General features: G+C 54.2%; 43 protein-coding genes and 5 pseudogenes. 20 read left to right on the top strand and 28 right to left on the bottom strand.

Annotated features, from left to right (window positions below; all coding sequences use genetic code 11):
- The 6 genes and pseudogenes from GCE01_RS15220 to GCE01_RS15195 form a co-directional block, all read right to left on the bottom strand.
- Window positions 1-342, bottom strand: a pseudogene (locus GCE01_RS15220) (transposase); the annotation flags it as partial.
- Between the two features lie 91 nt (window positions 343-433).
- A complete protein-coding gene (moaB, locus tag GCE01_RS15215; RefSeq protein ID WP_099213520.1) occupies window positions 434-937 on the bottom strand; it encodes a molybdenum cofactor biosynthesis protein B in 504 nt (167 codons plus the stop codon).
- Between the two features lie 18 nt (window positions 938-955).
- Complete coding sequence (locus GCE01_RS15210) at window positions 956-2,974, bottom strand: S46 family peptidase (RefSeq protein ID WP_244591266.1); 2,019 nt, start codon at window positions 2,972-2,974, stop codon at window positions 956-958.
- A gap of 443 nt (window positions 2,975-3,417) precedes the next feature.
- Complete coding sequence (gene thrS, locus GCE01_RS15205) at window positions 3,418-5,286, bottom strand: threonine--tRNA ligase (protein WP_099213518.1); 1,869 nt, start codon at window positions 5,284-5,286, stop codon at window positions 3,418-3,420.
- A gap of 40 nt (window positions 5,287-5,326) precedes the next feature.
- On the bottom strand, window positions 5,327-5,824 hold the full coding sequence (locus tag GCE01_RS15200; protein ID WP_099213517.1) for a Fur family transcriptional regulator: 498 nt from the start codon (window positions 5,822-5,824) through the stop codon (window positions 5,327-5,329).
- Window positions 5,821-6,519, bottom strand: coding sequence for a DUF1826 domain-containing protein (locus GCE01_RS15195; protein ID WP_099213516.1), 699 nt, complete (start codon window positions 6,517-6,519; stop codon window positions 5,821-5,823). Before GCE01_RS15195 ends, GCE01_RS15200 begins: the two co-directional genes overlap by 4 nt.
- An 82-nt stretch (window positions 6,520-6,601) precedes the next feature.
- Here GCE01_RS15195 and folE point away from each other — a divergent pair, with 82 nt between their 5' ends.
- The 5 genes from folE to GCE01_RS15170 are packed head-to-tail and all read left to right on the top strand — an operon-like array spanning window position 6,602 to window position 10,740.
- A complete protein-coding gene (folE, locus tag GCE01_RS15190; RefSeq protein WP_099213515.1) occupies window positions 6,602-7,213 on the top strand; it encodes a GTP cyclohydrolase I FolE in 612 nt (203 codons plus the stop codon).
- Window positions 7,213-7,719 carry a phosphoribosyl-AMP cyclohydrolase gene (gene hisI / locus GCE01_RS15185; RefSeq protein ID WP_099213514.1) on the top strand — a complete coding sequence of 169 codons (507 nt, stop codon included), beginning with the start codon at window positions 7,213-7,215 and terminating at the stop codon, window positions 7,717-7,719. The genes folE and hisI overlap by 1 nt, the downstream gene beginning before the upstream one ends.
- 13 nt (window positions 7,720-7,732) lie before the next feature.
- On the top strand, window positions 7,733-8,962 hold the full coding sequence (zigA, locus tag GCE01_RS15180; RefSeq protein ID WP_099213513.1) for a zinc metallochaperone GTPase ZigA: 1,230 nt from the start codon (window positions 7,733-7,735) through the stop codon (window positions 8,960-8,962).
- Window positions 8,963-8,998: 36 nt separating this feature from the next.
- A complete protein-coding gene (locus GCE01_RS15175) occupies window positions 8,999-10,162 on the top strand; it encodes an S-(hydroxymethyl)glutathione dehydrogenase/class III alcohol dehydrogenase (protein ID WP_062027817.1) in 1,164 nt (387 codons plus the stop codon).
- A gap of 17 nt (window positions 10,163-10,179) precedes the next feature.
- Complete coding sequence (locus GCE01_RS15170; RefSeq protein WP_099213512.1) at window positions 10,180-10,740, top strand: LbetaH domain-containing protein; 561 nt, start codon at window positions 10,180-10,182, stop codon at window positions 10,738-10,740.
- Between the two features lie 320 nt (window positions 10,741-11,060).
- On the opposite strand, the gene GCE01_RS15165 is transcribed toward GCE01_RS15170, so the two are convergent.
- From GCE01_RS15165 to GCE01_RS17230, 3 genes are all read right to left on the bottom strand, one after another.
- Window positions 11,061-11,426 carry a ferredoxin reductase domain-containing protein gene (locus GCE01_RS15165; protein ID WP_099213511.1) on the bottom strand — a complete coding sequence of 122 codons (366 nt, stop codon included), beginning with the start codon at window positions 11,424-11,426 and terminating at the stop codon, window positions 11,061-11,063.
- Between the two features lie 9 nt (window positions 11,427-11,435).
- A complete protein-coding gene (locus GCE01_RS15160) occupies window positions 11,436-12,284 on the bottom strand; it encodes an MOSC domain-containing protein (RefSeq protein ID WP_099213510.1) in 849 nt (282 codons plus the stop codon).
- Window positions 12,285-12,465: 181 nt separating this feature from the next.
- On the bottom strand, window positions 12,466-12,561 hold the full coding sequence (locus GCE01_RS17230; RefSeq protein WP_244591267.1) for a hypothetical protein: 96 nt from the start codon (window positions 12,559-12,561) through the stop codon (window positions 12,466-12,468).
- A 296-nt stretch (window positions 12,562-12,857) separates the two neighbouring features.
- Here GCE01_RS17230 and GCE01_RS15150 point away from each other — a divergent pair, with 296 nt between their 5' ends.
- The 3 genes from GCE01_RS15150 to GCE01_RS15140 are packed head-to-tail and all read left to right on the top strand — an operon-like array spanning window position 12,858 to window position 14,784.
- Window positions 12,858-13,568: a TetR/AcrR family transcriptional regulator gene (locus GCE01_RS15150; protein WP_099213508.1), complete on the top strand. Its 711-nt coding sequence runs from the start codon at window positions 12,858-12,860 to the stop codon at window positions 13,566-13,568.
- Window positions 13,565-14,473, top strand: coding sequence for an SDR family oxidoreductase (locus tag GCE01_RS15145; RefSeq protein ID WP_099213507.1), 909 nt, complete (start codon window positions 13,565-13,567; stop codon window positions 14,471-14,473). Before GCE01_RS15150 ends, GCE01_RS15145 begins: the two co-directional genes overlap by 4 nt.
- Window positions 14,474-14,493: 20 nt before the next feature.
- Window positions 14,494-14,784, top strand: a complete 291-nt coding sequence (locus tag GCE01_RS15140; protein WP_099213506.1) for a 4Fe-4S dicluster domain-containing protein — start codon at window positions 14,494-14,496, stop codon at window positions 14,782-14,784.
- A 147-nt stretch (window positions 14,785-14,931) separates the two neighbouring features.
- Here the strand turns inward: GCE01_RS15140 and GCE01_RS15135 are convergent, their stop codons facing one another.
- Window positions 14,932-15,870, bottom strand: coding sequence for a LysR family transcriptional regulator (locus GCE01_RS15135; protein WP_099213505.1), 939 nt, complete (start codon window positions 15,868-15,870; stop codon window positions 14,932-14,934).
- Between the two features lie 77 nt (window positions 15,871-15,947).
- Here GCE01_RS15135 and GCE01_RS15130 point away from each other — a divergent pair, with 77 nt between their 5' ends.
- Together GCE01_RS15130 and GCE01_RS15125 are read left to right on the top strand one after the other, a co-directional pair.
- Window positions 15,948-16,892 carry an MBL fold metallo-hydrolase gene (locus GCE01_RS15130; RefSeq protein WP_099213504.1) on the top strand — a complete coding sequence of 315 codons (945 nt, stop codon included), beginning with the start codon at window positions 15,948-15,950 and terminating at the stop codon, window positions 16,890-16,892.
- Complete coding sequence (locus GCE01_RS15125) at window positions 16,889-17,854, top strand: alpha/beta hydrolase (protein WP_099213503.1); 966 nt, start codon at window positions 16,889-16,891, stop codon at window positions 17,852-17,854. The genes GCE01_RS15130 and GCE01_RS15125 overlap by 4 nt, the downstream gene beginning before the upstream one ends.
- Window positions 17,855-17,988: 134 nt before the next feature.
- Here the strand turns inward: GCE01_RS15125 and GCE01_RS15120 are convergent, their stop codons facing one another.
- Window positions 17,989-18,942 carry a GlxA family transcriptional regulator gene (locus GCE01_RS15120; protein ID WP_099213502.1) on the bottom strand — a complete coding sequence of 318 codons (954 nt, stop codon included), beginning with the start codon at window positions 18,940-18,942 and terminating at the stop codon, window positions 17,989-17,991.
- A 108-nt stretch (window positions 18,943-19,050) separates the two neighbouring features.
- Between GCE01_RS15120 and GCE01_RS15115 the strand changes: the two genes are divergently transcribed.
- The gene (locus GCE01_RS15115) at window positions 19,051-19,515 is read left to right on the top strand and encodes a nuclear transport factor 2 family protein (RefSeq protein WP_099213501.1); all 465 of its coding nucleotides are present in this window, start codon (window positions 19,051-19,053) and stop codon (window positions 19,513-19,515) included.
- A gap of 18 nt (window positions 19,516-19,533) precedes the next feature.
- On the opposite strand, the gene GCE01_RS15110 is transcribed toward GCE01_RS15115, so the two are convergent.
- The 4 genes and pseudogenes from GCE01_RS15110 to GCE01_RS15095 form a co-directional block, all read right to left on the bottom strand.
- Window positions 19,534-20,424, bottom strand: coding sequence for an aldo/keto reductase (locus GCE01_RS15110; protein WP_099213500.1), 891 nt, complete (start codon window positions 20,422-20,424; stop codon window positions 19,534-19,536).
- A gap of 14 nt (window positions 20,425-20,438) precedes the next feature.
- Window positions 20,439-20,890: pseudogene (locus tag GCE01_RS15105) on the bottom strand (SRPBCC family protein).
- A 31-nt stretch (window positions 20,891-20,921) separates the two neighbouring features.
- Window positions 20,922-21,683, bottom strand: a complete 762-nt coding sequence (locus tag GCE01_RS15100) for an SDR family NAD(P)-dependent oxidoreductase (protein WP_099213499.1) — start codon at window positions 21,681-21,683, stop codon at window positions 20,922-20,924.
- 171 nt (window positions 21,684-21,854) lie between these two features.
- Entirely contained in the window at window positions 21,855-22,472 is a 618-nt protein-coding gene (locus tag GCE01_RS15095; RefSeq protein WP_099213498.1) for a TetR/AcrR family transcriptional regulator, read from the bottom strand.
- A gap of 104 nt (window positions 22,473-22,576) precedes the next feature.
- Between GCE01_RS15095 and GCE01_RS15090 the strand changes: the two are divergent.
- Window positions 22,577-23,789 (top strand): annotated as a pseudogene (locus tag GCE01_RS15090) (MFS transporter).
- Window positions 23,790-23,827: 38 nt separating this feature from the next.
- Here the strand turns inward: GCE01_RS15090 and GCE01_RS15085 are convergent.
- A complete protein-coding gene (locus GCE01_RS15085; protein WP_099213497.1) occupies window positions 23,828-24,721 on the bottom strand; it encodes an NAD(P)/FAD-dependent oxidoreductase in 894 nt (297 codons plus the stop codon).
- A 135-nt stretch (window positions 24,722-24,856) separates the two neighbouring features.
- On the opposite strand from GCE01_RS15085, the gene GCE01_RS15080 reads away from it, so the two are divergent.
- Entirely contained in the window at window positions 24,857-25,273 is a 417-nt protein-coding gene (locus tag GCE01_RS15080; RefSeq protein ID WP_244591264.1) for an RrF2 family transcriptional regulator, read from the top strand.
- A 122-nt stretch (window positions 25,274-25,395) separates the two neighbouring features.
- Here GCE01_RS15080 and GCE01_RS15075 read toward each other — a convergent pair whose 3' ends face one another.
- Complete coding sequence (locus tag GCE01_RS15075) at window positions 25,396-26,289, bottom strand: LysR family transcriptional regulator (protein ID WP_277352347.1); 894 nt, start codon at window positions 26,287-26,289, stop codon at window positions 25,396-25,398.
- A gap of 149 nt (window positions 26,290-26,438) precedes the next feature.
- Here GCE01_RS15075 and GCE01_RS15070 point away from each other — a divergent pair, with 149 nt between their 5' ends.
- Window positions 26,439-27,065: a glutathione S-transferase family protein gene (locus GCE01_RS15070; protein ID WP_099213523.1), complete on the top strand. Its 627-nt coding sequence runs from the start codon at window positions 26,439-26,441 to the stop codon at window positions 27,063-27,065.
- Window positions 27,062-27,469: a VOC family protein gene (locus GCE01_RS15065; RefSeq protein ID WP_099213495.1), complete on the top strand. Its 408-nt coding sequence runs from the start codon at window positions 27,062-27,064 to the stop codon at window positions 27,467-27,469. The genes GCE01_RS15070 and GCE01_RS15065 overlap by 4 nt, the downstream gene beginning before the upstream one ends.
- A gap of 219 nt (window positions 27,470-27,688) precedes the next feature.
- Here the strand turns inward: GCE01_RS15065 and GCE01_RS15060 are convergent, their stop codons facing one another.
- The 6 genes from GCE01_RS15060 to GCE01_RS15035 form a co-directional block, all read right to left on the bottom strand.
- Window positions 27,689-28,885, bottom strand: a complete 1,197-nt coding sequence (locus GCE01_RS15060) for an MFS transporter (RefSeq protein WP_244591263.1) — start codon at window positions 28,883-28,885, stop codon at window positions 27,689-27,691.
- Between the two features lie 37 nt (window positions 28,886-28,922).
- On the bottom strand, window positions 28,923-29,531 hold the full coding sequence (locus GCE01_RS15055; RefSeq protein ID WP_099213493.1) for a nitroreductase family protein: 609 nt from the start codon (window positions 29,529-29,531) through the stop codon (window positions 28,923-28,925).
- A gap of 489 nt (window positions 29,532-30,020) precedes the next feature.
- Window positions 30,021-30,851, bottom strand: a complete 831-nt coding sequence (locus GCE01_RS15050; RefSeq protein WP_099213492.1) for a phosphoenolpyruvate hydrolase family protein — start codon at window positions 30,849-30,851, stop codon at window positions 30,021-30,023.
- Window positions 30,844-32,070 carry a Tm-1-like ATP-binding domain-containing protein gene (locus tag GCE01_RS15045; RefSeq protein ID WP_099213491.1) on the bottom strand — a complete coding sequence of 409 codons (1,227 nt, stop codon included), beginning with the start codon at window positions 32,068-32,070 and terminating at the stop codon, window positions 30,844-30,846. The genes GCE01_RS15050 and GCE01_RS15045 overlap by 8 nt, the downstream gene beginning before the upstream one ends.
- A gap of 2 nt (window positions 32,071-32,072) precedes the next feature.
- The gene (locus tag GCE01_RS15040) at window positions 32,073-32,390 is read right to left on the bottom strand and encodes a putative quinol monooxygenase (RefSeq protein ID WP_099213490.1); all 318 of its coding nucleotides are present in this window, start codon (window positions 32,388-32,390) and stop codon (window positions 32,073-32,075) included.
- Window positions 32,391-32,443: 53 nt separating this feature from the next.
- The gene (locus tag GCE01_RS15035; protein WP_099213489.1) at window positions 32,444-33,820 is read right to left on the bottom strand and encodes an aminotransferase-like domain-containing protein; all 1,377 of its coding nucleotides are present in this window, start codon (window positions 33,818-33,820) and stop codon (window positions 32,444-32,446) included.
- 269 nt (window positions 33,821-34,089) lie between these two features.
- Here GCE01_RS15035 and GCE01_RS17430 point away from each other — a divergent pair.
- Window positions 34,090-34,308: pseudogene (locus tag GCE01_RS17430) on the top strand (helix-turn-helix domain-containing protein); the annotation flags it as partial.
- Between the two features lie 150 nt (window positions 34,309-34,458).
- Here GCE01_RS17430 and GCE01_RS15025 read toward each other — a convergent pair.
- Window positions 34,459-35,184 carry a helix-turn-helix transcriptional regulator gene (locus GCE01_RS15025; RefSeq protein WP_099213488.1) on the bottom strand — a complete coding sequence of 242 codons (726 nt, stop codon included), beginning with the start codon at window positions 35,182-35,184 and terminating at the stop codon, window positions 34,459-34,461.
- 68 nt (window positions 35,185-35,252) lie between these two features.
- On the opposite strand from GCE01_RS15025, the gene GCE01_RS15020 reads away from it, so the two are divergent.
- On the top strand, window positions 35,253-35,651 hold the full coding sequence (locus tag GCE01_RS15020; RefSeq protein ID WP_099213487.1) for a VOC family protein: 399 nt from the start codon (window positions 35,253-35,255) through the stop codon (window positions 35,649-35,651).
- 304 nt (window positions 35,652-35,955) lie between these two features.
- On the opposite strand, the gene GCE01_RS15015 is transcribed toward GCE01_RS15020, so the two are convergent.
- From GCE01_RS15015 to GCE01_RS14995, 4 genes are all read right to left on the bottom strand, one after another.
- Window positions 35,956-36,711 carry a class I SAM-dependent methyltransferase gene (locus GCE01_RS15015; protein ID WP_211516786.1) on the bottom strand — a complete coding sequence of 252 codons (756 nt, stop codon included), beginning with the start codon at window positions 36,709-36,711 and terminating at the stop codon, window positions 35,956-35,958.
- 379 nt (window positions 36,712-37,090) lie between these two features.
- Window positions 37,091-37,984: a peptidylprolyl isomerase gene (locus GCE01_RS15005; RefSeq protein ID WP_211516785.1), complete on the bottom strand. Its 894-nt coding sequence runs from the start codon at window positions 37,982-37,984 to the stop codon at window positions 37,091-37,093.
- A 186-nt stretch (window positions 37,985-38,170) separates the two neighbouring features.
- Window positions 38,171-38,584 (bottom strand): hypothetical protein, encoded by a 414-nt coding sequence (locus GCE01_RS15000; RefSeq protein ID WP_244591262.1) that lies wholly within the window; start codon window positions 38,582-38,584, stop codon window positions 38,171-38,173.
- Window positions 38,581-38,835, bottom strand: coding sequence for a type II toxin-antitoxin system prevent-host-death family antitoxin (locus GCE01_RS14995; protein ID WP_099213484.1), 255 nt, complete (start codon window positions 38,833-38,835; stop codon window positions 38,581-38,583). Before GCE01_RS14995 ends, GCE01_RS15000 begins: the two co-directional genes overlap by 4 nt.
- 221 nt (window positions 38,836-39,056) lie before the next feature.
- Here GCE01_RS14995 and GCE01_RS14990 point away from each other — a divergent pair, with 221 nt between their 5' ends.
- The 3 genes and pseudogenes from GCE01_RS14990 (at window position 39,057) to GCE01_RS14980 (ending at window position 42,638) form a co-directional block, all read left to right on the top strand.
- Window positions 39,057-40,211, top strand: coding sequence for a ParB/RepB/Spo0J family partition protein (locus tag GCE01_RS14990; RefSeq protein WP_244591261.1), 1,155 nt, complete (start codon window positions 39,057-39,059; stop codon window positions 40,209-40,211).
- Window positions 40,189-41,327, top strand: a pseudogene (locus tag GCE01_RS14985) (IS3 family transposase). Before GCE01_RS14990 ends, GCE01_RS14985 begins: the two are co-directional and overlap by 23 nt.
- 111 nt (window positions 41,328-41,438) lie before the next feature.
- Window positions 41,439-42,638: a Fic family protein gene (locus GCE01_RS14980; RefSeq protein ID WP_099213483.1), complete on the top strand. Its 1,200-nt coding sequence runs from the start codon at window positions 41,439-41,441 to the stop codon at window positions 42,636-42,638.
- Window positions 42,639-42,709: the final 71 nt, after the last annotated feature.

The raw sequence follows: 42,709 nt of genomic DNA, 5'->3' as shown, positions 1-42,709 counted from the left end.
GAGTCAGACGCTCGCGGAACAGCCAGACCGTTTTGGCATCAGGCACCCGATCTGAAAGTCCCAGACCAAGGAAACGCATGAAGGAGAGGCGATCGTTGATGAGATACTCTGTCCGCTCATCAGACAAACTGTTCAGCGTCTGGATGAGCAGGACCTTGAACATCAGTACCGGATCAAATGGTGGTCGCCCGCCTTTGCTTCCGTCAGAATACGCCAGAGCCTTCTACAGATCAGGGCGGAAGGCCTCAAAATCCACATCCGGGAAAACGCTTCGAGCTGATCGCCAAGCCCACTCAACCGGGCAAGCCGCTCTTCAACATCAAAGAAACCAGCCTGCTTCATAGCGCCACTCCATCAGTCAGAACCGCAGAAAGGAAATCACATAGAAAGCATCAAAAATAGAGGGTTTTTCGAACCCTCCACATAATTTTTCTCATATCCTTGAAATAATATCGACAAAATTACACGGCTTATGATTGCTATTTAGCTGGTTTTTTAAAATATCATCCCATCCATCTTTCACTGCGCCTGGTGATCCGGGAAGCGCAAATAGTAATTTCCCACGGGAAACTCCCGCCACGGCTCTGGATTGTATTGTAGAGGTCCCTATCTTTTTATAAGACAACATTCGAAACAGCTCTCCAAAACCGGGAATGCATTTGTCTATAACGAGATCGAATGCTTCTGGAGTGACATCTCGTTTGGTTAATCCAGTTCCTCCTGTAGTAATTATGACATCAACATCTTTATTATCAATCATGACATTGAGAGCATCAGTAATTTTATCGATGTCATCTATTTCAATGGACCTATCCACAAGAACATGCCCTGCTTCTGTGACTCTGTCGGCCAAAATCTTGCCGGAAATGTCGGTTTCTAAATTCCGACTGTCCGAAATGGTAAGAATTGCAATCCGAACGGGTATAGAGTTGTTCAAGTTATTATCTTTCCACTTTTATTCCGGACGCGACTTTAGCTTCCCCGTCTCAAGTTCATCTGCAAGAGCGTCAGCGTGATACACCGTCTTCAATGCAGCCATGATGGCACTTGTATCCGTGGAAACAGCACGATTGCGCTCGATGTCGTAATAAAGATCGCCCGCCAGACTATCGAGGTTACCGTCAAAAATCAGGCCAACGACATCGCCTTGACGGTTAATAACAGGGGAGCCTGAATTGCCGCCGACAATGTCATTGGTCGACACATAATCAAGCTTCGTAGAGAGGTTTAGATGTGGCTTCGCATCCAACCAGACTTGCGGCAGACGGAACGGATCACTGCCCGTTGCATGTTTGTACATCCCTGCAAAATCCGTGAAAGGTGCAATGGCCTTTGCGCCATCCTGGAAGCCTTTGACTGTGCCGTAAGACAGTCGCGGCGAGAACGTGGCATCCGGATAAAGTGTATCAGCCTTTCCTTCTGCCTGAGCGCGCGCGAACTGGGCCCGTGCAATCGTACCCTGGGCCTCGTGCATCGGTGCTTCAATCTGGTCACGGCTGCGATTGCGGATCGTGTCCAGAACCGGCTGTAAGTGACGTGCCAGAACGATCATTGGATCTTTGGATGCTTCAATGGCTTTTACGCCACCTTTGTAAAGCGCAAGACGCTCTGCGGGATCCGCCAGTTTCGTGCCCTGTATCAGTTCTACGGCGCGCTCATCCGGGCTTTTTGTGCCCAGAATCAGATGGACCGCTGCATCATCCTCACCGAGTATCTGGCGCATGGTCGTCATACCTAACGCCAAAGTCGTAGTTTCCAATTCAGTATGCACCGGCACTTTCGCAGCGATCTCGGTTTCAAGTGCGGCTAATTCCGCATCATGGTAACCGGCCCGACGCTCTGTATCTGGCTTCTTTCGTTCATGCGCCGCTGACACCAGCATAACAGCGTCCCCCAGCAGACCATGAACTGTGCGTGTTATGGCAAAATCATGCACATAATACTGACGCTGCACAGCAAGAGCGGCTTCCACTTTTTTGTACGGATCACCATAAGTCTTGCGACGTTCTGCATCTGCGTCAATCCACGCCTGTAGGGCTTGATCTTCCGCCTCGCGCTTTTCTATCACTTCAGGTTCGCGCAAAGCCTTTGCTGTACCAGACAGAGATTTCAGTGCGTTCTGAACACCGAAAAGCGTATTTTGTGCGTCAATTAGGTGGGTCTTGCTTTCTCTGGAATACTGCCACAGCGCTCCTTCAAGGGTCGAATAAGCGGCAATAATGGTTGGCAGGCTGACATCTCGTTGAAATGTCAAGACGCTGGCCGGAAGGGAGCGTTGTGTGCGTCCTGGGTTTCCGGATGTGAAGACCAGATCACCAGCCTTGGGGCCCTTTGGATCGAATTTAAAAAACGGCGTATGAACCGGCTTTCCGTCTTCAAACACCCGCAGCATCGATAGATCAATATCATAACGCGGGAATGTAAAGTTATCGGGATCACCACCAAAGAATGCTATATCCTGATCGGGCGCCATCACGAGACGGACATCCTGATAACGGCGGTAGCGATAAAGCGCCGTCTGTCCACCATGATAGAGTGTCACGACATCGCAACGCCAGTGTGAGGCATCACCCAGCGCGCATTCCTTGGTCAGGACACTATTGGCAACCTGCAAAGCCTTGGCATATTCCGCGCCATGTTTTCCTGCGGTCATTTCTGCGACACGACCCGTTACATCTTTCACCTGATCCAGACGATCCAGTTCCATTCCCGGACACTTAGGCTCTTTTGAGACCTCTGGAGCCGAGAAACCATCATGGAAATAATCGTGATTTTTATCAGACAGATCCGTGAGACACGTATTGGCACAATGATGATTTGTCATCACCAAACCATCACCTGATACGAACGAGGCAGAGCAGCCTTCCGCCAAGCGTGCCGAAGACTGAATGACATGATTAATCCATTCTACAGAGGGTTCAAACCCATATTGCTGCTTCATCTGACGCACAGGCAAATGATCAAACGTCCACATGCCTTCTTCAGCCTGAGCGGATCCAATAAACGCAGGAATAACCGCAAACAAAATTGATTTTTTTCTCATAAATAAACCCAACTAAAAGACCTTAAAGATACGTTAATATAAATTTTCTTAACGTTTTACATTGTAATAATTCCCGTTCCTTGTTTAACGAGTTGTAGTTTGTTGATTCGCGTCGAAAAATTTTATTTTCGGTGGCAACAAATACGTTATAACATAACGAATAGCCCTACCTCTCAATGTTCGTCAAGCATGAGACTAACGCATTCGATCCCAGACTTAAGTTGCGTAGAAATAATCAAGCGTTTCTGTGTATCGATTAGGCTTTCGAAATCGACGCCGGGAAGTAGTTAGAAATTCAGGAATGATTGTAAATATTGTTCGTATAATCATTTGTCCCGGTGATGTCTCACAACCAAAGCAATCGTATCGATAAGCTAAAAGACTTGCGCCAAACGAGACTCCGATGCTTTGGAGATTAAATTTATAGCGGATTCCATGTCCAAAATTGGTGTTTCTGAGCTTCCATATTCCCGGATGGACACGGTCCCTCCTTGTGCTTCCTTCTTCCCGACGATCAGCAGCATGGGTACTTTCGCGAGGCTGTGTTCGCGGATTTTGTAAGCGATTTTTTCATTGCGCAAATCGGGCTCTGCGCGGACTCCACGTTGGCGGAGCGCTTTAATTAGATCGACTGCGTATTTGTCCGCAGCGCCGGTGATTGTTGCCACCACAACCTGAATGGGTGCAAGCCAGAAAGGCAGGTGGCCGGCATGGTGTTCAAGGAGTATGCCGATGAAGCGTTCCAGCGAACCGAACAGGGCGCGGTGCAGCATGACGGGCGGATGTTTTTCCCCATCCGCGCCAATATAATGCGCGTCCAGACGCTGAGGTAGATTGAGATCGACCTGAACGGTACCGCACTGCCAGTCCCGGCCGATGGCATCACGCAGTACGAACTCCAGCTTGGGACCGTAAAAGGCGCCTTCTCCTCGATTGCGTGTGTAGGAGAGACCTGAAGCTTCGACCCCGCGCTGTAACGCTTCTTCCGAGCAATCCCAGATCTCGTCCGATCCAATACGTTTTTCTGGCCGGTCGGAGAATTTGATACGGACGTCATCGAAACCAAAAGTCTTATAGATCGAAAGTACGAGATGACAGATGCGCTGCGTCTCGGCCTCCATCTGTTCCGGTGTACAGAAAATATGTGCGTCATCCTGCGTGAATGCACGTACGCGCATCAGGCCATGCAACGCTCCTGACGGTTCAAAGCGATGGACTTTGCCGAATTCGGCCATCCGCAGGGGCAGGTCGCGATAGCTCTTCAGGCCTTGGCGGAAAACCTGCACGCCACCAGGACAGTTCATGGGTTTGAGGGCATAGATACGCCCTTCGGTTTCGGTGGTGAACATGTTCTCCCCGAATTTTTCCCAATGGCCGGAGGCCTGCCAGAGCGACAGATCCATGATGTCGGGTGTATTGATCTCCACATAGTTCTCGCCCTTCTGACGTTCGCGCAGATAAGCGTGCAGGGTCTGGAACAGTGTCCAGCCGTTCGGATGCCAGAACACCGCGCCTGGAGCTTCGGCCTGGAAATGGAACAGATCCATCTCGCGGCCGAGACGACGATGATCACGCCGTGCTGCTGCTTCCTGACGCTGCTCCCACGCGGCGAGTTCGTCGGCATCACGACAGGCTGTTCCGTGAATCCTCTGCAGCATTGGATTGCTTCGATCACCTTTCCAGTAGGCACCAGCCGTACTGAGAAGGCGAAAGGCGTGTCCGATCTGTCCTGTGCTGACGAGATGTGGCCCTCGGCAGAGATCGACGAAGTTGCCTTGTCGATAAAAGCTTAGGGTGACATCAGCAGGCAGGGACATGATGATCTCGGCCTTGTAGGGCTGTCCATTCTCCCCGCACCAGGACAGCGCTCTCTCGCGATCCCATTCTTCCCTGACGATCGTTTCATCACGATCAATGATCTCGTGCATGCGGGATTCGATCCGGATGAGGTCGTCATCCGTAAACGCGTGCCCAGCCGCGAAATCGTAGAAAAATCCCTGCTCCGTGGCGGGCCCTGTCGCGAGCGCGGTATTGGGAAACAGTTCACTGACGGCCTGCGCAAGGACATGCGCTGTGTCATGGCGGATCAGGGAAAGCGCCTCGGTGTCTGAACGGAAGACAGGATCAACCAGTTGGTCAGCAGTTGTGGAGGAGAGATCGTTGATAATCCCGTCCACACGGCAGGCGAGTATATCCTTTGCTGGATGGGATGAAGGACGGGAAGAGATGGTGGTCGATAACATGAGAGAGCCTTAACGGAGAAGAGCGGCGAGGGGCCGCGGTTCATTTGGGCGCGCGTGTCGGAAGCTTGTGCTTTTGTTGTGTCGGCAAGAAAGACGGGCAGACGCTGCATCGTGCGCAGACGCCCTGGACTTCGATGACCCGATGCCGGACCTGAAATCCAAGAGTCTCGGCCGCAGCGTCGATCAATTGACAAGATAGTGTATTTTCCACTGCTTGCGCGGCACCACACTGGTCGCAGATACAGTAGACAAGGCGAGAGGGGTCGTTTGTCCGGATCCGGACGAAGGCATTTCGGCTTTCGAGCCGTCCCACCAATCCGCTGGCGATCAGCTTTCCGAGAGCTCGATAAATCATAGTCGGGGCGATTCGTCGGCAATCCGGATGACTGACACACCGAAGGATGTCGTAAGCCGAGAGTGGCACATCTGCCTTCGTCAGCACGTCGAGCACATCATTCCGTAAAGCCGTGGCCCGCCTTTTGAAGGCATCGCAACCTTGACGTGCGTCGCGAGACGGCGGCATGACACGCTCTATCATGGGGAAATTGTATCCATCACGAGGACCGGCCCAGGCCTTGCACCGTTTGCGATATTTGCCGGGAGACGATGAAGGCATCCGGGTTTGCCTTCAGCCGCCCCTTTAATGAATGCTACTGCGAACGGTGTCAGGGTACTAACAATACCACTCTTTGGATTTTGACTGCCGCACCACTCTGGTCCGGCGCTTCCATAGGCGCAGATCAGCCGAAGTGCATCGGGGGGCAACTCGAACGCAGTCTCCCCACGGGATGGCGTTATTAGCTGGATGTGCTGCCGGACGCCTCCTGTCAGCGCACCGAACAGTGCGGACAAGTCCCTGACATCAGTCAGGATGAGGGGAGACCAGTCCTGATGTAAAGCCGGGTTTGCAAGGGAATCTGCGATTTCCGAAGGTGTGCCGGCGAAAGTGAGAGCAGATGGGACTTGTGAGCAGTTTGTGAGAGTTCCTTCCCATGTTGCCGGAATCCGGCGCCCCCACACGACCATATCGACATCCGGTCGCTGCAGATCCATCACGACTGTCGCGTGGGCACAGGCGACCACATGCGGTGCAAGACGGCCCATCCTGCTGTTTTCCGCTGGGTCGATCGTTGGCGCGGGCCAGCTCTCCATGAACAGCACGGCGCCGAGGCTTTCTTGCGGTGCGGGTACGGTCATATCCGATGAGACGGCATGTTGCTGTGAGGGAGGCATGGTTCCCGAGCTTGACGATGAGTGGCGAAGGCTCTTATGGTTATGTTATAACATAACATAGTCAATAGCAGATGAACCCTCCATGGACACACTGATGGACATTCCACGACAAGTGAGAACCCGGCCGACCCGGGCTCAGGCGGAGGAGGCGGTGCGAACCCTGCTCGCCTGGACCGGTGATGATCCTGATCGCGAGGGGCTTGTCGGCACGCCTGACCGCGTGGTGCGGGCCTATGAGGAGTTTTTCGAGGGATATCAGGACGATCCGGTCGCTCTTCTGGAGCGGACCTTCGAGGAGAGCGGTAACTACAACGAGATAGTGGTGCTACGCGATATCCGTCTGGAATCCCATTGCGAGCATCATATCATTCCGCTGATCGGTAAGGCGCATGTGGCGTATCTGCCCGATAGGCGGGTGGTTGGCATTAGTAAGCTGGCGCGTCTCGTGGACGTCTTCGCTCATCGTCTACAGATCCAGGAAAAACTGACGGCCCAGATCGCGGATACAATCCAGAGCGTGCTTCAACCACGGGGCGTCGCGGTCGTGATCGACGCGGCTCATCAGTGCATGACCACACGCGGAGTACATAAGCCGGGTGTGAGCATGGTCACCAGCCGCCTGCTGGGCGAGTTCGAGACGTCGGAACCCTTGCGTCGCCAGTTCTTCGCTATGGCGGGAATGGGAGGCATGTGATGGGCACAACTGTATCTTCTGTGTCAACGGCGTTTGGGTCGCGCGTCTCAATTGAGCAGGTTGAGGAGGGGAGTGATCTCGCGCCACGTTTCGACGCCAGCGGACTGCTGACCGTGGTCACAACGGACGCAGAAAGCGGTGATGTCATGATGGTGGGCGTCATGAACGCAGAGGCGCTCGCACGCACAATCGCAACCCGTGAGGCGCATTACTGGAGCCGAAGCCGCCAGTGCCTCTGGCGAAAGGGCGCCACGAGCGGGCTGGTCCAGCATGTCCTCGAAATGCGGATCGACGACGATCAGGACGCGATCTGGCTGCGCGTTCACACTGCGGGCACAGGAGCGAACTGCCATGTGGGTTATCGAAGCTGTTTTTATCGGCGTGTTGATCTCACTGCTGAGGAAGGCATTCCGTCATCATCGGCAGCACTCCTCTTTTGCGAAACGCACAAAATATTCGATCCGGCCGTCGTCTATGGCGACGCCCCAAACCCTACAAGGCTTTAGAGGAAAAATCGCTATGGATGACCAACTTCCCGTTACCGTGCTGTCCGGCTTTCTTGGCGCGGGAAAGACGACTTTGCTCAATCACGTACTGAATAACCGCCAGGGCTATAAGGTCGCGGTCATCGTGAATGATATGAGCGAGGTCAATATTGACGCCGCTCTGGTGCGCGAGGGCGGCAGCAATCTGTCGCGTACCGATGAAAAGCTGGTTGAAATGACCAATGGCTGCATTTGCTGCACGCTCCGCGACGATTTGCTGCAGGAAGTGCGGAGGCTCGCAGAGGAGCGGAAATTCGATTATCTGCTCATTGAATCCACCGGCATTGCGGAGCCGCTGCCCGTAGCCGCAACGTTTGAGTTTCGTGACGAGAATGGCGTCAGCCTGAGCGATATCGCACGGCTGGATACGATGGTGACGGTCGTTGATGCGGTCAATCTCCTGCGCGATTATTCTTCCAGCGATTTCCTGAAGGATCGGGGTGAAACGGCCGGGGAGGACGACGAGCGTGCCCTGGTCGATCTGCTCGTCCAGCAGATCGAGTTTGCGGATGTCGTGGTGATCAACAAAGTCTCCACCGCTACATCGGATCAGGTTGATGCGGCGAGGCAGATCATTCGTGCGTTGAATTCGGACGCTGACATCATCGAGACCGACATGGGGTCTGTTCCTGTTGAGCGGATCCTGAATACAGGCCGTTTCGATTACGACAAGGCACATCAGCATCCGTTGTGGTTCAAGGAACTTTACGGCTTTTCCAGCCATGTTCCTGAAACAGACGAATATGGCATCCGTAATTTTGTCTATCGTGCGCGCCGTCCGTTCCAACCAGCGGAATTCCAGGCTTTCCTTGATCGGAGCTGGCCTGGCGTCGTACGCGCCAAGGGCCATTTCTGGTTAGCTACGCGCCCGGACTGGGTAGGTGAAATGAGTCAGGCTGGAGCTCTGGTGCGAAGCGAGGCGATGGGGCTGTGGTGGGCGGCGATCCCGAAAAATCAGTGGCCGGATACTGATCAGTGGCGGGACTTCGTATTGGGAAACTGGGATCCGGTCTTCGGCGACCGTCGTCAGGAAATCGTCTTCATCGGCAATGGAGATATGGATGAATCCGGACTTCGGCAGGAACTTGATGCCTGTCTTGTTCCAGATCTCGGAGACACTCCTTTTGAGCCGTCACGCTATGCACGCCTCCCTGATCCCTTTCCGCTTTGGCGTCGCCAGTCGGAAAGCCTTGAGTCGGCCTGAACGAATTACCACACGCTATTATTGAGGAATATTTTCATGAAAACCCGAGCTGCAATTGCGTGGGAACCTAACATGCCGCTTGAGATCGATCTGGTTGATCTCGAAGGCCCGAAAGACGGCGAGGTTCTGGTTCGTATCGTGACCACGAGCCTGTGTCATACGGATATGTTTACCCTGTCGGGACATGATCCGGAAGGACGTTTTCCATGTATTCTCGGTCACGAGGGGGTGGGGATCGTCGAGGATGTGGGTAAAGGTGTTACCTCTGTCGCTCCGGGTGATCATGTCATTCCGCTCTATATTCCCGAAGACCCGAACTGCCCAATGATCCGTTCGGGCAAAACCAATCTCTGCTCGACTATCCGCGAGACACAGGCGCTCGGTCTGATGCCAGACGGCACCAGCCGTTTTTCATACAAGGGCCGCCAGATCTTTCATTACATGGGCACCAGCACGTTCAGCGAATATACCGTGCTGCCCGAAATTGCCGTGGCGAAGATCACCAAAGAGGCGCCGCTTGCGAAAGCCAGCGTCATGGGCTGCGCCGTCCCGACAGGTATGGGAGCCGTGCGGAACGCTGCGAAAGTGGAAGCGGGATCGACTGTTGCCGTCTTTGGTCTCGGTGCGATCGGCATGGCCGTCATTCAGGGGGCTGTCATGGCCGGTGCTGCAAGGGTCATCGGCATCGACACCAATCCGGCGAAGTTCCTGCTGGCCCGAAATCTGGGGGCGACCGATCTCGTCAATCCGACCGATCATACCGATCCAATCCAGAAAGTTATCGTGGAGATGACGGGTGGCGGCGTGGATTATTCCTTTGAGGCGATCGGTCGGGTCGATGTCATGCGAGCGGCGCTTGAGTGTTGCCATAAAGGCTGGGGTGAATGCACAGTCATCGGTGTCGCTGGGGCTGGCGAGGAGATCTCGACGCGGCCTTTCCAGCTGATCACGGGACGGGTCTGGCGGGGCACGGCCTTTGGGGGGGTAAAAGGGCGTTCGCAGTTACCCGGTATGGTCGATGAATGGCTGGCGGGGAAGTTTAGCGTTGACCCTTACATCACCCACAACATGACTCATGATCGGATCAATACGGCATTTGACCTTCTGCATCGGGGAGAGGCCATTCGCTCTGTCATGCACTATCAGCCGGGCGAAACCCTGTCGAATAACCTGCCTGGCGTCATTCTGAATGATCTTTAAGGAGATGAAACGTGGCTATGCTGAGACCTAATCCACGTGGTGATTTTCCTGTGGTTTCTGAAAGCGCCTTTGTCGATCCGACTGCGATCCTGTGCGGTCATGTGATTGTCGAGGACAATGTGTTCATCGGTCCTTATGCCGTTATTCGTGCCGATGAAGCCGATGAAAATGGCCATGTCGAACCCATCCTGATCGGGAGCGGATCAAACATTCAGGATGGTGTTGTCATCCACTCAAAAGATGGTGCGGCCGTGACGATCGGGTCGCGCACGTCCATTGCACATCGCTCGATCATTCACGGTCCTTGCGCTGTTGGAGACGAGGTATTCATTGGCTTCAATTCCGTGATCTTCAACTGCACGGTCGAGCGTGGTTGTGTGGTGAGGCATAATTCCGTTGTCGAAGATTGCGTCTTGCCGGAGCAGTTTTATATTCCGTCCACGACAACGATTCATTCGAATACAGATCTATTGACGATTCCGCAGGTCACTCAGGATGCGACGGCATTTTCTGAGAGCGTCGCGGAGATGAATGTCAGTCTGGCACACTCCTATCGACGTATCGCCAATCAACTTTAAAACTCCCGTCAAGGGACGCAATTAAAGAGGTACGAACCAATTTTGGCTGAAGGGGGACCTTTTCTCCTGGAAAAACCGGCGGGTTTGTAGAGCCCTCCGGTTTGTCGATTCGGTGAACACCACGGGTGCCATGAAATCCAGTTGGAACCGCATATCTGGCGATCACCTGCTAAGTGGACACTATCGTACAATGAGCAGTGGCCCACGAGGTTTTGCCTGACACGCCAGGATGTAGCCCGCCTTCTTGTCTGCCGCCGATAGACCGACTTCGCAACCGGTTGTGATGGTGCCTTTTATGAGCTTGACTTTGCAGCGTCCACCTAAGTCTCTGCCACGCAACCCGTATCCAATCTGACACCCTTTTGAATGACGATGCCGAGCACGCTCTGCGTTCCCTTTGCAGTGTAGGTTATGCCCGATAGCGAGAAGCTGATCGGATATTCCTTGGTGTCCGGCAGGCTATCTCCGTGCGACAGAACGCCGCCGAACGATTCACAGGCGATCCGTTCAGGTGAAGTCCCGAGTTCATCACACAATACAAGCGCCGCGGCGACCATAGCAACTGGGCCGCAAATACGCATATGATGATCGGCGATAAAACGGAAGGGAAGCCGTTCACCTACCAGCGGGCGTCGTCTGAACGAACGGATATCTGGCGTTTCGGCTCGCACGTGAATGATATACATGGTGCCCGCTCAGAATCCTGCGGGGCGTTTGTTTTCTTCCAACGCCGTGCATGCCGCTGCATTGTTATACGTTGTAACGATATCGTTCAGTGCGATCCTTGTGTTAACGCCGGTGCGTGCTGACCGAGTATTGATCGCTACACGAAAAAAATGATTAAAGCGCGCGGGATTAGACCATGCCGGCTGCGTCCGGCGCCTGTACTCTGCGAAGCGGCGGGCAAAAGCATTGTCTCTCTGACCAGTTAGCGGATCGCGAGACGGCACGACACAACGCTGACAGGGGTTTATTCCCAACCACTCTGTGCCACCAAGGTGAAACTCGACTTCGTCTCCAAGTGCTCCGAACAGTGCATCTTCCCAAAAAGCCGGGACGCCCCCGATCTCGATATTGGTCCGAAAGCGGGCCCGAACTTGCTCGACTGGCAACCCGAACCATATTCCAATCGCCTCTAGCGTCGCAACGCTGATGATAGTCGGACCAGGCGAATCCGTATCATCAGGATGTCCCGTAGTGGTATCCGCCCGAAGGTGGACTGGAAAACCGAAAAACCGACTTAGCCATGCCTCTATTGGTCTTGCAGTGCCATCAAGATTGAACAGAACAGTAGGCAGACCTCGACCAGAGTCATCTCGTAGGCTTACGGTCCGTTTATCAAGATCGAAACCAGCGCGGATGCGATGAATCTCTGCGTGGTTCTTGCCGTTAACCACACGCCCCTGTGCGTCAAATAGAGCCCAGCACCGGTCGTCTGCCAAGGCCCCGCTAGTAAGAACCCGCGCATTTGTGACTTCCACCGGATCCAATGATTTAATCGGAAAGATCAGAATGCGGGAGATAAACGGAACCGATCTGGTCATTTTTCATAATCTCGCGAGGAAATTTCAGATGTTAGAAACTATGTTGGAGCGGCGGATCTAATACGTCATGGCAGCCTTGTTTTGAGGACTGTATTGGTGATTGCAATGAGACGCCGTACGATAGCGACGATCACCAGTTTGTGTGGTTTACCCGATTGTTTCATGGGTTTGGAAACATCTTTCAGAAGGGTTTATGGCACGCAGTTGCCAATCCTGCCTGAAACAGGGGCTGACGGAGAAATCTTCCTCCCCTTGAAATGATACGTTTCCTATGCATCACGCCATTGTCATGAGCCATTGGTGCAAGTCCGGCTATGGCAGAGGCTTCTGTTGCCAGAATACGATCAAGTCCTGGCATTTCAAACAGATAGTGTTTCTTTTTCTAACTGATGCTGGCCACTCGGCTCTTCTGTTTTGACGTCCACATCAAAGGCTTGAATCACATCAGACCGATTTTCCAAACAGGCTCTCAAGCCGTCAATGTCCGCCCGAGCCTGCTCTTATACGGCAAAATGAAATAAGTGCTTGAATTTAAGTGAGCGTTTACTTACCTTACCTTCGTAAGGAGAACCCATGTCGACCTCACGCCGTTCCAGACTGTCCGCAACTGATCGCAAGCAGGCCATCTTGTCCGCTGCAGCTCCCATTTTCGCCCGGCTCGGTCGGGACGGTGCGACGACCAAGGAAATCGCCAGAGCCGCTGGTGTTTCCGAAGCTTTGCTTTATCGGCACTTTACCAGCAAGGACGTGCTTTATGCGGCGCTTGAAACTCACTGCGTTGAAGCGAATGCAGTTGGCAGCCGTATTCTCGCCGAGGCGACGCCTTCGACTGAAACATTGGTCATGGGTGTTGCCATACTCGTACACGCGGTGTTTCCCGGGATTGGCGATGCGCAGTCTCACGAAGACACCAAACGCCTTGTGACGGCCAGCCTGCTTGGCGATGGCCAGTTCGCAAAGGCGTTCCTCGACCAGCATGTAAAGCCATGGGTCAGCGTTTTTTCGCAATCATTCAGGGCGGCTCAAGACGCCGGAGACGTCGAATCTGGCATTCATATCGGTCATGCAGAGATATGGTTCGTCCATCATCTGGCGAATACTTTGCATCTCATCAGCCTGCCCGACATCACGGTCGTTGAATACGGCATCACACGAGACAAGCTGGTCGAGAACACTATCCGGTTTCTATTGCGCGGGCTCGGGCTCCAGAACGCCGTCATAGACCGGCATTACGACCCGAAAAAACTCAAGATGATCATTATATCAATGGATCAGAAAATATGATGGAACCGATCAGGACTATAGGCGTCATCGGCGCAACGGGGCGGCTTGGCGCGCCAGTTGCAGCGGAACTGGCAAAACATTTTCAGGTGAGGGCAATCGTTCGTTCGCCGGACAAGGCCCGGAGGATGCTGCCGCCTAATGTCGAAATCGCCCAGGCGGATCTGCGGGAAGTTACGGGGCTGCGCAAGGCGCTCGACGGGGTGGATGCGCTCTATCTCAACCTTGCGACCGAGACGGCGGATTTGACGCTTCCTTTCTACGAAGAGAGGGAGGGTGTGCGAAACTTGATGAGCGCTATCAAAGGATTGAATATTAGGTATCTTGCTAAAATCGGTGCTCTGGGCGCCTATCCTCCCGCGCTCAACACTATCAGCCATAACATCGTGCCCAATATTATTCGGATGGAAGGGCACAAAATTATCGCGGATTCCGGTATTCGTCATACGTTTTTCGCACCGACCCATTTCATGGACCTGCTGCCGAATATGATCAGCGGTCGAGCGCTCCAGTGGATCGGGAATACCCACATCAAAATCTGGTGGGTCAGCTCCGCCGATTATGCGCGCTGGGTGATTGAGGCGTTTCAGAATCCTGAGGCAATGCCTGTACATTGCCCCGTACAGGGGCCGGAAGCGATCTCCGTCAGACAGGCGCTGGAGCGGTTTGTCCGAAATTACGATCCGACACTTAAAATTCGCGTGGCTCCACTTTGGATCATGCGGATGATCGGTCTTTTTAATCCGAAAATGAAGTTCGTCGCGCATTTGTTTGCGTATTTCGGGGATCACGAAGATCCGTTCTATGCCGAAAAAACCTGGCAGGAACTGGGCAAGCCCACAACGACGCTTGAGATGTTCGCGCAGAAGCTGCGGCAAAGTGGGCATTTACAGCAGGGCGCGAAATAAGCGGGTCAGGGAGTAAAGCGATGACCACACCTAAATGTCTGAAAGACGGCCAAACAGGACGGGTCATGCCGGTCGTAGACTTAAATCGCTGTGAGGGAAAAGACGCCTGCGTCGCCGTGTGTCCTTACGATGTGTTTGAAGTGCGCAAGATCGATCCGTCCGATTATCGCGATCTTTCATTTGTGGGCAAATTCAAGAGCTATGTCCACGGAGGGATGGTCGCCTATACCCCGTATGCTGATCAATGCCGTGCTTGTGGTTTGTGTGTGAAAGCATGTCCTGAGCGCGCAATCAAATTGGTAAAAATTTGACGTTCATACAAAGATGGCTGCTCATTTTTCTCTATAATCAGAATTTCTGCTGATGTAAGTCGTCATGACTCCTCGTGCTTTGGGGAAGCTATGACAGCCTATCTCTTTCTGGAGAGATTTATCTGTCTTAGCTATTTTGAGCATCTATTAAAAATCTGATCTTACATGACTATCCAATACTGATGCGACAGCATCGCGCAGCCACATTGCGGCAGGATCACGATCACTCCGGGCTGACCAGATCATCGATACTGCCGGGATACGCAGGTCCAGTGGAACGGGATGGATTGCCAAACCGAAATGCGCGGCATGCTGCTGAGCGATCCGGCTGGGAAGCGTAGCCAGAACGGGTGCGGCCGCTGCGGCAGCAAGTGCCGTCAGAAAATCTGATGCAGCGAGAACCACGTTGAGTTCCTGACCAATCTGCATCAGTGCGTCTGACAGGCATCCCTGGATGTCATCTTTCAGCGTCATGAGAACATGGGGCAATGCAAGATAACGCTCAACCGTGATTGGAGCATCCAGATCGATCAGCTCCGGGTTGAAGCAGCAGACGAGAGACTGCTCGTACAACGATACTCCACAATGGCGTTCCAAACCGAAATCAAAACACCCAACTGCGATATCCAGCGCCCCCGTATCCAGTAATGTATAGACTTCACTCCGAGGAGATCCACGTGACAGCAGTCGTATTCCAGGTGCATGCCGTTGCAAATAGGCCGTCAGTTTAGGCATCAGAAAGACTTCAAGTTCGGACGAAAAGCCGAAACGAAAGATGCGCTGTTCCGTCGCAGGATCAAACTGTTCCTCAGACATCAGGATGTGCTGAGCCTGCCTTAACAACTCCGCGACATGTGACGCCATGGTTGACGCTTTGGCGGTTGGCTGCATGACAGCACCGGTTCTGACGAGCACATCATCGCCCAGTAACATTCGGAGGGTGGCGAGTGCATGGCTCATTGCGGGTTGTTGAATGCGAAGGCGTCGTGCCGCCTTTGTGACGCTGCGTTCTGAAACGAGGGCGTCGAAAGCAATCAGAAGATTGAGATCGAAAGAGCGAAGATTGAAATGATCAATGGGCTTCATATATCAAATCGATTTGTATGATGTTTGCGCGCACCCTAACGTCTGATGCGAGGTAAAACAATCGCATTGAGTCAATCATGGCAGAAGCTTTTCAAGTGGGTGACGCCCGTGTCACGCGTATTCCCGAACTTCATTGGGATAACGCGCGGCCTCACAAACTGTATCCGGATATCGACGCCGAGGCACTTGCAATATTCGGTCCGTATTTGACGCCAGGATCATTTAACCCCGTGACCGGTGGGCTCGCGCAGGGAACTTATGCGTGGCTTGCTCAGGTTGCTGGTCTTAATATCTTGGTTGATACCGCCACAGGCAACGACAAGCCGTTACCTGCCGCACCGGCACTGGATCATCTGCATACGTCGTTTCTCGAACATCTTGCAGCCGCAGGTGTACAACCGGAGCAGGTTGATACCGTTCTGCATACGCATATTCATGCCGATCATGTTGGATGGAATACGCGTTTGCACAACGGAAAATGGGTACCGACCTTTCCGAAAGCCCGTCATGTTTTCTCAGTGATTGAGGCCCGATACGGCGCCAGCAATGACGGTATTGACCCTGCTCCAGATCTGCCTCCAGAGATCTTGGGGCGCCCGGACCATCGCCCACTCCCACGTGTCTATACAGACAGCATGCTCCCCGTTATCGAAGCCGGGCTGGGAGAGGCGATTATCATCGACGGTCAAGATCTTCTTGCAGGTTTCTCTTTTCATCCGACCCCTGGGCACAGCATCGATCATGCCTCGATCCGGCTGCAGTCAGATGGTGAAGAGGCGTGGTTTACCGGAGATGTCATGCACCATCCTCTACAGGTTTATCGTCCGGATCTGCGGTCCGTTTACTGCGAATTCGTTCAGCCTGCCGAGCATTCGCGGCGGTGGCTTCTTAAAGAAGCGGCGGAAAGCGGGAGTCTCTGCTTTACCAGTCATTTCGCGGAAACGGGTGCCGGATATGTGAGGCGTCGTCCAGAAGGTTTTGCATGGGAATTCGCGCAACCAAATGCAGGAGACGTCAGATGACAAATCTGCTTATGGAAAACCGGTTCATCCCGAGTGATACGGCCGATATCACGCTTCATCTGCGCCATAAACGACGTGCAGACATCCAGATATTTGGTTCACAGCGCACTATCTTGCTGATGCATGGCGCGACGTTGCCGGCGGAAAGTCTTTTCGATGTGCCTGTCGGGGAGGGCGCATTCATGGATCTCCTCGCTCAGGAAGGGTTCGATGTTTATGCGCTTAACGTACGGGGTTTCGGAGGATCAACGCGTCCTGATGGAATGGGAGGTACACCTGAAGCTGCGCTGCCTCAGGTCAGGACCGAAACAGCAGTACGCGATCTGAGTACTGCTGTTGACTATCTTCTCGTAACGCTTGCCATCCCACGTCTTTGCCTGATCGGAATGTCCTGGGGTGGCACGGTTACCGGCGCATATACGGCTGCTCACAATGACAAGGTGGAGAAATTAACGTTGATTGCACCGCAATGGATCAATGATGGGGTTTCTCGTCTGGACCCTGGTGGTCCCGTGCCCGCTTATCGACGCTTTAATGTTCAGGCATTTCGCCAGCGCTGGCTTGAAGGCGCACCTGAGCAGAGACGCGAAGAGATTCTGCCAGCAGGATGGTTTGAACAGTGGGCCGCAGTTATTCTTGCGAGCGATCCCGCAGAGCAGGATGGAGTGATCCGGGCGCCTGCGGGTGTCATTCAGGATGTGCGTGACTACTGGTCCGCGGGGAAGGCGTTTTACAGTCCCGAAAAGATCACGGTCCCGGTTCTTCTGCTTCATGCAGAGTGGGATTTAGACGTAACCACTCAGCAGATGAGGAATCTGTTTTCACGTTTTCTCAACGCATCGTACCGTCGCTGGATAGAGATTGGAGAAGGAACGCATATGGTGGTTATGGAGAGGAACCGATGGCAGGTGCTTGAAGAAATTCTGCTCTTCCTGCGGGTCGACCCTCATTCAAGGGGTTAAATCCTAGGAAGGGTCCTGACCTATCGCGTGTTTGACCTGTTCTAGCGGGATAGATGCGATCCCTGATTGAAGGGGACCTCATCGGGATTGCCTGCAAAACGAGCTGCTTTCTCGTTCAGGAAAAATGAGCACTCTCAGGTCGCCTTGGCAGTGGCATTTCGCCTGATAGCCTGAGGCGGCTGATGGAACTCACGTAAGAAGGCGCGTCGCATCCGTTCGGGATCATGAAAGCCCGTCATGACGGCGATGGCTTCAATGGGGAGGGTGGATCTTTCCACTCGTTCCCGCGCGGTTTCCAGACGCAGTTTCTCGACCGCTCTGGCGGGACTCATTCCCACCGCTGCCCGGAAACTGCGAGAAAAATTGCGGGGGCTCATGCCGGCCTGACTGGCCAGAATATCCACGGTCAGGCGCTGCTCCAGGTTGGACCGGATCCATCCCAACAGTTCGGCAAAGCGTTCCTGAGGGCTCGTCATCTCGAGGAGTGCTGAGAACTGGGACTGTCCTCCGGGACGGTGATAGAACACCACCATTTGCTGCGCCGTGCGACGGGCAATCTCGGCCCCAAGATCTTCGGTAATCAACGCCAGAGCCATATCGATGCCAGCGCTGATGCCGGCAGACGTCCAGACCGGGCCATCATGGACATGAATGGCATCGGCCGAAACCATGACTTCTGGAAACAGTGCTTTCAGAGTTGCAGCCTGTTGCCAGTGCGTCGTTACGCGGCGTCCATCGAGCATGCCGGCCGCCGCCAACAGAAAGGCCCCGGTACATACGCTGCATATCCGCCGCGCCGTGGTCGCCTGATATCGGATGAAGGCCTGTAATTCTGGGCAGCTCATAGCCTGCTTGTGGCCTTCGCCTCCGACAACGATAAGCGTATCGAACGACCGTGCCGCCGCGAGCGGAACCGTCTCGATCGTCATCCCGGAAGACGACCGGACCAGACCACCATGGTGGGACAGGGGCGTCATCTCATACGGAGCCGCCCCAAATCCTCCGGCAATCTCGAAGGCTGCCGTCACTCCGGCAGCGTCGAGCAACTGGAAGTCTGGATAAAGAAGAATACCGATCTGTCTGGTCATGGCTTGAAATGAGGGATCGTTGTCCTTTCGTCAAATACTCTTTTGGAAAACACTGACGGGTCTCGGATCAACTCGTGACCCGTCCCCGAACCAGAAGCGGAATTCCCTATGTCCCGACCCCCATTGCCTCCCTTCAATGCTGAAACCGCTGCTCAGAAAGTCCGCCTCGCGGAAGATGCCTGGAATGGCCAGGATCCTGAAAAGGTGTCGCAGGCCTATACGTCCGATAGCCAATGGCGCAATCGCCTGGAATTCATCCACGGACGCGAGGACATCGTGGCGTTCCTGACGCGCAAATGGGAGCGCGAGCAGGAATACCGTCTTATCAAGGAACTCTGGGCTTTTCAGGATAGGCGGATCGCGGTCCGCTTTGCTTATGAGTGGCAGGATCAGGCCGGACAGTGGTTCAGGTCCCATGGGAACGAGAACTGGGAGTTCGATGAAAACGGGTTGATGCGTTACCGCGCAGCGTCAATCAACGACCAACCCATTTCGACGACCGACCGTCTGTTCCGGTGGCCTGAGGGACGGCGTCCGGATAGTCACCCCGGTCTTTCGACGCTGGGGTTGTAACTGTCCGGACGCGTTTCCTCAAGGCGTGGACTGGAACGCCTTGCGGCCTTCAGCATCCAGCGCCGCGAAGTCTTCATCGGACAGGGTGATGTCGGCAGCCGCGACATTCTGTTCCAGATGCGCGACCTTGGACGTGCCCGGGATCGGAAGCATCACCGGACTGCGCTTCAGGATCCAGGCCAGTGCGATCTGGCTTGAGTGTGCTTCATATTTTCGGGCCATGACATCCAGTATTGAGCCCGGCTTTGCGAGGTCGCCCGCGGCAAGGGGAAACCATGGGATGAATCCGATGTTCTGCTGCGTGCAGTAGTCAAGCACGTCCTCACTGGTGCGATCGACGAGATTGTAGCGGTTCTGGATGGTCGCGACGTCGAAGAATGTCGATGCTGTTTTGATGTTGTCGACGGAGACCTCGCTCAGTCCTGCATGACGGATCAGTTTCTGATCAATGAAGGAGCGGATCGCGTCGAATTGTTCGTCTGCCGGGACTCTGGGATCGATCCGGTGGAGTTGCCACAGATCGATCTGCTCGACTCCGAGGTTCCGCAGGCTTTTGTGCACCTGCTGCAATAGATATTCCGGCCGTCCGACCGGTTTCCAGATGTCGGGGCCGGAGCGGGTGAGGCCGCCCTTCGTCGCAATGACCAAGCCTTTGGGATAGGGATGCAGAGCTTCCCTGATCAGCCATTCGGAGACGTCCGGACCATAGGAATCCGCCGTGTCGATGAAATTGACGCCGAGTTCTGGGAGCCGCTTCAGTGTGCGGATGGCCTCGTCGTGATCGGCGGGCGGTCCCCATATACCCTGGCCAGTGATGCGCATCGCACCGAAACCAAGCCGGTTGATGCCGAGATCGCCGCCAATCCTGAATGTGCCTGATCGGGAAGCGTTAGAGGGGGACTGGATCATGGGTTTCGGTTCCTTCATGACAATGTCGTCTCTGAGGCCAGTATCTCGGCCAGTCTGTCGAAAGCTGGCTGGTAGATCTGTGTCGGCATCCGGGCCTTCATACTGGCGGCATGTTCGACTGGGGCTTCGAACTGCCCCCGCCATTGGATGAACGTGTGGTCGTTTTTCGTTATGGGAAGAAGGCTGATGGTAGAGCGATAGTTCCGGACCGGCAGGGCTGATTCAACGATCGAGAACGTGACCGCGTTATCCACGTCGGAGAGTGCCAGAAGCTGTTCGCGGATGAGTCCGACATCCCCCATCTCAACCAGGCGAATTGCGCCGATGCGGTCAGCGGATTCATTGCCTTCGATCACGCAGCTTTTACGCCCGGCAACCAGCGTCCAAGGGCGCCGAAATTACGGATCAGCCGCCAGACAGAGGGAAGGGATGCAGGAATGACACTGCTGGCCATAACGTGGATCATGAGGCCTCTCCCGGTTGTGAATGTCTGAGTGTCATAGCGATTGGCCTCCCGTCACCTCAATGCGTTGGCCATTCACCCAGCGCATATCGTCAGACAGAAGGGCACGGATGGCGGCACCAATGTCATCGGGCTGTCCGACCCGCCCCAGAGGCGTGATCTCTGCAAGGCTTCTGTTAATCGTGGCATCGTCACGGACCAGACCACCGCCGAAATCCGAGGCGATTGCACCGGGGGCGACTGCATTGACGGTAATGCTTCGCTCTCCCAGTTCTTTCGCCATGTAGAGCGAGATGACTTCGGTAGCGGCTTTCATGGCTGAATAACGTCCATGATCCGTCAGGTAGAAACGGGTCGCGGCAGAGGTGATGTTGAGAATACGACCGCCGTCCCGGATCAGGGGCAGGAGGGCCACCGTCAGCAGATAGGGGCCTTTGAAATGGATGTTGTACTGGTTGTCGAGCTGTTCGGATGTCGCAGCATCGAAGCGAGTGTGAATGATATTGCCTGCGTTCTGAACGACATAACTCAGTGCATTGTGCTCGAACTCATGTGCGAGAAGTGCTCTGACCTGTTCGGAAAAATCCGCGAACGATTCATGGTCCACGATATCCAGCTTCAACATGCGCAGTTTTGCGTTTTCGCCGACAAGAGCTGCTTCCGCAGCTTTCGCCTCGTCTTCGTTGGAGTGATAGGTCCCGATCACGTTGATGCCCGAGGCAATCAGATGCTTCGCGATACTGTATCCGATGCCGCGATTGGCACCCGTGATGAATGCGATGTCCTGTTTGCTCATAACTGGATTCCCTGGCCGAGACACGGCGATTTGTTCCGGAATTTAATTCCGTACTGGATGGTCCATAATATGTGCACAAAACAGGGTCAAGGAATTATGGAGTGGTCGATATAGAATTAACGGCTTAGGGCTTGGCCTGTTGCAGGCTCATCAATGTCTGGCATACGTGTTTCACGGCCCGCTGAGCAGCGCGTTGGCATCCCATAAGGTCAGAAGCGAGGTGATGGCGGCATCCAGATATGTTGACGTCATCCCGTCCCGCGCTTCGCATGTCATGCCATGGAAAAATGTCGCGAAAATATCGGGCAGGGCCGCTGTTGTTGCACAATCGCGCAGTTCGCCGCGAGCAAGCGCGCGTTCCACGCAGACCCGGATCCCGGTCCGCGTTCGCTGACGCTCTGCAGCGAGAAGGGCCTGAACAGATTCGTTTTCGGGCGAACAGTTATTAGCGCCCGATACGACCAGACAGCCACAGGGATGCGTCCGGGACGCCTGCATGCGCGCCGAACCGCGCAAAGCCCGTTCAATCGCATCTCGTGGCGTCAGGTTTTCGTCCCATAAGGGCGACATCACCTGCCCATAGGTCGCCAGATAATACTGCACCACTTCGCGAAACAGGAATTCCTTCGAGCCGAACGCGGCATAAAAACTTGCCGGCGAAATATTGCCCATGCAGGATTTGAGCTGTGTCAGGGATGTCGGTTCGTAACCTTGCGCCCAGAAAAGTTTCATGGCGGCATCGAGTGCTTTGTCCCTGTCAAACTCCCGGGGACGCCCTGTTCGCGCCATGGTACTGCTCCTTTTGAAAGACTTTCATATTAAGTGATCCAGAAATAATTGCCAAGAATTTACGCTCTCATATATGGATCATCCGATCCATATATGAGAGCCGTATGACCTCCAAGACGATACCCCTTCGCAGAAGTCCTGATGACAGATTACCTATGGCCGGCTTACTCGCCTTGGCGATGACTGGCTTCATCTGCATTATGACCGAAACTCTTCCTGCAGGTTTGCTGCCTGAGATCGGGGCTGGGCTGCATGTTTCCCCCGCCTTGGCAGGGCAGATGGTCACGGCTTACGCTCTGGGCTCTCTGAGTGCTGCGATCCCGCTAACATTGGCCACACAGGGCTGGCGGCGAAGGCGGGTTCTGTTACTGGCGATCATTGGTTTTGTAGTTTTCAACTCCGTCACAGCATTCTCGACGGATTATGACCTGACCCTCATGGCACGATATGGCGCGGGTGCAGCGGCAGGGCTCGCCTGGGCCCTGCTGGCAGGCTATGCACGCAGAATGGTGACACCCGCCCAGCAAGGACGTGCTCTGGCTATTGCCATGGTTGGCACGCCGATCGCGCTTTCTGTGGGTGTTCCGGCGGGCACTTGGCTGGGCGTGGTTGTGGGATGGAGACTGGCCTTCTGGATTATGTCGGGTGCCACCGTGCTGTTAATTGTCTGGGTTCTGGAAGGTTCCTGATTTTCCAGGCCTTGCACATCATGAGCGCCAGCCGTTCGGTCATGTCCTGCGAACACCGGGGGTGCGATCTGTTCTGGGCGTCGTGGTAACATGGATGCTCGCGCATAACGTTCTCTACACTTATATCGTACCGTTCATTACACCGGCGGGGCTGGCAGGAGAGGCGGACCGCATCCTCCTGTTTTTTGGTCTCGCTGCCCTTGCAGGCATCTGGCTCACCAGTTGTACGGTCGATCATGCCCTCCGGCTTTCTGTTCTGGTCAGTCTGGCAATATTCGCTGCTGTTGCAGGCGTTTTTGCAATTGGGTCAGCATCGCCTGCGGTGATCATGATTGGCGTTACGATATGGGGTCTGACTTTCAGAGGGGCCGCGACGTTGCTCCAGACGGCTCTGGCTGATGCAGCCGGGGAGGGTACGGATGTTGCGTTGTCGATGAATGTCGTCGTCTGGAACAGCGCCATAGCCGGCGGTGGCCTGTTGGGTGGTGTGTTGCTGGAAACGTGGGGAGCTCTGTCATTCCCCTGGATCGTGATGGCACTCGCTGCTGTAAGCTTCCTGATCGCATGGCAAGCCCGTTCCTATGGGTTCCGACCTTGCCATCGGCTCGGGCATGGAAAAGAAAACTGAGTATTCGATGACAGGCAGCGGATTGCGCTACCGCGTGATCACGCCCTGGCTAAAGATTGGTGCGCCGCTATACCTGCCAGGACACCCGACGCTGCTGCGACCGTTGCATTATGCATCGGGCTAGCGGCATCCCCAGCTGCATAGACACCGGACACAGAGGTTGCGCCCCAGGTATCGACCTTGATGAACGGACCGGTAGGTCCGTTTTCCAGAATACAGCCCAGATCCTCGGCAATCGGGCTGGCAGGTCTGGTTTTCGGTACCGTGAACACAGCTGCGACTTCAATGAGCCGTCCATCCGCCAGCTTCACGGCATCCAAACCAGGAGCATCTCCGATGAAAGAAATGATTGGAGTACGTTCGATCACGACGCCGCGCTTGCTAAGTAACATTGCCTGCTCTGGATCCGGCTCGTAAATTCCCTGAGTGAAGTAAGTTGTTGGTCCCCAATCGGGTATTAATGTTGCCTGATGGACTGACATTGGGTTGGTAGCGATAATTCCAAGCTGATGATTGCGGACCTCATATCCGTGGCAGTAAGGACAATGAAGAACGGTCTTGCCCCATCGTTCCGCTACACCAGGGATATCGGGCAAAGTATCGGAAACGCCAGTAGCGAGTATCAGCCGCTTCGCCTGAAATTTTGCTCTGTTGGCTAGATACACAGTAAACGTCTTGCCATTTCGTGCCACCTTCTGCGCGTCGTTCTGCAAGATCTGCGCAGTTGGATATCGCCGTAATTGTGCAGTGGCTTCACGCATAATGGTGTTAGGCGCTTTGCCGTCCTGGCCGAGGAAACCATGAGACGCGTCTGCGAAGCGGTTTCGCGGTAAGCCAGCATCGATCAGCAAAACGCTCATGCGAGCCCGTGCCAGCTGAATAGCTGCCGCTTGTCCGGCAAAGCTGCCGCCTATCACGATCACATCATACATCGTTAAATCCTATTCAACTTCATATGTAATGTCTGAAGTTACATATGTGCATAACAGCTTTTTTGCAACTCTTGATGTGACATGATAGAAGGGCCTAAAAGGCAGGCGATGCAACTGGACGGGCGATTATCGAGAATGATGCATTTGCTGATCCATATGGATCGCGCGAATGGGCCCATCACCTCCGGTGCAGCGGCGGAAATGCTGCATACCAATCCGGTTGTTATTCGGCGTACGATGGCAGGCCTGCGGGATGTGGGGTTCGTTCGTTCCATCAAGGGGCACGCTGGCGGGTGGACGCTTCTGAAGCCGCTGGAAAGTATCTCGATGCTTGATGTCTACAAAGCCGTGGGGCAGCCGCGTATTTTCGCAATTGGCCTGGCCGACCCCGCGCCCGATTGCCTCGTCGAGCAGGCCGTAAATGCGTCAATGACGAGCGCACTCGAAAAAGCTGAGGCGCTCCTGATCGCTCAACTAGGCGAGGTCACTCTTGCAGAAATCGCCAAAGATTTTAACCGGCGCTTTTCTGCGTCTTGCGCGAACTTGCCCTGAACCAGGGTAGTCTACCGCTTTAGAGCTCAAAAAGCTTTGCAGTTACTCGATGGAATGAAGCTCAAACGTAAAGCCGCACAATGCATAAAAATGGTAGCGGCTGTTTGCACGGGACCCTTCTGCTATGTGGGGTGTGCTGTGAGAGCCCTTTTTGCAATAAACCTGTCTTTCATCGCGGAAACAAACGTTCGAACATTTACGGACTGACGTTCTTTGGCAGGGAACAGGATGAAGACCGGAAGGACTGAGGCGGGGGTGTCAGTCAAAATTCTTCGAAGCTGCCCATTTTCAACAAATTGGTGAGTTTGGTAGGATAATGCCGTGACGATGCCTAGATCTTCGATGGCGGCTGTGAGAGCCGCATCGACACTGTTCACGAAAAGCCGGGGCGAGACTTTTATCGAAAAACCAGATTTCCCGCCCTGTCGCCACTCAGAATATCCCGCTGCATATTCATTAACCTCAATGAGGCCATGCGTTGCGAGATCCTCAAAGACCTGTGGCTCTCCGTGTTTCTTCAGATAAGCTGGGCTGGCAACAAAAATTTTCTGGACCTCTCCGATTTTCTGCATCTTCAGGGCGCTGTCTTGTGGAGGTGCAATCCGGATGGCGAGATCAATTCCTTCTTCCACAAGATGAACAACCCGGTCTGTCAAAAAAAGCCTGATGTTCAATTGCGGCCAGGCTTTTAAAAGTTCTGTGACAACGGGAAGGACGTGTACCCGTCCAAATATAACGGGGGCGGTAATCGACAACACTCCTTGGGGGGCAGTCCTCGCACCTTGCGCTATAGCAATCGCACCATCTAGGTCGAAAATCGCTGTCCGACACCGAGCCAGAAACTCCACGCCTTCAGTGGTCAGATGTACAGAGCGGGTTGTACGGTTGAATAAGGAGATTCCGAGAGCTATCTCGAGGCTTCTCACCGTCCGTGTTACCGTTGTTGCGGAAAGACCCAGCTTCCGGGATGCTCCGACAAAACTGGCGTGATCGGCCACGGCCATAAAGATCCGCAATGCCGGAAGGTCGATCAGATCTCTCTCCTGTAATCAACAAATTATAGCCACAAAACGCAATAATGAAGTGCGATTTCGACAGATTATCGCATGCCTTGTTGCGTGAGAAGACAATGTATCTGTTCAACCGTTTTTTTCGGGAGTTCCCCATGAAGCTCTATTATCATCCCCTTTCGGGGCATGCGCATCGGGCGCACCTCTTTCTCTCTCTTGTCGGCTTGCCTCACGAATTGACGCTTGTCGACCTTGCCGCGGGTGAGCAGAGAACTCCGGAATTTTTAAGGCTGAACGCCTTTGGAGAAATTCCCGTTCTAGATGATGACGGGACTATCATTGCGGATTCTAATGCCATCCTTGTTTATGTCGCGCGAAAAATGGGGCCATCTCATTGGCTGCCAGAGGACCTAGTAACAGAGGCGGAAATTCAACGCTGGCTGTCTGTTGCGGCAGGAAAAATCACATATGGATGCTGTGCTGCGCGTCTTGTGACAGTCTTTGGCGCCCCCTTCAATCCGGAAGAGGTCATCCAGCGTGCTCATGACACACTCAAAGTGATCGAGCAAACCTTGCTGGGCCGGACCTGGATCGCAGGAACCCAAGAACCGACAATCGCGGATGTCGCGCTTTACAGTTATGTCGCGAGAGCTCCGGAAGGAAATGTTGATCTATCAGAATACAAGGCCATTAGTAGATGGTTGCAGCGCACGGAAAGCCTGGAGGGATTTGTTCCATTCGCGAATATTGTAGCGGATTTGAAAACAGGAGAGGCGCAATGAACTTCTCTCATCTGAGTCTAGATCATGTAGGCATTCGTGTGACGGATCTCGCCGTTTCCGAACGGTTTTATGCCAAATTTGGCTTCATCCGTGATCCAGAAGAATACGCTCCAGCGGTGAAAGCCTGTGGTCTACATCACCCATCAGGACTTCGTCTTCATCTTATTTTTAATGGTGTATCAGACCCGGCTGGTAATGTTCTGATGGATGTTCCTGTTAAATATTCAGGCTACACACATGCGGCATTTATTATCGAAAGTATGGTGGGCCTTGTGGCCTGGCTGGAACAGGAACGGATTACGATCACAGAAGGCCCAGTGCATATGGGACACGACAGACGCGTCGTCTGTTTTATTCGTGATCCAGACGGGAACGTTTTGGAATTTAACGAAATTCTCCAGTAATTTGTCTTTCTGGAACTCTGAATTTGATAGCCGAATGAGGACACCGATAATAAAATTCAGCCGATATCACTTAGATCGAGTACTACCAAGGTAGATTGTTCGACGCATACGCTGAACGAATGAATCAAGAAGGTCGACGCCGGTAAGCAGACTAATCTTGAATTTCTATCTGTTCGTGCATTTTAAACCAGATCAGGGACGGAGAGAATGGAGCAGGGTTCATGAGGCGGCATGCCTACCATTCGTGGCGGCAAAGAGCGCGAGGGAGGCGAGGCACATGAGCGTTCCTGCGATCGCAAAGCCCCACCAACCTGCAATGCTGTAGAGTGCGGCCCCGCAAGACGATCCGAGCGCACCGCAGACGAACACACCGCCCATATAAGCAGCATTCAGGCGTCCGCGCGCAGTGTCGTTGAGACTGTAAACCACGCGCTGGCTGATGACCTGATTGGTTTGCACCCCACCATCCAGCAGCAGCGCAAGTACCGCGAGGACGATAATCCAACCTGCAGCGACGGCCCAGCCCGAGGTGAGAGACGTTGCGCCTACGAGTGCGATTGCGCTCAGTGTCGCGGGACGGGTCAGTCCGGCGTCAGCCAAGCGTCCTGCGAGAGGAGCGGCCAGTGCGCCGCCTGCTCCCGCGAGTGCGAAGAGGGCAATCTTGCTCTGGCTAAAGCCGAACTGGGCATGAAGCAAAAGCGGAATGGCGGTCCAGAACATGTTGAAGACAGCGAAGACGAGACCATGACAGGCGATGCGAACCCTTAACGTCCTGTATTGGACCAGAAGATGCATGATCGACCGCAAGAGGCTTCCGTAAGACATGCGACGGGTTGGGGCCTGAACGGGCAGAACGCGCGCCAGCCCAAGACCCGCGAGCATCATGACGACAGCAGAGGCCCAGAACACGGCTCGCCAGCCGAACGCGGCCGCCATAGCGTTTGCGACGGGCCGCGAGAGCATGATCCCCGACAGCAGACCGCCCATGATATTGCCGATCGTTCTGCCACGTTGACCGGGTTCCACGAAATGCGTGGCGAGCGGAAGCAGAATCTGCGATCCCACGGAACACAGACCGATGGTGACGGAAAACAGCATGAATGTCGCGACTGAGGTGCTGAGCGCCGCTCCGATCAGACTGACGACAAGCCCGGCAATCGTCAGGAGGATCAGACGACGGTTTTCGGACTGGTCGCAGAGCGGCACGATCAGGACCAACCCAGCCCCGTAGCCGAGTTGGGTCAGCGTGACGATACTTCCCGCCCATGTGGAGGAAATGGCCAGTGCACCCGTGATGGGGCCGATCAGAGCCTGCGCGTAGTAGATGTTCGCGACCGTCAGGCCGCACACCCCGGCGAACAGTCCGGTTATCGCCGGTGTCAGACGGAATGTCGTGTGAGCGGTAGCGTTTGTCACGGGCAGCTTTCTGGTAACTTTAGACCGGGGTAATGGCTCAGAACGTATTTCTGAAAATAATCTCGTTCGTCGGAAGGATGCCGCCCGTCGGGTGAGGAGCCTTGGCGCATTTGCCGACCGCGACGAACATGACGATTTCATAGTCCGTGGGAAGATTGATGAGCTTGCCCACTGCGTCGAAGTCGAAACCGTCCATCGGGCATGTGCCGTAGCCCATGCTTTCGGCCTGTAGCATGATGGCTGCCGCTGCCATACCGCACGAGCGCATGCCTTCGTCGCGCTGGACCTGTTCGCGTCCACGATAATACTGATCGATCGCGCCGGTCATGAATTGCTGCACTTCGGTGGAGGCGTTTTCCCAGTAGCGCGTGGTGGATTTCTCCCACGCCTTGATGTCAGCGCAGAGAACCAGAAGCACGGAAGAGTCAGTAACCTGAGCTTGATCCCATGCGACGGCGCGGATCTTGGTACGCAGTTCTGGATCGGTCACGGCGACGAAGCGCCAATTCTGGATGTTGAACGCCGTTGGCATACGGCGGGCGAGACCGAGCAGTGTGTCGAGTTCAGCGTCCGTCATGCGGTGGTCGGGATCGAAGACTTTGATAGCGCGGCGTTGCAGAATGGCACTAGCGACGTCGAGGGGCATGAAATTTCTCCTGTTGTGTGGCTCTGTTGTACAATTTACCCTGTCAACGCGGAGAGGGCATTAAGGGTGCTTAGACTTATGAGACGGCCTGTCTGATGGGTGTTCCATCGTTCCCCTTGGCCCGTCCGGGATAGCCGTAGGCCTACAGAGTGTCATTTCGGGTGATGGCATCTTTGCTGATGCGAGGCGCCATAACACTACATTCTTTTTGGGAGGTATGATCTACTATGTATCAGGGCTGGTAATGGTTTCATAAGATCGCCTTGTGTCATACACACTATCAGCCGTGACGCTGACTGGCGATCTCTTCATCGTCGGGGATCTGTTTCCGAGACTTGGGCCGGAGCAGAGCATCACTGACATCGCTTCCTATCATGTCTATGCTCCTGATTTATATGGCTATTCATGGAATTTTTCAAATGTACGAAAAGAAAAAGAAAGGCATGTTTAAAAAATTACTATTTCCTAACATGCCCTTCAGGAAGAATACTAGCGCGTCATAGATTTAAACAATTGTGTCTGTTCGACCAGCGCGCGTTCGGTTGGCAACCGTTCCATACTCGATGCACCATAAAATCCATGGCAATCAGGGCAAGCCTTGAGGACTTTCTGGGCATCTTCAGGCATTGCAATCGGTCCGCCATGGCAAAGAACGATGACGTCGTCTCTCACACTTTTGGCAGCATCCGTCATCTGGTTGATCAGCGTTATACAGTCGTCCAGTGTGAATGCTGTTTCTGCACCAATATTGCCACCAGTTGTCAGGCCCATGTGGGCAACCAGAACATCCGCGCCCGCTTTTGTCATGCTGATAGCTTGCTCTGGGTCGAAGATATAAGGGGTCGTGAGCAAATCTTTCTTGCGGGCCCGAGCGACGACATCTACTTCCATAGCATAGCTCATGCCGGTTTCTTCAAGGTTTTTCCGGAATGTACCGTCAATCAGCCCGACTGTCGGGAAGTTTTGTATACCAGAAAAACCCACTCTGCGTATTTCGTCGAGGAATACATCAAAGTCCACAAATGGATCAGTCCCATTCACGCCGGCAAGTACTGGCGTGTTTGGGACAACTGGCAGCACCTCACGTGCCATATCCATAACGATCTGATTAGCATTGCCATAGGCAAGCAACCCCGCAAGTGAACCGCGTCCAGCCATGCGGTAACGACCGGAGTTGTAAATGACGATCAGATCGATGCCACCCTCCGCCTCACATTTGGCGGAAAGACCTGTTCCTGCTCCGCCTCCAACGATAGGGCGCCCTTCTGCGATAAGGCCGCGCAAACGACCAAGAATAGTTTCGCGTGCAATGCTAGGCATTGAATTCTGTCTCCTTGAACATTGTCTGAAATTCGTCCGCCATTGCCTGAGCAAAAGCAGAATCATTGAGCGCATATGGCAGGCGTATCAGCCTTCGCCTTGCGCTTTCGCGCAGCATCCCTGACAATGCCGCGACGAATGCTTCATCGGCTTCGGGATCGAAAAAGACCTCTCCAGCCGCATCAAGTAAAGAAAAGCCGCCTTCCGGTATAAAGAATGTGACCGGGCCTTCGCAGTGATTCAGGCGTTCGGCGATCATTTGCCCCATCTGACGACATTCTTCGACAGATGTACGCATCAGTGTGATGTGTGGGTTATGTTCTACCAGAACGCGATTTCTATAATTTTGTGGAACCGTATCTCGGGCAGCGAAATTGACCATGTCGAGACCACCGCAACTGCCAACATAAGGCACTCTAGTGCGTGCAACTGCGCCGAGCCGGTCTTCTCCACAAGGGAAAATACCATTCGCAATGCGGTCGCAGAATTCCGTTGTTGTAACGTCAATTACACCGCGTATGACTCCACGATCAATCAGCTGTTCCATCGAACGACCACCCGTACCGGTGGCGTGAAACACCAAACAATCAAACTGGTGATGCAGGGCATCAGTCAGGTGTGTGACGCAGGGTGTCGTGACACCAAACATAGTCAAGCCAATCGCAGGGCGTTGGTCTTCGGGTTCATGCGTCGCAGAACGCACCATACCGGCCATGGCATTCGCTGCGTTTTCGAGCACACGCCGCGACACACGGTTCAGCCCTTGCAGATCGACCACGGAATACAGCATTGCTATATCTGATCCACCAACATAAGGCGCAACGTTTCCAGATGCCACGGTGGACACAAGAATTTTTGGAACACCGATGGGCAGTGCCTGCAAAGCAGGTGCTACCAGTGCGGTGCCTCCAGACCCCCCTAGTGCCAGTACTCCTGCCACATCAGGGCGCGAGGAGAGATAGTGCAACAACGCGTCAGACATTCCTGCAATTGCTGAACCTCTGACATTCCCGAATACGGCATCGGGCCCACGCGGGTGGCATGATGCGACGTCCCATGCCACGACATCGGTGACTTGAATGACACCGCTGCAATTGTGTCCTGTGGAGACATCGACAACTCTGGAGAGCACACCACGTTCCGACAATTTGGTTCGCAGATAACAGAGTTCTGCGTCCTTGGTGTCTCGCGTTCCGATGATATAGACGTATTTCGCCATCGTCAGGCCATCCGGGGACACGGCTCAAGCAATGTGACCGTCAGTGGTCTTTCCAGTCCTGCCGTAAACGTCTCTTTCATGGCCAGGAAATGTGCCGTCTGCTCATGAATTAGAAGCGCGTCGAGGCTCTCCCACTGTTCGATAAACACGAGATGCTTCGGGTCGTTTTGGTCACGCTTGCAGTCATAGGAGATATTGGACGGTTCTAAACGCGACGCGATAACGCATGCCGCAACTGCGCCGAGGATGGCATCTTTGTGTTCAGGGCGGATGTAGATTTCGGCAATAATAGTAAGGATATTTGTTGATAGGTCTGACATGCTTTCTCTCCGCCGCCTGACTGTTCTTTTCAGACTAACGCGGAGTGACACTTTCAGCCTACGACTATAGTGTCACGTGACACTTTTCTTTCTACTAGTTCGCATGCCTGACGTATGCGCGTCAGCGCTACGGTCAGATTTTTGAAGGATACGGCACCCAGGGCGAGCCTTACGCCTGTTTTTTGAAGGGTGTCGCAACTGGAAAAAGCGCTCGGTGGTGCGATTGAAACACCGAGTGCCTTTGCGTTTTCAGCGACGTTTTCTGCTGTGGATGCATCCATGGGCAGCCAAAGGTGAAAGCCGTCTCCACCCGGTTCTGTCATGCGTTTGCCCAATATATTACGAGCAAGATTCCGTCGTCTTGCGGCTTCGGCACGTAAAGATTGACGGACGCTGCTAGCCGTTCCATCGCTCAACCACTGAGCCATCATCGCATAGGACAGGGGAGCGATCATCAGGGATGATGCAAGCAGCACTGGAAGTGTCTGCGCTGCGAATGCAGCTGGGGGGGCCAGCGCGCCTATGCGCAAACCTGGACTGATGATTTTTGACAGACTGGAAACATGAAAAGTCCGTTCCGGAATGAGCGCCGCGAGAGTGTGGTTTAGCTTGCTCTGTCCAGCATAGACACCATCTTCGATGACCAGAGCATCGAACCGGCGGCACAACTGGGCAATGGCATGTACTCGATCGCTATCCATGCAAGCGGTGGTTGGATTATGCAGGGTGGGCGTTACATACACTAATGCCCGTCCAGTTTGGGGTGACGATAAGGCGGCTTCCAGCCCATCAGGCATCATCCCGCGCGCATCCATGGCAATACTTTGCAAGGTTTTTCCTCCGCGACGCACTGTGTCCAGCATGCCGGGGTAGGTCACCTCTTCGGTTATAATGCTGCCCACATGTGGGCGCGCGACGGTGAACGCCACGCTGAGTGCCTGTTGCGCTCCACCAGTCAGTAACAGATTTTCCGGATCGATTTCGATACCGCAACCTGTCAGCCAGTGCGCCATAATTCGACGGTGTTCGATATGTCCAGCAACAGGTGGATAAACGTTAAAAAGGGCGGCGTCGACGGTACGGGCCAGACGTGACAGGGTGCGAGCGAGTGCTCGGTCACTAAACATGGGCGGGGGCATATTGGTGGACATATCCAGCAAAATCGACGGATCATCCGCCCGTGCGGCAACGAAAGATCCGCGCCCATGCTCGGCCCGCACTAATCCGCGTCTTTCAAGAATGGCATAAGCGCGCGTAACGGATCCAATGCCGATGCCCAGACGCCACGCGAGGTCACGGTGTGCTGGCAGTCGATCGCCAACAGACAAAATACCATGGAGTATGTCTGATCCCAGCACGTCGGCTAGGCGTTCCGCCGCCGATCCAGTTCCGTCTGGGAGACGTGCATTCCAAGGTGACTGGCTTCGCATTGTTTTGCCTAATTAATTTTAGAAAGCTCAATAGTGGGGGAATACCCCACTATTGATGGCAGATGGAGGGTGGTTAGGACCGTTCTATCGTATCGTCCCGCCCCCGCGAAGCAAGAAGCCAATCGTCATAGCTCCCTAATTATACCAAACGAGACGAAATATTAGGTTCGGGATCTGGAAGGGTTCGAAGAACTTATCTTAGGAAGATCTATTACATAACATTTCCAATGTCTTAAGACTTTTGATCGGCCGAAATAAGAGGTTTGTAAACCTACCAGGTCCGCGTTCAGTCGGTTGACGTGGCGGCCATCAGAACCCGGAGCGGACTCTCTTAGGCACAGTTTGCCAGAAGCATCGGGCGCGCCAAGGGGACCCTCCTGAACTGGGAGCATGGCCGTCGTCAGCCAACCGGACGAGTTCAGGTTTTGCTGGCGATGTCGGATAAGCGGCCGTCATTGGTGAGTGAGCTGCTTCCTGCGGCGCGCTGAGAAAACACAGGTCCCGATACGCTCGTTCAGACGACCGCTACGGGGGGATCCGTTGTTCGTGCTCGAACGTAAAATAGCAGACGTTCCTACTCGCCTAAAATATGTGTCGAGCGATGTTAATGCCCTCAACTGGCAGGACTGGGAAAACGATCAACCGGCTTCCGTCGTAATTTGAGCGAGTGCCGTTATGCGTTGCGCTTTCCAGCGTTGAAGCAGTCGGGAGCGAGACTCACCTATCTTCTCATCCAGAATTTCTACCGCGTGGATCCGGTCCGTACGGAAGTGACGAAATCCCTGCCTCAACTCGCACCAGGCGATCAACATGCACGTAATGTCCGAATAACCGAGAACGACTGGCCATACTTTACGCTCGGTGACCTCGCCTTGTTGATCCCGATAATACAGGCGTAACTTTATTCCTGCGCGAATAGCCGCTCTAAGGCTCGCTCTGTCATCTTTGCCTTGTGATACATCGAGAGGCAGCTTTGTCGCTGTGCTTGGAATGCTGATAAACGGCTGCAAGGCCGGGGAGACAACTGCTGCAATCTTGGCGAGTACATCCAATGCGGCACGTGACAGTTCCTTTTCACCATGGGCCGCCACCCACTGTGCTCCCAGAACGATTGCTTCAAGCTCAGCCGGGAGCAGTGCAAGGGGTGGCATGTCATATCCAGCCCCCAAAATGTACCCAACGCCTGCTTCACCTGAAATGGGTACGCGCTGCCCGATCAAATGTGCAACGTCGCGATAAATCGTGCGGATGGAGACTTCAAGTTCCTCGGACAGCATCCTCGCCGTAACGGGGCGAGACGAGCGGCGCAGGATCTGGATGATCTGAAAAAGGCGATCGGTGCTACGCAAAGGCTCTGCAATCATGCTGACAGGATGCTGTCAGCATGATTGTGCCAAAAAGTGCGGAACACAACCTGCACAGGAACTTACCGATGACATTCGCCTCTACCCGTCTCATTGCCGCCGACATCACTATGATGGTTGCTTTTTATGAACTGGTGATCGGACACTCTGCCGAATGGCTTGCGCCTCAGTTTGCCGAAATCGTAACCTCTGGCGCAAGAATTGCGATCGGTAGTACCGAGACAGTGGCGCTGTTCATGGAAGGAAGTGCCGAGCCAGGCGCCAATCGCACGGCCATCCTTGAATTCAGGGTCGAGGACGTGGACGCTGAATTTAAGCGTCTGAAAGGCAAGGTGGCCGTTGTGATCGAACCTAAGACGCTGCCTTGGGGTAACCGCACGCTCCAGTTCCGCGACCCCGAGGGGACTATCATTAGCTTGTTCACACCTGTAACCGAAGCCGCCCGTCTCCGTTTCGGGAGCCTGTGACAAAGTACGGTCGGCGTTGATGCGTAATTCTTTGGAGCCGTAAACAACTGGATACTCGCGGATACCGAGTGACGGGGGCAAAGGGAATGTCGGCAGTTGGGCGGTAGGACTGGAAAAGCGGCCATTCGTGCAATCGATTTTCACGATACAAATGGGCGCTCCTGAAGATCACCTACTACGTCGGGCGATAGCCGCCTGCCTGCTTTTGTATCATTGGGCAGACAGGTAGTTTAGGAGGAAATCCGACGTTTACACTTGAATGAGTCTATTTCTTTGGCACAAAAAATAGACTCATTCTGATAAATTAACGTTCCGGCTTGATAAATACGAAGATGAACTGGTCGGTCTTTCCTCGAATGGCAGGATCAAAAACTTTGAGGTGATGATCATCATCAGGATTCGACAGTAATTTGCTTTCAGCTTTCAAAGTAAATCCCGCATTCAGAATGGCTTTTTTGGCGACTTCCGGATCAATACGGTGCAAAGTGTTCGTCTCACTGAGGCCTGTCCCTGGGGCGGCCACGTGATCAATGACAACAAAGCGGCCACCAGGTTTTAGAAGATCGAAAACCTGGTTGCTGAATGCGGTGATATCCACGTTGCCCAAAAATGGGGTTGGTAGATCATGAAGGTTCTGGGACGTGAAGAATACGTCCACGGGGGCTGGCAAGGTGAGATGAGAAAGATCATCTGGGACAGCCGCTACGTTTTCTGTCCCTGGTGCCCCGGCAAGCGCTTTCATGCGGATTTCGCCCTTTGATCTCGGAGCGACCATGCCCGCTGGCCAGATGTCCAGCACCTTACCGTTAGGGCCAACAATACCAGAGAAAATACGGGTCCAATAACCACCGCCCGGCAGAAAATCAGCAACATGCTCGCCTGGCTTGATCTCAGCCAGTGCAGTAATCTCAGCTCCGTGCCGACGGGTATCATCCGCTCTGTCGCCCTGACGAATTGGAGCATTCATTGCAGACGAAATATAATCAGCTAAAGGCGCTGCATAAGCTACGGAAGACGCCAGAAGCGTGATGACGGCGGCTGAAACTGCTTTACGCATCATTATGATCCGATCATCCTATACCAGAAATGCCACACGAGGCTGTTCTCTTGATAATGTGGCAATGCTGAAAAAACTTCACAAGATCATCTTCGCAGAAGAGTTTACTCGCAAATGGAAACGAGAGAAGACGGGTCGTTGGAAAACATTTCCACCGCGACGGAAGGCTCTCTTTCAATCGTCAGAACTGTATTATTTCTGCTCAAATTGAGTGGTCGTATCATGATACGACTCTTCGGGCATGCGTCCAGCCAGTGCCGAATACGGACATTCTGCGTTATAGTGGACAATCCTTGCGGTAAGCCCGGCTCGGGATATTAGGTAATGTCAGAGCATCAGGCCTGATGGGACCGATCAATCACGAACCGCACTCCTCTAAAGGCTACAGCACCTCGCGTGCTGGCACCGGGACATTGCAGAGTGCGACGCCATGGGCGGGATGAACAAAGAACGGGTCACTCCTAGCGGCGCGCGTAGCAAGATACGTCGCGAATGTCGCACTCTCGACGCGCATTGTCTGAACCTTTGGGCGCTCGGAGACCGGCAAGTCCGAAGCAAGTACAACGCTTTGAATACCGACGTTCTGCAGCACATCGGTATAAAACCCAAGCGGACCCGTGCCACGCGGTAACGCACCCAGTTGCTCTATCCCAACCAATACACGGCCGACGACCGCGAGGTTTCGGTCGAGTTGGCGGGGCGCCTCACCGTTGACCACATAAAGTTCCTGTCCGTTTCCTGTATCCGGCGGCATATTCCGCGCCACACCGATAGTCCCGTAGCACTGCGCTGGCCACACGCTCGTTCCATCGCCGCCAACGGGCCACCCATCCGCAAACCCGACCTGCGCGGCATAAGGATCGGCATAGCCGAGAGAACGATATGTGAGCCCCTCGAGCGGGCGATCGTATTCAGCAGGCGGATGCGCGACGAAATGCGTGGGTAAAGATGCTTTTTCGTCCCTGACGCTCCATTGGACGACGTAATTATCCTGCACACGCATGATCGCTCCGCCGTCCCAGGCCCGGCTTTGCGCAAGACGCACGATATTAGCGACGTGCACAGGCGCAAATTGCGGAGCGAGTTCGATCACGATCCGCCGCCCATCGTTCGTCTTCATAAGCAACAACTGTTCGGACGGGACTGTCCGCCATGCACTATCCGGAGCATGATCCACGATCTCGGCAGGCGAGGGCACTGCGGCAAGAGCGCCCCCCAACGGCAATACGAGCAATAAGGCAGGAAGAGCATGTCGCATACGAGACAGAATGCCCATTTCCCACACCGAGGACCAGCCCTTTCCAATCCTCCCTCTTAGGACTGAATCAGAACAGGCCTTCCACGTTACGTCGCAGGTGAGTTAGAGGCAGTCTTCCGTGGTGAGGGGAGTCAGTAAAAATCCGCTTCTAAGACGGACGCCAGAGATCTTGAGCGTCGGGAAAGTAGGCGTGATCGGCTTGTCTCAAGGATAGCGAGAAATGCGTCGTGCCGTAGGTAAGAGGTCGCGGAATTGTGCCAGTACGGGACGCATGAACGCGTCACTGAACTGACCAAGCGATGACGTGTGCTGCAAGTAATACGAGGTAGCGGTCGGATCCAGGTTGTATTCGTCCAACAGGATCCATTGGCGCAGTTCCTGATCAAGGCCTGCCCGCTTTTTCTCGGTTGCCGGGACCTCGACTGCAATGCGTGGCCCAGAGGGTTGTTTCGTCGTCAGGGGAAGGAGAAGAACGTACTGACGATCATCACGTCCCACAAAGACTGCGGCAACTGCTGTTGGACGATCTTTGCGTCCTTCTGTTTCGCCATTTCCGCTCTGCCAATGCCAGAGATAGGGGTATCGCAGTACCATCCCGGGCCGAAAAGTCTGACTCATGGTTCTGTGCGGGTTTCCAACAGGTACCCGTCAATCGCATTTGCTACGTCGTGCACCAGATCCTGAGGCATTTCCGTAGTGGCACCGGCAGTACGCTCTGGTGCGTTTCCCACCAATGCCTCGTATTGTTCGACACTCAGCATAACCAACCGTGGTTTGCCGCGCTGATTAATTGAAATTGGCCCTTGCAGGGCACTGGCGATGATGTCTCCGGATTTCCGGGACAAATCGCTTGTCGAGAATGTGCGCATAGCGTTCTCCTTTATTTACATAAAATACAGCATTCACAGATTTGATGCAATTTCTGAAGGAAGAACACTTCGAAAAGGCGAAGGACAAGAAGGAAGGGCGGGGCTGTCACGAACCAGCCAACCGCGCAAGGCTCAGGCCGGGCGCGCTTCGCGCGGCCTTGCGCGGCTGGCTGGCCCGTGACGCGGGAGGGACATCTGAAAAATCATAGAAAGAGCGTTCCATGGCCGAGCTTCGCCGTGTTGATCCGAGAACCCTTGTGTCCAACCCGAACAATCCGCGCTCTTCCATCGGAAGTCTTGAAGAACTGCGCAAACTCGCCCTGAATATCAAGGCGATTGGTATCCTCCATCCTCCGGCCGTCCGGGAACTGGAAGACGGACGCCTGATGATCGTGGCAGGTCACCGTCGGACAGAAGGCGCCATCTATGCCGGTCTGACAGAGATCGACGTTTATGTCGGAGACCAGAGCGAAGACCTTGATGCCCTGGCCGCCGTCAGTGAGAACTTCGTGCGTCTGGACATGACGGAGCCAGAGCAGTGGAACAGCGTCACCCGTCTGCGCGAGCAGCTTGGCTATACAGATCCGCAGGTCTGCGCCGCCCTGATGGTCACGCCGAGCTATCTCAAGCGTCTCAGCCTTCTGGCGAAGCTGCACCCGCCCATTCTGGATGCCATCGCTCTCGGCCGAGGGCCTGATGAGCGGCAGCGCAAGGTCATCGCGCAGGCCTCTCTGGACGAGCAGCGTGACGCATGGGCGGAAATGTTTTCCGAGAGCGTGGAAGACGACGAGGATCCGGCCGAGTATCGCGTGAAGGCCGAAGATCCGGAGGATACCGTGGCCTGGGGCGCGCTTGCCCGGAACCTCGAACAGAAAGAATGGTACGCCCGCAACGCCCGTTTCGGGGATGATCTTACCCGTAAGCACAACATCGTCTGGATGGAGGATCTGTTTGCAGAACCCGGGACAGACAGCCGCTACACGCTTGATGCCACAGCTTACGCCGCAGCACAGCAGGACTGGCTGGACAATGAGCGGCCCGAAAACTCCATTGTCCTGGTCTCGGACGAGTACGGATATGTTCGTGCGCCCGAGGGCTTCATCACCATGGGCACCTGGATGGCGACACAGGAGGGTGAAGTCATGGGGTACGGCCTCAATCCCCGCACCCTGAAGATCGTGGAAGAACGCTGCCGTCCTTCTGTTGCCTTCACGCAAAGCCACGCGACCGGACCCGCAGAGCCCGAGGCCCCCAAGGAACGACCGGACGTTTCCGGGACCGGCCACAAGATGGACGTGTCGCGGTTTAGTGCCGGACCTTTAAGACCGAAAGTGGTTGTAAAGGAAAATTGGAATGGGACGAGTTTACAAGGCTGAGTTCAGACACGAGGCGGTGCGTTTAGCTCTGAGCAGCGGTCTGTCGCGTGAGCGTATTGCTCAGGATCTGGGTATTGGGTCTTCGACGTTGAAGACATGGATCCGTGATGCCCAGAAGCACGACACTGTCGTTGCTGACACAACGGATCATACGGCGTTATTACGTGAGAATGAGAGATTACGTCGTGAGAACCTTCTGCTGAAGGAGGAGAGGGAACTGCTAAAAAAGGCGACACAGTTCTTCGCGAACCAAAGATCGTGAGGTTTGCGTTCATTGCGCGATATCACGGTCCGCTTTCCCGTGAACGGGTCTGTCGGCTGTTTGGTGTCAGCGACCGAGGTTTGAGAGCCTGGCGACGTCGTCCGGTCTGTGCCCGCAGAAGACAGGATGATGCTCTGATGGTCCATATCCGCACCATTCACGCGCAGAGCAGGCGAAGCTACGGACGTCCCCGCATGACAGAGGAACTCAGAGCTCGTGGCTTTTCTGCCGGACATCGCCGTGTGGGACGGCTGATGCGGGAGAATGACATCCGGGTTGTCCGAACGCAGCGCTTTAAAGTAACCACGAAGAGCGCTCACAGTCATGCCATTGAACCCAACCTTCTGGGACAGGACTTCTCCGCAACATCGCTTAACCAGAAATGAACAGCGGACATCACATACATCTGGACGCGGGAAGGCTGGGTTTACCTGGTTGTGGTGCTGGACCTCTTCTCACGAAGAGTCATCGGCTGGAACCTTGATGTCCGTATGACCGCAGATCTTGCCACTACAGCGTTACAACGCGCTATTGCCTTGCGTCAGCCACCACCAGGCTGCATCCATCATGCTGATCGTGGCAGTCAGTATTGTTCAGAGGCTTACCGTCAGCTCCTTTCTGCTCATGGCTTTCTCGTGTCCATGAGCAGAAAGGGAAACTGCTGGGATAATGCAGTGACAGAAAGCTTCTTCAAAACCCTGAAAGCAGAACTCATGTGGCGACAGGCCTGGAGCACACGTCAGGAGGTCGAGCAGGCCATCACTCTTTACATCAACAATTTCTACAACGCGCAGAGGCGGCATTCCGCACTCCAGTGGAAAAGTCCTCTGGATCATGAGCGCAACGTCGCTTAACAAATACCCATGGTCCGGAACTAAACCGTGACACGTCCAATTATTGAAAGTTTTCTGTTATAACCTTTAATAAGATTATCTTTTCAAGTTCTTTGATAAAGGTTTCTGGGCATGAAGCGAACGGAATTATCCGGTGGTGTCCGTGAGCGTCTGGTCCGTCTTCCAGTCCCTTATGAGCATCACTATGGTGTTCTTCCTCTCCCTCTTCCGGAGGAAGGAATTCCTCTTGAAGAAATCACAGCGCTGCATTCCCAGGCCCAGCTGGCATTGGGACAGGCTGATGAGATTGCGCGCTCTCTTCCAGATCCTTATCAGATCAGTCGTATTCTCAGCCGCCGTGAAGCCGTCAGCAGTTCGGCGATGGAAGGAACCCATAGCACCCTCGATGAACTTCTTATCGCTGACGAAGATGACGATCAGGGAGGGCAGGCGGTTAGACAGGTTCGGGATTACGCGCTGGCTCTGGAGCGGTTCGTGCCATCGGCTCTCACTAAGGGCCGTCAAATCTTTCAGGTCGATCTGATCCAGAACCTGCATCGTAGTGTACTCGGCCATGATGCGTCCTACCGAGATACTCCGGGAGACTTCCGGCAGGAGGTCGTATGGATCGGCGGCAATGGGCACATTGCCTATTCCGTCTATAATCCTCCACCACCGGCTGAAGTCCCTCATTTGCTGGAAGAGACCCTGGATTATATGCGGGAAGACGGGATGCAGATGATGACCCAGTCCTTGATTACCCGGATGGCGTTAGCCCATGCTCATTTCGAGGCTGTTCATCCGTTCCGAGACGGGAATGGTCGCGTGGGTCGGCTCCTGCTGCCCCTGATGATGGCAGCTGAGAAACACATTCCGCTCTATCTCTCACCGTATATAGAGCTCCACAAACAGGCTTATTATGCAGCTCTCAAACAAGCCCAGCAGAAACTAAACTGGCTTCCTCTGATCGGCTTTGTGTCGAATGCCATTGTTCAAACGGTTCAGGAGTTACGCATCACCCGTGAAGCTCTCAGAACCCTGAATGCTGCATGGTTGACTCGTCGTTCGTTCCGAAAGGGATCAGCAGCGCTACGAGCGCTTGATATCCTTAGGGATTATCCGGTTCTGACGGCTCCACGGCTGGGAACTTTGCTGTCGATTACGCCACCCGCTGCTCACACGGCAATTAGCCAGCTTTGCCAGGCTGGGATCCTGAGAGAGCGAACTGGCTATGCCCGCAATCGAATTTACGTTGCAGATGAAGTGCTTGGCATCCTGAACCGACCCTTTGCAGAAGATCCTATAATTCCAGGCTCAGGTACCCAAGTCTAATGCCCTTGCTTTGATTGTGGTCGGTGAGCGAACAGGGGACCTTATATTTTGTCTTTCGAGCAGCGATAGTT

It is taken from the genome of Gluconobacter cerinus (genome assembly GCF_002723935.1).
GTDB classification, from domain to species: Bacteria; Pseudomonadota; Alphaproteobacteria; order Acetobacterales; family Acetobacteraceae; genus Gluconobacter; species Gluconobacter cerinus.
The sequence above is the reverse complement of the archived record's forward strand: the minus strand, read 5'-3'. Positions and strand labels throughout refer to the sequence as shown.

Excerpts from the sequence above, each read along its gene's own strand:
- GCE01_RS15040 (WP_099213490.1), bottom strand. The coding sequence starts at position 32,390 with ATGTCAGACCTATCAACAAATATCCTTACTATTATTGCCGAAATCTAC.
- GCE01_RS15100 (WP_099213499.1), bottom strand. The coding sequence starts at position 21,683 with ATGAGCAAACAGGACATCGCATTCATCACGGGTGCCAATCGCGGCATC.
- GCE01_RS15045 (WP_099213491.1), bottom strand. The coding sequence starts at position 32,070 with ATGGCGAAATACGTCTATATCATCGGAACGCGAGACACCAAGGACGCA.
- GCE01_RS15095 (WP_099213498.1), bottom strand. The coding sequence starts at position 22,472 with ATGGCGCGAACAGGGCGTCCCCGGGAGTTTGACAGGGACAAAGCACTC.
- GCE01_RS15130 (WP_099213504.1), top strand. The coding sequence starts at position 15,948 with ATGGCAGAAGCTTTTCAAGTGGGTGACGCCCGTGTCACGCGTATTCCC.
- GCE01_RS15020 (WP_099213487.1), top strand. The coding sequence starts at position 35,253 with ATGACATTCGCCTCTACCCGTCTCATTGCCGCCGACATCACTATGATG.
- GCE01_RS15110 (WP_099213500.1), bottom strand. The coding sequence starts at position 20,424 with ATGATCCAGTCCCCCTCTAACGCTTCCCGATCAGGCACATTCAGGATT.
- GCE01_RS15000 (WP_244591262.1), bottom strand. The coding sequence starts at position 38,584 with ATGAGTCAGACTTTTCGGCCCGGGATGGTACTGCGATACCCCTATCTC.
- GCE01_RS15200 (WP_099213517.1), bottom strand. The coding sequence starts at position 5,824 with ATGATAGAGCGTGTCATGCCGCCGTCTCGCGACGCACGTCAAGGTTGC.
- GCE01_RS15160 (WP_099213510.1), bottom strand. The coding sequence starts at position 12,284 with ATGACCAGATCGGTTCCGTTTATCTCCCGCATTCTGATCTTTCCGATT.
- GCE01_RS15015 (WP_211516786.1), bottom strand. The coding sequence starts at position 36,711 with ATGATGCGTAAAGCAGTTTCAGCCGCCGTCATCACGCTTCTGGCGTCT.
- GCE01_RS15120 (WP_099213502.1), bottom strand. The coding sequence starts at position 18,942 with ATGACCAGACAGATCGGTATTCTTCTTTATCCAGACTTCCAGTTGCTC.
- hisI (WP_099213514.1), top strand. The coding sequence starts at position 7,213 with ATGGGCACAACTGTATCTTCTGTGTCAACGGCGTTTGGGTCGCGCGTC.
- GCE01_RS15170 (WP_099213512.1), top strand. The coding sequence starts at position 10,180 with ATGCTGAGACCTAATCCACGTGGTGATTTTCCTGTGGTTTCTGAAAGC.
- GCE01_RS15050 (WP_099213492.1), bottom strand. The coding sequence starts at position 30,851 with ATGCCTAGCATTGCACGCGAAACTATTCTTGGTCGTTTGCGCGGCCTT.
- GCE01_RS15025 (WP_099213488.1), bottom strand. The coding sequence starts at position 35,184 with ATGATTGCAGAGCCTTTGCGTAGCACCGATCGCCTTTTTCAGATCATC.
- GCE01_RS17230 (WP_244591267.1), bottom strand. The coding sequence starts at position 12,561 with ATGCATAGGAAACGTATCATTTCAAGGGGAGGAAGATTTCTCCGTCAG.
- GCE01_RS15085 (WP_099213497.1), bottom strand. The coding sequence starts at position 24,721 with ATGTATGATGTGATCGTGATAGGCGGCAGCTTTGCCGGACAAGCGGCA.
- GCE01_RS15175 (WP_062027817.1), top strand. The coding sequence starts at position 8,999 with ATGAAAACCCGAGCTGCAATTGCGTGGGAACCTAACATGCCGCTTGAG.
- GCE01_RS15065 (WP_099213495.1), top strand. The coding sequence starts at position 27,062 with ATGAACTTCTCTCATCTGAGTCTAGATCATGTAGGCATTCGTGTGACG.
- GCE01_RS15140 (WP_099213506.1), top strand. The coding sequence starts at position 14,494 with ATGACCACACCTAAATGTCTGAAAGACGGCCAAACAGGACGGGTCATG.
- GCE01_RS15125 (WP_099213503.1), top strand. The coding sequence starts at position 16,889 with ATGACAAATCTGCTTATGGAAAACCGGTTCATCCCGAGTGATACGGCC.
- GCE01_RS15210 (WP_244591266.1), bottom strand. The coding sequence starts at position 2,974 with ATGTGGACGTTTGATCATTTGCCTGTGCGTCAGATGAAGCAGCAATAT.
- GCE01_RS15115 (WP_099213501.1), top strand. The coding sequence starts at position 19,051 with ATGTCCCGACCCCCATTGCCTCCCTTCAATGCTGAAACCGCTGCTCAG.
- GCE01_RS14995 (WP_099213484.1), bottom strand. The coding sequence starts at position 38,835 with ATGCGCACATTCTCGACAAGCGATTTGTCCCGGAAATCCGGAGACATC.
- GCE01_RS15070 (WP_099213523.1), top strand. The coding sequence starts at position 26,439 with ATGAAGCTCTATTATCATCCCCTTTCGGGGCATGCGCATCGGGCGCAC.
- GCE01_RS15195 (WP_099213516.1), bottom strand. The coding sequence starts at position 6,519 with ATGCCTCCCTCACAGCAACATGCCGTCTCATCGGATATGACCGTACCC.
- GCE01_RS15165 (WP_099213511.1), bottom strand. The coding sequence starts at position 11,426 with ATGTATATCATTCACGTGCGAGCCGAAACGCCAGATATCCGTTCGTTC.
- GCE01_RS15035 (WP_099213489.1), bottom strand. The coding sequence starts at position 33,820 with ATGCGAAGCCAGTCACCTTGGAATGCACGTCTCCCAGACGGAACTGGA.
- zigA (WP_099213513.1), top strand. The coding sequence starts at position 7,733 with ATGGATGACCAACTTCCCGTTACCGTGCTGTCCGGCTTTCTTGGCGCG.
- GCE01_RS15005 (WP_211516785.1), bottom strand. The coding sequence starts at position 37,984 with ATGGGCATTCTGTCTCGTATGCGACATGCTCTTCCTGCCTTATTGCTC.
- GCE01_RS15135 (WP_099213505.1), bottom strand. The coding sequence starts at position 15,870 with ATGAAGCCCATTGATCATTTCAATCTTCGCTCTTTCGATCTCAATCTT.
- GCE01_RS14990 (WP_244591261.1), top strand. The coding sequence starts at position 39,057 with ATGGCCGAGCTTCGCCGTGTTGATCCGAGAACCCTTGTGTCCAACCCG.
- thrS (WP_099213518.1), bottom strand. The coding sequence starts at position 5,286 with ATGTTATCGACCACCATCTCTTCCCGTCCTTCATCCCATCCAGCAAAG.
- GCE01_RS14980 (WP_099213483.1), top strand. The coding sequence starts at position 41,439 with ATGAAGCGAACGGAATTATCCGGTGGTGTCCGTGAGCGTCTGGTCCGT.
- GCE01_RS15080 (WP_244591264.1), top strand. The coding sequence starts at position 24,857 with ATGATGCATTTGCTGATCCATATGGATCGCGCGAATGGGCCCATCACC.
- GCE01_RS15055 (WP_099213493.1), bottom strand. The coding sequence starts at position 29,531 with ATGCCCCTCGACGTCGCTAGTGCCATTCTGCAACGCCGCGCTATCAAA.
- folE (WP_099213515.1), top strand. The coding sequence starts at position 6,602 with ATGGACACACTGATGGACATTCCACGACAAGTGAGAACCCGGCCGACC.
- GCE01_RS15150 (WP_099213508.1), top strand. The coding sequence starts at position 12,858 with ATGTCGACCTCACGCCGTTCCAGACTGTCCGCAACTGATCGCAAGCAG.
- GCE01_RS15145 (WP_099213507.1), top strand. The coding sequence starts at position 13,565 with ATGATGGAACCGATCAGGACTATAGGCGTCATCGGCGCAACGGGGCGG.